The 55337-nt window shown below is 76.1% G+C and carries 51 protein-coding genes, 1 tRNA gene and 2 pseudogenes; 29 read left to right on the top strand and 25 right to left on the bottom strand.

Features of this window, described 5'->3' with window-relative positions; translation table 11 throughout:
* Positions 1-118: 118 nt before the first annotated feature.
* On the top strand, positions 119-1585 hold the full coding sequence (locus ACRYM6_RS17560; protein ID WP_432544172.1) for an aldehyde dehydrogenase family protein: 1467 nt from the start codon (positions 119-121) through the stop codon (positions 1583-1585).
* Positions 1585-3138 (top strand): GMC family oxidoreductase, encoded by a 1554-nt coding sequence (locus tag ACRYM6_RS17565; protein WP_432544173.1) that lies wholly within the window; start codon positions 1585-1587, stop codon positions 3136-3138. Before ACRYM6_RS17560 ends, ACRYM6_RS17565 begins: the two co-directional genes overlap by 1 nt.
* A gap of 83 nt (positions 3139-3221) precedes the next feature.
* On the opposite strand, the gene ACRYM6_RS17570 is transcribed toward ACRYM6_RS17565, so the two are convergent.
* The gene (locus ACRYM6_RS17570) at positions 3222-5105 is read right to left on the bottom strand and encodes an FAD-dependent monooxygenase (RefSeq protein WP_432544174.1); all 1884 of its coding nucleotides are present in this window, start codon (positions 5103-5105) and stop codon (positions 3222-3224) included.
* Positions 5106-5342: 237 nt separating this feature from the next.
* On the opposite strand from ACRYM6_RS17570, the gene ACRYM6_RS17575 reads away from it, so the two are divergent.
* A complete protein-coding gene (locus ACRYM6_RS17575; RefSeq protein ID WP_432544175.1) occupies positions 5343-6032 on the top strand; it encodes an IclR family transcriptional regulator in 690 nt (229 codons plus the stop codon).
* 3 nt (positions 6033-6035) lie between these two features.
* On the opposite strand, the gene ACRYM6_RS17580 is transcribed toward ACRYM6_RS17575, so the two are convergent.
* On the bottom strand, positions 6036-6971 hold the full coding sequence (locus ACRYM6_RS17580) for an AraC-like ligand-binding domain-containing protein (RefSeq protein ID WP_432544176.1): 936 nt from the start codon (positions 6969-6971) through the stop codon (positions 6036-6038).
* A 119-nt stretch (positions 6972-7090) separates the two neighbouring features.
* On the opposite strand from ACRYM6_RS17580, the gene ACRYM6_RS17585 reads away from it, so the two are divergent.
* From ACRYM6_RS17585 to ACRYM6_RS17605, 5 genes are all read left to right on the top strand, one after another.
* Complete coding sequence (locus tag ACRYM6_RS17585; protein WP_432544177.1) at positions 7091-7681, top strand: TetR/AcrR family transcriptional regulator; 591 nt, start codon at positions 7091-7093, stop codon at positions 7679-7681.
* A gap of 181 nt (positions 7682-7862) precedes the next feature.
* Positions 7863-9890 carry a primary-amine oxidase gene (locus tag ACRYM6_RS17590; protein ID WP_432544178.1) on the top strand — a complete coding sequence of 676 codons (2028 nt, stop codon included), beginning with the start codon at positions 7863-7865 and terminating at the stop codon, positions 9888-9890.
* The gene (locus ACRYM6_RS17595; protein ID WP_432544179.1) at positions 9883-11304 is read left to right on the top strand and encodes an APC family permease; all 1422 of its coding nucleotides are present in this window, start codon (positions 9883-9885) and stop codon (positions 11302-11304) included. Before ACRYM6_RS17590 ends, ACRYM6_RS17595 begins: the two co-directional genes overlap by 8 nt.
* Positions 11301-11834, top strand: a complete 534-nt coding sequence (locus tag ACRYM6_RS17600; RefSeq protein ID WP_432544180.1) for a hypothetical protein — start codon at positions 11301-11303, stop codon at positions 11832-11834. The genes ACRYM6_RS17595 and ACRYM6_RS17600 overlap by 4 nt, the downstream gene beginning before the upstream one ends.
* Positions 11835-11898: 64 nt before the next feature.
* Positions 11899-12228, top strand: a complete 330-nt coding sequence (locus tag ACRYM6_RS17605; protein WP_432544181.1) for a putative quinol monooxygenase — start codon at positions 11899-11901, stop codon at positions 12226-12228.
* A gap of 49 nt (positions 12229-12277) precedes the next feature.
* Here ACRYM6_RS17605 and ACRYM6_RS17610 read toward each other — a convergent pair whose 3' ends face one another.
* The gene (locus tag ACRYM6_RS17610) at positions 12278-13240 is read right to left on the bottom strand and encodes an alpha/beta hydrolase (RefSeq protein WP_432544182.1); all 963 of its coding nucleotides are present in this window, start codon (positions 13238-13240) and stop codon (positions 12278-12280) included.
* 187 nt (positions 13241-13427) lie between these two features.
* Here ACRYM6_RS17610 and ACRYM6_RS17615 point away from each other — a divergent pair, with 187 nt between their 5' ends.
* The 4 genes from ACRYM6_RS17615 to ACRYM6_RS17630 all read left to right on the top strand — a co-directional run bounded on the left by ACRYM6_RS17615 (position 13428) and on the right by ACRYM6_RS17630 (position 17017).
* Positions 13428-14201, top strand: a complete 774-nt coding sequence (locus ACRYM6_RS17615) for an alpha/beta fold hydrolase (protein WP_432544183.1) — start codon at positions 13428-13430, stop codon at positions 14199-14201.
* Between the two features lie 128 nt (positions 14202-14329).
* Positions 14330-15805 carry a glyceraldehyde-3-phosphate dehydrogenase gene (locus ACRYM6_RS17620; protein ID WP_432544184.1) on the top strand — a complete coding sequence of 492 codons (1476 nt, stop codon included), beginning with the start codon at positions 14330-14332 and terminating at the stop codon, positions 15803-15805.
* A 100-nt stretch (positions 15806-15905) separates the two neighbouring features.
* Positions 15906-16490, top strand: a complete 585-nt coding sequence (locus tag ACRYM6_RS17625; protein WP_432544185.1) for an adenylate kinase — start codon at positions 15906-15908, stop codon at positions 16488-16490.
* Positions 16491-16612: 122 nt separating this feature from the next.
* Positions 16613-17017 (top strand): response regulator transcription factor, encoded by a 405-nt coding sequence (locus tag ACRYM6_RS17630; protein WP_432544186.1) that lies wholly within the window; start codon positions 16613-16615, stop codon positions 17015-17017.
* 1 nt (position 17018) lies between these two features.
* On the opposite strand, the gene ACRYM6_RS17635 is transcribed toward ACRYM6_RS17630, so the two are convergent.
* Positions 17019-17091, bottom strand: a tRNA-Thr gene (locus ACRYM6_RS17635).
* Positions 17092-17220: 129 nt separating this feature from the next.
* On the opposite strand from ACRYM6_RS17635, the gene ACRYM6_RS17640 reads away from it, so the two are divergent.
* A complete protein-coding gene (locus ACRYM6_RS17640) occupies positions 17221-18831 on the top strand; it encodes a methyl-accepting chemotaxis protein (protein ID WP_432544187.1) in 1611 nt (536 codons plus the stop codon).
* Positions 18832-19103: 272 nt separating this feature from the next.
* On the top strand, positions 19104-19376 hold the full coding sequence (locus ACRYM6_RS17645) for a GlsB/YeaQ/YmgE family stress response membrane protein (protein WP_432544188.1): 273 nt from the start codon (positions 19104-19106) through the stop codon (positions 19374-19376).
* An 18-nt stretch (positions 19377-19394) separates the two neighbouring features.
* Here the strand turns inward: ACRYM6_RS17645 and ACRYM6_RS17650 are convergent, their stop codons facing one another.
* On the bottom strand, positions 19395-20984 hold the full coding sequence (locus tag ACRYM6_RS17650) for a histidine kinase N-terminal 7TM domain-containing diguanylate cyclase (RefSeq protein ID WP_432544189.1): 1590 nt from the start codon (positions 20982-20984) through the stop codon (positions 19395-19397).
* Entirely contained in the window at positions 20981-22765 is a 1785-nt protein-coding gene (locus ACRYM6_RS17655) for a putative bifunctional diguanylate cyclase/phosphodiesterase (RefSeq protein ID WP_432544190.1), read from the bottom strand. Before ACRYM6_RS17655 ends, ACRYM6_RS17650 begins: the two co-directional genes overlap by 4 nt.
* Positions 22766-22954: 189 nt before the next feature.
* Here ACRYM6_RS17655 and ACRYM6_RS17660 point away from each other — a divergent pair, with 189 nt between their 5' ends.
* From ACRYM6_RS17660 to ACRYM6_RS17685, 6 genes are all read left to right on the top strand, one after another.
* A complete protein-coding gene (locus tag ACRYM6_RS17660; RefSeq protein ID WP_432544191.1) occupies positions 22955-23827 on the top strand; it encodes a sugar phosphate isomerase/epimerase family protein in 873 nt (290 codons plus the stop codon).
* Positions 23828-23999: 172 nt separating this feature from the next.
* Positions 24000-24485, top strand: coding sequence for an STAS domain-containing protein (locus ACRYM6_RS17665; protein ID WP_432544192.1), 486 nt, complete (start codon positions 24000-24002; stop codon positions 24483-24485).
* Between the two features lie 38 nt (positions 24486-24523).
* The gene (locus tag ACRYM6_RS17670; RefSeq protein ID WP_432544193.1) at positions 24524-24901 is read left to right on the top strand and encodes an ATP-binding protein; all 378 of its coding nucleotides are present in this window, start codon (positions 24524-24526) and stop codon (positions 24899-24901) included.
* A gap of 80 nt (positions 24902-24981) precedes the next feature.
* A complete protein-coding gene (locus ACRYM6_RS17675; protein ID WP_432544194.1) occupies positions 24982-25944 on the top strand; it encodes an acyl-CoA dehydrogenase in 963 nt (320 codons plus the stop codon).
* Positions 25932-27386 carry a PIG-L family deacetylase gene (locus ACRYM6_RS17680; RefSeq protein ID WP_432544195.1) on the top strand — a complete coding sequence of 485 codons (1455 nt, stop codon included), beginning with the start codon at positions 25932-25934 and terminating at the stop codon, positions 27384-27386. The genes ACRYM6_RS17675 and ACRYM6_RS17680 overlap by 13 nt, the downstream gene beginning before the upstream one ends.
* Positions 27383-28036 (top strand): glycosyltransferase family 2 protein, encoded by a 654-nt coding sequence (locus ACRYM6_RS17685; RefSeq protein WP_432544196.1) that lies wholly within the window; start codon positions 27383-27385, stop codon positions 28034-28036. The genes ACRYM6_RS17680 and ACRYM6_RS17685 overlap by 4 nt, the downstream gene beginning before the upstream one ends.
* A 15-nt stretch (positions 28037-28051) precedes the next feature.
* On the opposite strand, the gene ACRYM6_RS17690 is transcribed toward ACRYM6_RS17685, so the two are convergent.
* The 3 genes from ACRYM6_RS17690 to ACRYM6_RS17700 form a co-directional block, all read right to left on the bottom strand.
* Entirely contained in the window at positions 28052-28978 is a 927-nt protein-coding gene (locus tag ACRYM6_RS17690) for a manganese catalase (RefSeq protein ID WP_432544197.1), read from the bottom strand.
* 11 nt (positions 28979-28989) lie between these two features.
* Complete coding sequence (locus ACRYM6_RS17695; protein WP_432544198.1) at positions 28990-30186, bottom strand: FUSC family protein; 1197 nt, start codon at positions 30184-30186, stop codon at positions 28990-28992.
* Between the two features lie 133 nt (positions 30187-30319).
* Positions 30320-31204 (bottom strand): Rieske (2Fe-2S) protein, encoded by an 885-nt coding sequence (locus ACRYM6_RS17700; RefSeq protein ID WP_432544199.1) that lies wholly within the window; start codon positions 31202-31204, stop codon positions 30320-30322.
* Between the two features lie 128 nt (positions 31205-31332).
* On the opposite strand from ACRYM6_RS17700, the gene ACRYM6_RS17705 reads away from it, so the two are divergent.
* Positions 31333-32385, top strand: coding sequence for an NAD-dependent epimerase/dehydratase family protein (locus ACRYM6_RS17705; protein WP_432544200.1), 1053 nt, complete (start codon positions 31333-31335; stop codon positions 32383-32385).
* On the opposite strand, the gene ACRYM6_RS17710 is transcribed toward ACRYM6_RS17705, so the two are convergent.
* The 3 genes from ACRYM6_RS17710 to ACRYM6_RS17720 form a co-directional block, all read right to left on the bottom strand.
* Positions 32268-33014, bottom strand: coding sequence for a sigma-70 family RNA polymerase sigma factor (locus ACRYM6_RS17710; RefSeq protein WP_432544201.1), 747 nt, complete (start codon positions 33012-33014; stop codon positions 32268-32270). The genes ACRYM6_RS17705 and ACRYM6_RS17710 overlap by 118 nt on opposite strands.
* Positions 33015-33117: 103 nt before the next feature.
* Positions 33118-34008, bottom strand: coding sequence for a glycosyltransferase family 2 protein (locus ACRYM6_RS17715; protein ID WP_432544221.1), 891 nt, complete (start codon positions 34006-34008; stop codon positions 33118-33120).
* Positions 34009-34063: 55 nt separating this feature from the next.
* Positions 34064-34951, bottom strand: coding sequence for a glycosyltransferase family 2 protein (locus ACRYM6_RS17720; RefSeq protein ID WP_432544202.1), 888 nt, complete (start codon positions 34949-34951; stop codon positions 34064-34066).
* A gap of 54 nt (positions 34952-35005) precedes the next feature.
* Here ACRYM6_RS17720 and ACRYM6_RS17725 point away from each other — a divergent pair, with 54 nt between their 5' ends.
* The 6 genes from ACRYM6_RS17725 (at position 35006) to ACRYM6_RS17750 (ending at position 40042) form a co-directional block, all read left to right on the top strand.
* On the top strand, positions 35006-36040 hold the full coding sequence (locus ACRYM6_RS17725) for a UDP-glucuronic acid decarboxylase family protein (RefSeq protein ID WP_432544203.1): 1035 nt from the start codon (positions 35006-35008) through the stop codon (positions 36038-36040).
* Positions 36041-36102: 62 nt separating this feature from the next.
* On the top strand, positions 36103-36819 hold the full coding sequence (locus tag ACRYM6_RS17730; RefSeq protein ID WP_432544204.1) for a GAF and ANTAR domain-containing protein: 717 nt from the start codon (positions 36103-36105) through the stop codon (positions 36817-36819).
* 128 nt (positions 36820-36947) lie between these two features.
* Positions 36948-37094, top strand: coding sequence for a hypothetical protein (locus ACRYM6_RS17735; protein ID WP_432544205.1), 147 nt, complete (start codon positions 36948-36950; stop codon positions 37092-37094).
* Between the two features lie 170 nt (positions 37095-37264).
* Positions 37265-37975 (top strand): GAF and ANTAR domain-containing protein, encoded by a 711-nt coding sequence (locus tag ACRYM6_RS17740; protein ID WP_432544206.1) that lies wholly within the window; start codon positions 37265-37267, stop codon positions 37973-37975.
* Positions 37976-37986: 11 nt separating this feature from the next.
* Positions 37987-38688, top strand: coding sequence for an ANTAR domain-containing protein (locus ACRYM6_RS17745; RefSeq protein WP_432544207.1), 702 nt, complete (start codon positions 37987-37989; stop codon positions 38686-38688).
* 100 nt (positions 38689-38788) lie between these two features.
* A complete protein-coding gene (locus ACRYM6_RS17750) occupies positions 38789-40042 on the top strand; it encodes an ANTAR domain-containing protein (RefSeq protein WP_432544208.1) in 1254 nt (417 codons plus the stop codon).
* Here ACRYM6_RS17750 and ACRYM6_RS17755 read toward each other — a convergent pair.
* Both ACRYM6_RS17755 and ACRYM6_RS17760 read right to left on the bottom strand, forming a co-directional pair.
* Entirely contained in the window at positions 40024-41892 is a 1869-nt protein-coding gene (locus ACRYM6_RS17755) for a CheR family methyltransferase (protein ID WP_432544209.1), read from the bottom strand. The two genes, ACRYM6_RS17750 and ACRYM6_RS17755, sit on opposite strands and share 19 nt — an antisense overlap.
* A 4-nt stretch (positions 41893-41896) precedes the next feature.
* Positions 41897-42922 carry a chemotaxis protein CheB gene (locus tag ACRYM6_RS17760; protein WP_432544210.1) on the bottom strand — a complete coding sequence of 342 codons (1026 nt, stop codon included), beginning with the start codon at positions 42920-42922 and terminating at the stop codon, positions 41897-41899.
* Positions 42923-43093: 171 nt separating this feature from the next.
* Between ACRYM6_RS17760 and ACRYM6_RS17765 the strand changes: the two genes are divergently transcribed.
* On the top strand, positions 43094-43528 hold the full coding sequence (locus ACRYM6_RS17765; protein WP_432544211.1) for an STAS domain-containing protein: 435 nt from the start codon (positions 43094-43096) through the stop codon (positions 43526-43528).
* On the opposite strand, the gene ACRYM6_RS17770 is transcribed toward ACRYM6_RS17765, so the two are convergent.
* Entirely contained in the window at positions 43480-44463 is a 984-nt protein-coding gene (locus ACRYM6_RS17770) for an AraC family transcriptional regulator (RefSeq protein ID WP_432544212.1), read from the bottom strand. The genes ACRYM6_RS17765 and ACRYM6_RS17770 overlap by 49 nt on opposite strands.
* Before the next feature lie 390 nt (positions 44464-44853).
* On the opposite strand from ACRYM6_RS17770, the gene ACRYM6_RS17775 reads away from it, so the two are divergent.
* On the top strand, positions 44854-45075 hold the full coding sequence (locus tag ACRYM6_RS17775) for a hypothetical protein (protein ID WP_432544213.1): 222 nt from the start codon (positions 44854-44856) through the stop codon (positions 45073-45075).
* A 6-nt stretch (positions 45076-45081) separates the two neighbouring features.
* Here the strand turns inward: ACRYM6_RS17775 and ACRYM6_RS17780 are convergent, their stop codons facing one another.
* The 10 genes and pseudogenes from ACRYM6_RS17780 to ACRYM6_RS17825 form a co-directional block, all read right to left on the bottom strand.
* Positions 45082-45477: an STAS domain-containing protein gene (locus tag ACRYM6_RS17780; protein ID WP_432544214.1), complete on the bottom strand. Its 396-nt coding sequence runs from the start codon at positions 45475-45477 to the stop codon at positions 45082-45084.
* 106 nt (positions 45478-45583) lie between these two features.
* The gene (locus tag ACRYM6_RS17785) at positions 45584-46561 is read right to left on the bottom strand and encodes a glycosyltransferase family 9 protein (RefSeq protein ID WP_432544215.1); all 978 of its coding nucleotides are present in this window, start codon (positions 46559-46561) and stop codon (positions 45584-45586) included.
* On the bottom strand, positions 46558-47946 hold the full coding sequence (locus ACRYM6_RS17790; RefSeq protein ID WP_432544216.1) for a PfkB family carbohydrate kinase: 1389 nt from the start codon (positions 47944-47946) through the stop codon (positions 46558-46560). The genes ACRYM6_RS17785 and ACRYM6_RS17790 overlap by 4 nt, the downstream gene beginning before the upstream one ends.
* Positions 47943-48512, bottom strand: a complete 570-nt coding sequence (locus ACRYM6_RS17795) for a D-sedoheptulose-7-phosphate isomerase (protein ID WP_432544222.1) — start codon at positions 48510-48512, stop codon at positions 47943-47945. Before ACRYM6_RS17795 ends, ACRYM6_RS17790 begins: the two co-directional genes overlap by 4 nt.
* Positions 48513-48581: 69 nt before the next feature.
* A pseudogene (locus ACRYM6_RS17800) lies at positions 48582-49799 on the bottom strand (glycosyltransferase); the annotation flags it as partial.
* Positions 49799-50749, bottom strand: a complete 951-nt coding sequence (locus ACRYM6_RS17805) for a glycosyltransferase (RefSeq protein WP_432544217.1) — start codon at positions 50747-50749, stop codon at positions 49799-49801. The pseudogene ACRYM6_RS17800 and the gene ACRYM6_RS17805, both read right to left, overlap by 1 nt.
* The gene (locus ACRYM6_RS17810; protein ID WP_432544218.1) at positions 50746-51765 is read right to left on the bottom strand and encodes a glycosyltransferase family 9 protein; all 1020 of its coding nucleotides are present in this window, start codon (positions 51763-51765) and stop codon (positions 50746-50748) included. Before ACRYM6_RS17810 ends, ACRYM6_RS17805 begins: the two co-directional genes overlap by 4 nt.
* Entirely contained in the window at positions 51762-53306 is a 1545-nt protein-coding gene (locus ACRYM6_RS17815) for an HAD-IIIA family hydrolase (protein WP_432544219.1), read from the bottom strand. Before ACRYM6_RS17815 ends, ACRYM6_RS17810 begins: the two co-directional genes overlap by 4 nt.
* Positions 53303-54970, bottom strand: coding sequence for a carbamoyltransferase family protein (locus tag ACRYM6_RS17820; RefSeq protein WP_432544220.1), 1668 nt, complete (start codon positions 54968-54970; stop codon positions 53303-53305). The genes ACRYM6_RS17815 and ACRYM6_RS17820 overlap by 4 nt, the downstream gene beginning before the upstream one ends.
* Positions 54971-55134: 164 nt before the next feature.
* A pseudogene (locus ACRYM6_RS17825) lies at positions 55135-55337 on the bottom strand (hypothetical protein); the annotation flags it as partial.

The following is a 55337-nucleotide window of genomic DNA, read 5'->3' on the forward strand; positions in this document are numbered from 1 at the left end:
CGCCCGCCCGCCCCCCCCCCCCCCCCCCCCCCCCCCCCCCCCCCCCCCCCCCCCCCCCCCCCCCCCCGCCCCCCCCCCCCCCCCCCCCACCAGCCGAGGCTCGACGAGGAGGACCACGGTGTCCGGACAGCACACGACCACCACGGGGACGACGGCGACGGCGGAGGCCCCCGAGGACGCCCTGCTCGCCCGCGTGAGCGCGGGCGAGGGGCAGGGCCGGGAGATCTTCGAACCGGCGACGGGCCGGCTGCTCGGCCACGCGCCGCAGCACGGCGTCGACGACCTCGAACGCGCCCTGGCCGCGGCGGGGTCCGCCCAGGGCGCCTGGGCCGCCCTGGGGCACGCCGAGCGCAGCGCCCGCCTGAACCGCATCGCCGACCGCATCGACGCCGAGGCCGAGGCGCTGGCCCGGCTGCTGGCCCGCGAGCAGGGCAAACCGCTCAACGGGCCGAACGCCCGCTTCGAGGTCGGCGCGTGCTCGGCCTGGCTGCGCGCCACCGCCGCCACCGTGCTGGAGGACGAGGTCGTCGTCGACGACGGGCAGCAGGTCTCGGTGCTCACCTACCGCCCGCTGGGGGTCGTGGCCGCCGTCGGTCCGTGGAACTGGCCGCTGATGATCACCGTCTGGCAGGTCGCCCCGTCGCTGCGGATGGGCAACACCGTCGTCGTCAAACCGTCGGAGTTCACCCCCCTGAGCGTCCTGGCGCTCGTGTCGATCTTCGCCGAGGAACTGCCCGAGGGCGTGCTCACGGCGGTCGCCGGCGGCCGCGACGTCGGCGCCCGGCTGGTGGCCCACCCCGACGTCCGCAAGGTCATGTTCACCGGGTCCACCGCCACCGGCCGCAGGATCGTGGAGAGCTCCGGGGCGAACCTGGCCCGGCTGACCCTCGAGCTCGGCGGGAACGACGCCGGCATCGTCCTGCCCGACGCCGACCCGGCCGCCATCGCCCAGGACCTGTTCTGGGGCGCGTTCATCAACACCGGCCAGACCTGCGCGGCCCTCAAGCGCCTCTACGTGCACGAGTCCCTCCACGACGAGGTCGTCGCCGCCCTCGCCGACGTCGCCCGGGCGATGCCGATGGGCCCGAGCCTCGACGAGGACAGCGTCCTGGGCCCGGTCCAGAACGCCATGCAGTTCGACGTCGTCAAGGGCCTGGTCGACGACGCGAAGCAGCGCGGCGGCACCGTCGTCACCGGGGGGGAACCGGCCACCGAGCTCGGGCCGCTGTTCTACCCGGTCACCCTGGTCACCGGCCTGCACGACGGCGACCCGCTCGTCGACCAGGAGCAGTTCGGCCCCGCCCTGCCCATCGTGGAGTACACCGACGTCGAGGACGCCATCGCCAGCGCCAACCGGCTCGACGTGGGCCTCGGCGCGTCCGTGTGGTCCTCCGACCCCGACCGGGCGCAGGAGGTCGCCGACCGCCTCGAGGCCGGCACCGTCTGGATCAACGCCCACGGTGGCGTGCACCCCATGGCCCCGTTCGGCGGGGTCAAGGGTTCCGGCTACGGCCTGGAGTTCGGCGTCGAAGGGCTCAAGCACGTCGCCGTCCCCAAGGTCGTCACCCGGCGCAAGGGGGCGTGATGGGCCCCGACGCGCGACCCGACGTGATCGTCGTCGGGGCCGGGTCGGCCGGGTCCGTCCTGGCCCGGCGCCTGCTGGACGCCGGCCGCTCCGTTCTGCTGCTCGAAGCCGGGCCCCCCGAGACGAACCCGGCCATCGCCGAACTCGCCCGGCTGGGCGAGCTGTGGCGCTCCGAGGTCGACTGGAACTACTCCACCGTCCCCCAGGCCGGGGCCGGCGGGCGCCGGCTGTTCCTGCCCCGCGGCAAGGTCGTCGGCGGCTCGCACGCCCTGAACGCCTGCATCTGGGTCCGCGGCTGCCGGGAGGACTACGACGGCTGGGCCCGTGCCGGCAACGCGGGCTGGGGCTGGGACGACGTCCTGCCCGTGTTCCGCGACATCGAGAACTTCCAGCACGGGGCCAGCGACGTCCACGGCGCCGACGGGCTGCTCGACGTCGTCGCCGACTACCCGCTGCACCCGCTGCAGCAGGCCGTCCTGGAAGCCGCCCAGCAGGCCGGGATCGACCGCGTCGCCGACTGCAACGCCGGCCGCCTCGACGGCGTCGCCCCCCAGCAGGTCACCACCCGCGACGGGCGGCGCTTCAACACCTGGCACGCCTACCTGCGCCCCGTCCTGGACCACCCCGCCCTGGAGGTCGTCACCGGCGCCTGGGTGCACGACCTGCTCCTCGAGGCCGGCGCCGTGCGCGGGGTCCGGTACGCCCTGCCGGACGGCTCCGTGCAGGAGGTCCGGGCCGACACCGTCGTGCTGTCGGCCGGGGCGCTGGACACCCCGCGGGTCCTGCTGCGCTCGGGCATCGGCCCCGCCGCCGAGCTCGCCGCCCTCGGCGTCGACCCCGTGCACGACCTGCCCGGCGTGGGCAAGAACCTGCACGACCACCTCCTGGTGCCGGTCATCGTGCAGACCGAGCGGGAGATCCCGCTGCCCGGACCGGGCCAGAGCGCCACCCAGGTGCACTGGTGGTGGCGCTCACGGCCGGGCCTGGACCGCCCCGACACCCAGCCGCTGGTGTTCTCCGTGCCGATGTACGGCGACACCCTCAACGGCCCGGCCGACGCGTTCACGATCTACGCCGCGCTGGTGACCCCCCGCAGCCGGGGGACGCTGACGCTGACCGGCCCGGACCCGGCCGACCCGACGGCCATCGACCTGGGCGCGCTGACCCACCCCGACGACGTGACCTCCCTCGTCGCCTCGGTGCAGCAGGCCCGCCAGGTCGCGCGGCAGCCCGCGCTCGCCGGGTGGGGGCCGACCGAGCTGCACCCCGCCGCGGGGCTGGAGGGCCCGGAGCTGGAGGAGTACGTGCGGCAGAACGTCTGCACCTACCACCACCAGGTCGGCACGGCCCGGATGGGGACCGACGAGCTCGCCGTCGTCGACCCGCGGACCCTGGCCGTCCACGGCGTCACCGGCCTGCACGTGGCCGACGCCTCGGTGATCCCGACCATCCCCGCGGGGAACACCAACGCGCCCTCGATCCTGATCGGCGAGAAGGCGGCCCGGGCGCTGATCGCGGCGACGGACGGCGCCGGGGTCGCCGCGGCGGTCTGAGCGCCCCTCCCGGACGCGCGACGGGGCCCGCACCCCCCGAGGGTGCGGGCCTGCGTCGTCGTGCCCCGACCGGGTCGGGGCCCTCAGGCGCCGGCGGAGAACACCCCGGCGAAGAAGCGGGGCAGTTCCTCGCGGTCGGTCAGCGGGACGACCGCGGCGACGTACTGGTCGGGGCGGACGGCCACCACGCACCCGGCGGGGTCGATCCCGCGGTCGGCGAAGACGTCCTCGTCCGGGTGCAGGGCGTGCACCTTCTCGTAGTCGACGAGGCCGAACGGGCCGGTGCGCGGCAGGAACACCGGCGGGACGGTCCCGAGGTCGACCTCGGGGTGCGGCACCGGGAACACGACCTTGACGTCGAAGAGGGCGTCGAGGTCCTCCCCGTCGCGGGTGTGCGCGACGACGGGGGAGGCCGGGTCGGTCGCCAGCCACCGCGCCCACGCGGTCAGCCCCGGCCCGGGGGCGCCGTCGGCGGGGGCGTCGGCGAACGCGTACAGCCGCCAGCGGCCGTCGGCGCGGGCGTGGTGGCCCAGGTGCAGGGGGTTGCCGTCGGCGACGCGGGAGACGCGGGGGGACTTGAACCGCTTGCCGACCGTGAACGCCTTCGCGAGGTCCTGGTGCCCGTCCCCGGCGACGACCTGCGAGGGCGGGTAGTGGGTGCGGAAACCCGCGGGGAACTCCGCGGTCGTCGTGTAGAACTCCCCGAGCTGACCGGGGTCGTCGAAGTCCTCCGGCTTCTTCGCCATGAGGGCCGACCACTCCTTGTCGAAGTCGATGAGGTTCTGCGCGATGACCTGGCGCTCGGCCGAGTAGGTGCGCAGCAGCGAGGCCGGGCTCCGGCCGGTGAGGACGTGCGCGAGCTTCCACCCGAGGTTGAACGCGTCCTGCATGGACACGTTCATGCCCTGCCCGGCCTTCGCGCTGTGGGTGTGGCAGGCGTCGCCGGCGATGAAGACGCGCGGGTCCGGCTCCTCGCCCTCGGGCAGGTCGTGCGGGACGTCGTCGAACCGGTCCGTCAGCCGGTGCCCGACCTCGTACACGCTGTACCAGGCGACGTCCTGCACGTCGAGGGTGTACGGGTGCAGGATCGCGTTGGCCCGCTCGACCGCCGTCTCGACCGTGGTGGCGCGCACCGCACCGGCGTCGTCGGCGGCGGTGTCGCCCAGGTCGACGTACATGCGGAACAGGTGCCCGCCCTCGCGCGGGATGTGCAGGATGCTGCCGCTGCTGGACTGGATCGCGCACTTGGTGCGGATGTCGGGGAAGTCGGTGACGGCCAGGACGTCCATGACGGCCCAGGCGTGCAGGGCGGCGTCACCGGTCAGGGAGCGGCCGATGGAGCGGCGCACCCCGCTGCGGGCCCCGTCGCACCCCACGACGTACTTCGCGTGGACGGTGCGGTCGACACCGGTGGTGGTCCGCAGGTGGACCTCGACGGGGTGCTCACGGCCCTCGTGGACCTGCAGGTCCACGAACTCCCAGCCGTGGTCGGTGCCCATGCGGGTGGGGGAGTCCCGCATGACCTCGGTGAAGTGGTCCAGCACCCGGGCCTGGTTGACGATGAGGTGCGGGAACTCGCTGATGCCGTGCGGGTCGTCCTTCTCGCGCGCGGTGCGGACGATCCGCGAGGGGGCGGACGGGTCCGGCGCCCAGAAGCACATCTCGGTGATGCGGTACGCCTCCTCGGTGATGCGGCCGGCGAACCCGAAGGCCTGGAACGTCTCGACGCTGCGGGCCTGGATGCCGTCGGCCTGGCCGATCTCCAGCCGGCCCTCGCGGCGCTCGACGAGGCGGGTGCTGATCGAGGGGAACTGCGCGAGCTGCGCGGCGAGCAGCACCCCGGCCGGGCCGGCCCCGACGATCAGCACGTCGGCCTCGTCGGGCAGGTCGGCGGACCACGTCGCGCCGGGCGCGGCCGGGGCGACGCGGGGGTCCCCGGAGACGTAGCCGTGGTGGTGGAACTGCATGGTCGGTCCTCCCGGACGTCGATGTCGCGGCCACTCGCGGGGCTCACCCGTGGAGTTCGATATGCGAACTCGTGTTTCGCAAGCAGAACGACGCTAGGGTCGGGCCACGGGCCGGTCAAGTGGACGGCGTCGAGGTGCCTCCCCGGGTTTCCCGGGGTTCGTCGGGGTTCGTCGGGGTTCGTCGGGGTTCGCCGGGGTTCGCCGGGGTTCGCCGGGGAACGGAACGGAGCAGCCGTCGTGGTGGGAGCAGGGACCGCCGTCTCGCAGACGCTGTCGCGCGGGCTGCGGGTGCTGGAGGAACTGGCCGCCGCCCCGCGCGGCCTGAGCGTCGACGAGGTCGCCGGCGCGCTCGGGGTCCACCGCTCCATCGCCTACCGGCTGCTGCGCACCCTGGAGCACCACCGGCTGGCCGAGCGCGACGACGGCGGCCGCTACCGCCCCGGCGTCGGCCTGGCGGTGCTGTCCCGGGGGGTCCTGCCGGACCTGCGGGCCGCCGCCGAGCGCGTCCTGGAACCCCTCGTCGAGGAGCTGGGGATCACGGTGTTCGTCGTCGTGGCCCGTGACCGGGACTGCCTCACGCTGGCCAGCCTGGAACCGCGCCGCGCCGGGGCGGGCCTGGCCCAGCGGCCCGGGACGGTCCACCCGCTGGACCGCGGTGCCCCCGGCCTGGCGCTGCGGGCCGCGGGAGCCCCCGGCGGCACGAGCCGGGCCGCGGAGGTCGAGGAGGTCCGGGCCCGCGGGTACGCCGTGTCGCACGACGAGGTGATCCCCGGCGTGCGCTCGGTGGCCGTGCCGGTGCCGGCCCACCTGGGGGAGCCGTGCGCCCTGGCGGCCGTGCACCTGGACGGCGAGGACGTGCGCGAGGGCGTCGTCGTGGCGCGGCTGCGGGCCGCCGCCGACCGGCTGGCCCGCGACCTGGGGGCCTGAACCTCAGGGGCGCAGGTCGCGCGGGGACGCGCCGAACTCGCTGCGGAACGCGCGGGAGAAGTGCGCCGGGTCGGTGAACCCCCAGCGGCGGCCCACGGCCGCCACCGTCGTCCGGGCCGAGCCGGGGTCCAGCAGGTCGTCACGGCAGCGTTCCAGGCGGCGCCGGCGCACCCACCCGCCCACGGTCCGCCCCTCGGCGTGGAACAGGGCGTGCAGGGTGCGGACCGAGACGTGGTTGGCCGCGGCGATGACCGCCGGGTCCAGGGGCTCGTCGAGGTGGTCCTCGATCCACGCCTGGACCGCGCCCAGCCGCCCGCCGCGCACCGCCCCCGCGCCGAGCACGTCCAGCAGGGTCACCGACAGCAGGGCCGTCGCGGCGCGCACGGTGGTGCCGGAGCGCTCGTGCTCCAGGTGGCCGTGGTCACCGGCGATCTCCTGCAGCAGCGGCGTCAGCAACCGGGCGCTGCCGGCGTCCCCGGCGATGGTGACCGCCAGCAGCTCGCGCACCTGCTCCGCGGCCAGGCCCAGCGCCGCGCCCGGGACCATGAGGACCAGCGCCCGGAACTCCCCGTCCCGCCCCGTGGCGCCGCACAGCTCGTAGTCGTCGGCGGTGTCGTAGACCGCGAGCTGGCCCGGCCCCAGGTCGGCCTCGCGCCCGTGCTGGCGGACGGTGGAGCGACCGCGCAGCTGCAGGGACACCTTGTAGGCGTGCCCGGGCCGCGCGGTGCCGGCCCCGGCGCGGGTGTGCCGGACGAGGTGCCCGCTGCCGGTGGACAGGTCCGAGACGAGGGCGCCGCCGGTGCTGACGGCGTGCATGCGGGCGTGGAAGGGGCCGTGCGAGGTGGCGGTCACGTCGAGGGGGACGAACGCCTCGCCGACCACCCGCTGCCAGCTGCGCACGTCGTGGACCGCGGCGTCCCTGACGATCGTCCGTCCCACCGGTGAAGCCTCCCCGCTCCCGCGCGCTCGCGCGCCCGACCCCCCGATGGTGCCACCGCTCGGCCCCCCGCTCGACACCCCCGTGCTCCGGGTGGGGGGCCGTGAGAGGGTCCTGTGACGTGCCCAAGCTCGTCGACCACGCCGAACGCCGCGACCGGATCATCCGCGCGGCCTGGCGGATCATCGCCGAGCGGGGCATCGACGCCGCCACGATGCGGGAGATCGCCCGCGAGGCCGGGTACGCCAACGGGGCGCTGACCCACTACTTCGCCGACAAGGACTCCCTCCTGCGCGCGGCCTACGAGTACGTGTACGCGGCCACCAACCAGCGGGTCGCCGTCAGCGTGCACGGCCTGACGGGCGTGGAGGCGCTGCGGGCGTTCTGCCGGGAGGTGCTCCCGCTGGACGACCTGACCGTCGACGAGGCCCGCGTGGTGCTGGCGGTGTGGAGCCGGATGACCGTCGACGCCGACCTGCTGGACGTGCACGCGGCGTCCATGCGCGCGTGGCGCGACGACATCGTCCGCTGGCTCGGCGAGGGCCGGGCGCTGGGCCGGGTCCGGTCCGGCACCGCCGACGAGGTGCTCGCCGACCACCTGATCACCCTGCTCATGGGGGCGCAGGTCCTGGTCCTGTCCGGCGACGTCGCCGGGCCGTCGGCCCAGGAGCAGCTCCTGGAGGAGTGGCTCGGGCGCCTCGGCCGTCCCTGAGCCCCACCCGGGAGATCCCGCGGGGAACCCCGTGGACCTCCCGTGGACCTCCCGCGGCCCACCGCCGGGCCGGGGGGGTGGAGCGGGTTCCGCGGAAACGAGAACGTCACGAGGGGTTTTCACGGCGGAAACCCGTGCGGTAACTTTGGTTCTACAGTCGGAGACTCAAAGAGGAGGCCCCATGACCACTGCCCCGCCCGTCGTCACCGCCCCGACCACCACCGCTCCCCACCCCCTGTCCTCGCTGAGCTCCGACGAGATCGCCGCCGTGCGCGAGGTCCTGGCCGGAGCCGGTCTGGTCCACCGGAACACCCGGTTCGTGCACGTGGGACTGGTGGAACCGACCAGGGCCGAACTGCGCGCTCCCGGCGTCCCGGTGCGCCGGGCCCGCGCGCTGCTGCACGACGTCACCGTGGTCGCCGGCCGCGACGTGGTCGTCGACCTCGACACCCGCTCGGTGGAGTCGGTCACCGCGCTGGACGCCGCGACCGACGGTCAGCTGCCCGTCCTGGACGAGGAGTTCGAACTCGTCGAGCAGTTGCTGGCCGCCGACGAGCGCTGGCTGGCGGCGCTGGCCGCGCGCGACCTCGACGTCGCCGACGTGCGCGTCGCGCCGCTGTCGGCCGGGGTCTTCGAGTACGAGGACGAGGTCGGCAGACGCGTCCTGCGCGGCCTGGCGTTCCGCCAGGACCACCCCGCCGACCACGCCTGGGCGCACCCGGTCGACGGCCTGGTCGGCTACGTCGACGTCATCGCCCGGGAGGTCACCCAGGTCCTCGACCTCGGTGCCGTCCCCGTCCCGGAGGGGTCGGGGAACTACGACGACCCGGCCGTGCGCGGGGAGTACCGCACCAGCCAGAGACCCATCTCCATCACCCAGCCCGAGGGTCCCAGCTTCACCCTCGACGGCGACCTGCTGCAGTGGGAGAACTTCTCCGTCCGCATCGGGTTCGACGCCCGCGAAGGCCTGGTCCTGCACCAGCTCTCGTTCTTCGACCGCGATCAGGGCCGGGACCGCCCGATCGTCCACCGGGCCTCGATCGCCGAGATGGTCGTGCCCTACGCCGACCCCTCCCCGGTGCGGTCCTGGCAGAACTACTTCGACACCGGCGAGTACCTGGTGGGGCGGTACGCCAACGCCCTGGAACTGGGCTGCGACTGCGTCGGGGAGATCACCTACCTCGACGCCGTCATCGCCGACGAGCTCGGCCACCCCCGTGTCCTGCCGAACGCGATCTGCCTGCACGAGGAGGACTACGGCATCCTCTTCAAGCACACCGACCTGTGGGCGGGCACGTCCGCGGTGCGCCGGCAGCGCCGGATGGTGGTCTCGTTCTTCACCACGATCGGGAACTACGACTACGGGTTCTACTGGTACCTCTACCTCGACGGGACCATCGAGTTCGAGGCCAAGGCCACCGGGATCGTGTTCACCTCCGCCTACCCCGGGGCCCGCGAGGACGGTTCGCCGTACCCGTACGCCTCGGAGATCGCCCCCGGCCTGGGGGCGCCGTACCACCAGCACCTGTTCTCGGCGCGGCTGGACATGGCCGTGGACTCCGGGCTCGACGACGCCACCGGGAACTCGGTGGAGGAGATCGACGTCCAGCGCGTCCCGACCGGTCCGGAGAACCCGCGCGGCAACGCCTTCACCACCCGCGTCACCCCGCTGCGCACCGAGCTGCAGGCCCGTCGCAAGGCCGACCCGGCCGCCGCCCGGGTGTGGCACGTCTCCAACCCGAACCGGCTGAACGCGCTGGGCCGCCCGGTGGCCTACGCGCTGTTCCCCGAGGGGCAGCCGACGCTGCTGGCCGCCGACGACTCCTCCATCGCGCGGCGCGCGGCGTTCGCCACCGAGCACCTGTGGGTCACCGCCCACGACCCCGCCCAGCGGTACTCCGCGGGCGACTTCGTCAACCAGCACCACGGGGGTGCGGGCCTGCCGGAGTTCACGGCCGGTGACCGCAGCGTCGAGGACACCGACCTCGTGGTCTGGCACACGTTCGGGCTGACCCACGTGCCCCGCCCGGAGGACTGGCCGATCATGCCGGTCGACTACACCGGGTTCAAGCTCAAGCCGGTGGGTTTCTTCGACCGCAACCCCACCCTGGACGTGCCGCCCACCCGCAGCGCCCACTGCTCCACCGGTGGGACCGGTGCGACCGGTGGGGCCGACGGCTCCTGCCACGCGGCGGACCCCCGTGGCTGAGGCCACCGCCTCCGGCCCGGCGACCGCCACCCCGCCCGGCGGTGGGCTGCGCGGGACGATCGGGGTCCCCGGCATCGTGTTCCTCGTCGTCGCCTCCGCCGCCCCGCTGACCGCCATCGGCGGCGCGCTGCCGGTGATGCTCGCCATCGGCAACGGCGCGGGAACCCCGCTGGCCTACCTCGTGGTCGCCGTCGTCCTGCTGCTGTTCAGCACCGGGTACGCCGCGATGAGCCGGCACGTCACCGACACCGGCGCGTTCTTCGCCTACGTCACCCGGGGGCTCGGCCGCCGGGCCGGGCTGGGCGGGGCCGGCCTGGCGCTGCTGACCTACACCGCCGTCCAGGCGGGGATCTACGGCCTGGCCGCCACGACGCTGGGGGGCCTGGTCGTGCAGCACGGCGGCCCGGACCTGCCGTGGTGGCTGTGGGCGGTGGTGCTCGTCGCGGTCGTCGCGGTGCTGGGCTACCGCAACATCGACCTCGGCGCGAAGGTCCTGGGCGTCCTGCTGGTCCTGGAGATCGGTGTCGTCGCCGTGCTGTCGGTGGCGGTGTTCGTCCAGGGCGGCCCGGAGGGGACGTCGCTGACCTCGTTCACCCCGTCGGCGTTCACCCAGGGCTCGCCGGGGATCGCGCTGATGTTCGCGATCGCCTCGTTCATCGGTTTCGAGGCCACCGCGATCTACGGCGAGGAGGCCCGCGACCCGCAGCGGACCGTGCCGATCGCGACGTACGTCGCGGTCACCCTCATCGGGGTGTTCTACGCCTTCGCCAGCTGGGCGGTGGTGACCGCGGTGGGGCCCTCCCAGGTGGGAACAGTGGCCGGGGAGCACATCGCCGACCTCGTCGTCGGGGTGGTCAGCGGCCAGTACCTGGGGTCCTTCGGGAACCAGGTCCTGCCGGTCCTGCTGTTCACCAGCCTGTTCGCCGCGCTGCTGGCGTTCCACAACGCGATCTCGCGGTACTTCTTCGCCCTGGGCCGCGACGGGGCGATGCCGCGGTTCCTCTCGCGCACCCACCACCGCCACGGGTCCCCGCACACCGGGTCGGTCGTCCAGACGGTGACCGCGCTGGTCGTCCTGGCCGTGTTCGCCGTGGCCGGCGCCGACCCGGTCGCGGAGCTGTTCACCTGGATGTCGGGGCTGGCCACGCTCAGCGTGATCGTCCTCATGCTGCTGGCCTGCGCCGCGGTGCTGGTGTTCTTCGCCCGCACCCGCGTCGACCGGCGCGCGTGGAACACCGTGGTCGCCCCCGGGCTGGGTGGCCTCGGTCTGCTGGGGGTCCTGGTCGCGGTCCTGAGCAACTTCACGACCCTCATCGGGGGTTCGCCGGCGTTGGCGTGGTCCTTCGTCGGCCTGGTGGTCCTGGCCTTCGCCGCCGGGTCCGCCCTGTCCGCCCGGCGCCCGGTCGCGCGGTGACCTCCGGGACGAGCGCCGGGCTGCACCTGGCCGCGGCCGTCGTGGGGTTCCTCGCGGCGGCCGCCGGCGGCTGGGCCGGCCGGCGGCACGGCCGCGCCGAACGGACCGCGCACGCGGTCATGACGGCGGCCATGCTCGCCGGCCTGCTCGCCGCCGCGGGGGTCGCGGTGCCGTTCGCCGTGCTGCCGCTGCTGGTCCTCGCCGCGTGGGGGACGGCCTGGGGGACGGCCTGGGCCGCGGTGGGCGCGGCCCCCGCGGCCGACCGCCGGACCCCGCTGGCGGTGGACCTGCTGGCGACCGCCGCGCTGCTCCTGCTGCTGCCCGCCGGGACCGGGCACGGCGGACTCCCGGCCGGGGACCACCTGCACCGCAGCGGGTCCGGGCTCACCGCGGTGCTCGCGCTGGCGGTGTCCTGCGGGTGGCTGGCCGCGGCCGTCCTGCGGTGCCGGGCGGCCGGACCGCGGCTGCCGTCGGTGTGCGCGGCCGGGATGGCCGGCAGCATGGTCGTCATGGCGGCCGCCGGGTTCTGACCCGCCTCCCCGCCCCGCGAGAGGCAGGGGTGCCGGTACCGCCGTCCCTGCCTACGCTGGGCGCGTGATCCTCATCGTCGTGAAGTGGCCCGTCAAGCCCGAGCTGTCCGACCGCTGGCCCGAGCTCGTCCGCGAGTTCACCGAGGCGGTGCGGGCCGAGCCGGGCAACCTGTTCTTCGACTGGTCCCGCGGCGTCGAGGACCCGAACCTGTGGACCCTCGTCGAGGGGTTCGCCGACGACGAGGCCGGGAAGGTGCACGTCGCCTCCGAGCACTTCCGGAAGGCCATCGGCCAGATGCCCGACTACGTCGCCGCGCAGCCGCAGATCATCTACGTCGAGGCTCCCGGGACCGCCGGTTTCGGGCCGATGGGCGAGGTCCAGCCCCGCGGCTGACGCCCCGCGGTCCCGCCCTCCCCTCCCGAGGGCGGGACCGCCGGGGACCTCAGGACCGCAGGGCCTCGCGCAGGAACGCGACGGCCTGCGCGACGGCGGCCTTCGCCGCGTGGGTGCCGTGCAGGGAGTTGACCATGACGAAGTCGTGGACGATGCCCTGGTAACGCACCGCGGTGACCGGGACGCCGGCCCGGCGCAGCTTGGCCGCGTAGGCCTCGCCCTCGTCGCGCAGCACGTCGGCCTCGGCGGTGATCACCAGCGCCGGGGGCAGGCCCGTCAGCTGCTCGGTCGTGGCGCGCAGCGGGGAGACGGTGATCGCGCCGCGGTCGGTCTCGGGGGTCGTGTACTGGTCCCAGAACCACTTCATGCCCTCGCGGGCCAGGAAGTAGCCCTCGGCGAACTCGTGGTAGGAGCCGGTGTCGAAGCTCGCGTCGGTGACCGGGTAGAAGAGCACCTGCGCGGCCGGCGCGGCGGCGCCGCGCTCCTTGACCATGAGGGTCAGGGCGATGGCCATGTTGCCGCCGACGGAGTCGCCGGCCAGGGCCACCCGGGAACCGTCCAGGCCGTGCTCGCCGCCGTGCTCGCGGACCCAGGTCAGGGCGGTGTAGGACTGCTCGTTGGCGACGGGGTGCTTCGCCTCGGGGGAGCGGTCGTACTCGGGGAAGACCACGGCGGCGCCGGTGCCGACGGCCAGGTCGCGGACCAGGCGGTCGTGGGTGTGGGCGTCGCCGAAGACCCAGCCGGCGCCGTGGGTGTACAGGACCACCGGCAGCTGACCCGTCGCGCCGGCGGGCCGCACGACGCGGACCCGGACGCTGCCGGTGGGGCCGCCGGGGACGGTGATCCACTCCTCGTCGACGGCGGGCTTGTCGATGGGCTCGTCCTGGACGCCGTCGACGGCCTTGCGCCCGTCCTCGGGGGCCAGCTGGTACAGGAAGGGCGGTTCGCTGGTGGCGTCGACGAAGGCCTGCGCGGCCGGTTCGAGGGCGATGTTCTTCGGGTTGCCGGGCACGGGAGCGCTCCTGGGTCGGACGGTCGTTGACCCTTCCATCATCGTCCGGTCGCGGCCCCGCACCGGCTCCTGGTCCTGACCCTGACAGGACCTGGCTCGCCCCGGGAGTGCCGCCTAGCGTCCCCGGGGCGCCGTCCCCCGGACGGCGCCCCGACCGCGCCGCGCCCGTCCCGAGAGGTGGAACCCCGTGTCCCAGAACGCCGCCGAGAACGTCCCCGAGAACACCCCCGAGAACGCCCCCGAGGACGCCCCGGTCGCCGTCCTCGTGCACGGCGCCTTCGCCGAGTCCGCCTCCTGGGCCGAGGTCGTCGAAACCTTGCACGACCGCGGCGTGCCGACCGTCGCCGTCGCCAACCCGCTGCGGTCGGTCGACTCCGACGCCGCCTACCTCGTGGACGTCGTCCGCGGTCTGGGCCGCCCCGTCGTCCTCGTCGGGCACTCCTACGGCGGGATGGTCGTCACCGAGGCCGCCGACGCGCTCGGCGACCTCGTCCGCGGCCTCGTCTACGTCGCCGCGTTCGTGCCCGAGCGCGGCGAGAGCGCCCTGGAGCTGTCCGGCCGCCACCCCGGCAGCACCCTGGGGGAGACGCTGCTGAGCTACCCGCTCACCGGCGGCGGCCAGGAGTTCCGCATCGACCCGGCGAGGTTCGCGGCCCAGTTCGCCGCCGACGTCCCCGCCGCGACCGCCGAGGTCATGGCCCTCACGCAGCGCCCGGTGACCGAAGCCGCTCTGGCGCAGCCGCTGTCGGTGGAGCCGGCCTGGAAGCGGGTCCCGTCGTGGTCGGTGTACGGGGACGCCGACCTGAACATCCCCGCGGCCGCGCAGGAGGAGATGGCCGAACGCGCCGGGGTCCGGCACAGCACCGTCGTCGCGGGCGGTTCGCACGCCGTCGCCGTCTCCCACCCCGACGCCGTCGCGACCGCCGTCCTCGACGCCGTCGGCGTGGTGGCCCTCGCCTGACCCCACCCGCGCCGAACTGCACCCTCCGTGAAGATCGGCGGATCTTCTCGCCCGGGCCGTCTGGTGACGGCCCGGGCGCTCGCGCATCGTGGGGCCACCGACACCACGAGAGACGAGGGAAGCCGACGATGCCCGACCCCGCCCAGCACCCGATGGACGACGACCTCGGCTGGTCGCTGAAGCTCGGCCTCGCCGAGGCCATGGTCCCGCTCATCGGGCGGCTGCACCGCGACCACGGCGTGACGGTGACCGTCCACGGCCGCAGCCTCGTCGGCAAGTCCGTGGTCGGCCTCGTCAAGGCCCACCGGTTCGCCCGCCACGTCGACGACGTGGAACTGTCCCTGGAGGGCAGCCTGGAACTCCTCCAGGTGCTGTGCCGATTGCCGCTGTCGCCGGCCGTGGTCGACCTGGCCCGGCTCGCCGGGGCCGGGACCACCGACGAGGCCGCCGTCCGCGCCGCGCTGGCCCCCCTGGACCCCGCCGTCGCCGGGGGGCCGCGCCCGCGCGGCGGCCGCGACGTCGTGCTCTACGGGTTCGGCCGCATCGGCCGCCTGCTGGCCCGGATCCTCGTCGAGCACGGCGACGACCCCTGGGGGCTGCGGCTGCGCGCCGTCGTGGTCCGGCGCGGCGGGCCGAACGACCTGACCAAGCGGGCCAGCCTCCTGCGCCGGGACTCCGTGCACGGCGCGTTCGCCGGGACCATCACGGTCGACGAGGAGAACGAGCGCATCCACGCCAACGGCACCACGATCCAGGTCGTCTACTCCGACGACCCGGCCACCGTGGACTACGCCCGGTACGGCATCACCGACGCCCTGGTCATCGACAACACCGGGAAGTGGCGCGACGCCGAGGGACTGTCGCAGCACCTGCGCAGCACCGGGGTCGGCCGGGTGCTGCTGACCGCGCCCGGGAAGGGGTCGGTGAAGAACGTCGTCCACGGCCTGAACCAGGACACGCTCACCGCCGACGACCGGATCGCCTCGGCGGCCTCGTGCACCACCAACGCGATCGCGCCGGTGCTGAAGGTCGTGAACGACCGGTTCGGGATCGTGCGCGGGCACGTGGAGACGGTCCACTCCTTCACCAACGACCAGAACCTCATCGACAACTTCCACAAGGGGGACCGCCGCGGCCGGTCGGCCGTGCTGAACATGGTGCTCACCGAGACCGGTGCCGCCAAGGCCGTCGCCAAGGCGCTGCCGGAACTGGAGGGCAAGCTCACGGGGAACTCGATCCGGGTACCCACCCCCGACGTCTCCCTGGCCGTGCTGCACCTGACGCTGGAACGGCCCGTCGAGCGCGCCGACCTCAACGAGTACCTGCGGCAGGTGTCGCTGGACTCGCCGTGGCAGGACCAGATCGACTACACCGATTCCCCCGAGGTCGTCTCGACCGACTTCATCGGCACCCGCAAGACGGGCGTCGTGGACGCGCTGGCGACCATCGTGGCCGGAGACACCGCGATCCTCTACGTCTGGTACGACAACGAGCGCGGGTACTGCGAGCAGGTGCTGCGGGTGGCGCGGACGTTCCAGGGTCTGGACCGCCCCGTGTTCCCGGCCGTGCGCGCCGTGCGGGACGCGCCCGTCGCCACCGCCTGAACCTCCCGGGCCCCGCTCCGCGGGGGAGAACCGGAACAGAGGGTACCCTCACCCCTCCACCCCGTTCGGGCGCACCGCCCGACCCACGGAAGGCTCCTCCATGACGCGTCTCGTCCTCCTCGGCCCGCCCGGCGCGGGCAAGGGCACCCAGGCTGCCCTGCTGTCCGACCGCCTCGGTGTCCCCGCCGTCTCCACCGGCGACACCTTCCGCGCCCACGTGGCGCAGGGCACCGAGCTGGGCAAGACGGTCAAGGAGTACCTCGACGCCGGGCGGTACGTGCCGGACACCGTGACCAACGCGGTGGTCCGCGACCGGTTGCAGCAGGACGACGTCGCCGCGGGGTTCATCCTCGACGGGTACCCGCGCACCGTCGACCAGGTCCGCGAGCTGGACGGCGTGCTCGCGGCGTCGGGGGTGGCGCTGGACCACATCCTGGAGATCACCGCCGACGTCGACGAGCTGGTGCGCCGGCTGTCGGCGCGCGCGCTCGCGCAGGGCCGCTCGGACGACACCGAGGACGTCGTCCGCACCCGCCTGCGGGTCTACGCCGAGCAGACGGCCCCGCTGGTCGAGGTCTACTCCGAGCGCGGCCTGCTGCGGTCGGTGGACGGGCTGGGGGAGGTCGCCGACGTCACCGGGCGGCTGCTGGCGGCCCTGGGCCCGGCGCCCGTCGCGGTCGCCTGACGACCGGTCCCCGCCGTCCCCCGCCCGGGTGACCCGGCTGGTTGAGGGTTGAACCTGTCGGCCGGACGGCGCACCCTGGGGCCACCGGGGCGGACGTCGCCCGGTGGACGGGGAGCAGGCACGTGGTGGGACGCGCGGGGACGACGGGGCAGGACGCGATCGGGGCGCCCGCGGGCGGGTGGTGGGACGATCTCGCGCGCGCCGTCGCCGCCGGCGACCGCCGGGTGACCGTCGAGGACGCCGCCGGCCGCCGCTTCGTGGTGCTGTCCGAGGAGCGGTACCGCGAGCTGGAGGAGGCCGGGCGCCGCGCCGCCGGTACCGGCGCGGCCCGCGCGTCCCTGACCGCGCGGGAGCTGGAGGTGCTGCGGCTCGTCGCCGCCGGGCACCCGGGCGCGGTCGTGGCCGAGCGCCTGGGCCTGGCCCCCAACACCGTCGCCCAGCACCTGACCGCGGTGCGCCGCAAGTACGGCGTGCGGTCCTCGGCGGCCGCGGCCGCCGCCGCCCGCGAGGACGGGCTGCTCGGCTGAGAGCCCCCGGTCGGAGTCGAGCCGACGACCTACCGCTTACAAGGCGGTTGCTCTGGCCACTGAGCTACGGGGGCGTGCGCACGGTGTGCGCCCCCGAGTCTAGCCACAGCGCCCCCTGCCGCCCCCGTCGTCGCCGTCCCGCTCAAGGTCGCACCCCGATCCGTCGATGGAACCCCGACCGGCCGCAGCGAGAGGGAACGACGATGACCCGCACCGACCGAGGACCCGCCCCGCGCCGCGGTACGAGCATCGCCGCCCGGCTGGTCGTCCTGTCCTCCGTCGGGGTGCTGGGGGTCGTCGTCGTCGGCGGCATCGGCGTCGCGGCCTCCGCGCAGCAGGACGCCGCCCAGGACGCCCTGGTCCGCGCCGACCGCGCCGCCGCGCTCGCCGAACGCGTCGACGCCGCCCAGGCCCGCGTCCGCGGCGACGTCATGACCTCGCTGGTGACGACCGACACCGCCGAGCGCCAGGCCGCCATCGCCGCGCTCGGCGCCGACGCCACCACCCTGCGCACCACCCTGCGCGAGCTGGCCACCGTCTCCGAGGGGGAGGTCCGCGACCAGACCGCCGACCTGCTCGCCCGGACCGAGACGGTCGTCACCCTGGGGCAGCGGGTCGTGTCGCTGTCCAACTACGAGATCACCGACCCCGCCCAGGTGGCCGCCCGGGCCGCGATGCCCGCGTTCTCCCAGGAGGCCGACGTCCTCAGCGAGGCCGTGCCGGGCATCGTCGAGGCCGCCGCGACCGCCCAGCGCGCCGCGGTCGAGAACTCCGCCGCGGCCCGCCGCGAGGCGCTGGTCCTGACGGTCTCCGCCAGCCTGCTCGTCACCGTCGTCCTGGCCGTCGTCGCCACCACGATCACCCGCGGCCTGCGCCGCCGGCTGCAGAGCACCGTGACGATCCTCGAGGCCGTCGCCGAGGGCCGTCTGGACGGGCGCGGCGAGGTGGGCCGCGAGGACGAGGTCGGGCGCATGGTGCGGGCCCTGAACACCGCCCTGGACAAGCTCGGGGAGCTGTTCGCCGAGGTCGGCCGCGTGTCCCGGGAGATGTCGTCCTCGGCCGACGAGCTCACCTCCGTCTCCGGTTCCCTGCACGAGCGGGCCGCCGGTTCCGCCGCCCAGGCCGGGGCCGGATCGGCTGCGGCGGAGGAGATCTCCGTGACCATCCGCAGCGTCGCCGACTCCAGCGGGGAGATGTCGGCCGCCATCGAGCAGATCGCCGCGGCCACCGCCGAGGCGTCCTCGGTCGCCGCCGACGCCGTCGCCGCCGTCGAGGAGGCCGTCGGCACGATCCGGGGGCTGGCGCAGTCGTCCGCCGAGATCGGCGACATCGTCAAGGTCATCACCTCCATCGCCGAGCAGACCAACCTGCTCGCGCTCAACGCCACCATCGAGGCCGCCCGCGCCGGGGAGTACGGCAAGGGCTTCGCCGTCGTCGCCAGCGAGGTCAAGGAACTGGCCTCCGAGTCGGCCCGCACCTCCGAGGGCATCGTCGTGAAGGTCACCGCCGCGCAGCGCGACGCCGCCGCCGCCGACGCCGCCATCCGCACCATCCGCGGGGTCGTCGAACGCATCAGCGACCTGCAGGCGACCGTCGCCAGCGCCGTCGAGGAGCAGACCGCCACGACCCGCGAGATGGTCCGCAACGTCGACGAGATCGCCGTCGGCTCGGCCGACGTGACCCGGTCCATCACCTCCATGGCGCACGACGTGAACCTCACGACCGACGTCGCCCAGCAGACCTCCGGGACCGCGGGCCGCGTCGCCGCCGCCGCGTCCGCCCTCGAGCACGAACTGCGCAAGTTCACCGTCTGAGCCCCGCCCCGCCGGCAGCCCCCGGCGGGGCCCGGCCCGCCACCGGCGGGGGAGCACCCCCAGCCCGCGACCGGGGCACGGCGGCGCACCGCGACCGCGCCCCGGCCACCGCACGCGTTCCCGGGTGCGTTTCCCCGGGACGTGTTCCCGGGCCGTGTTCCCCCGGGCCGTTCCGGCGTGCGGGCCGGGTCCGGCGGGTCTAGCGTCTGGCGCGCACCCCGGCCCCCCGGGGACCGCGAGCACCGCCACAGCAGGAAGAGGGTTTGATCACCATGCTCGGAACCATCGTCGGCCTCCTCGTCATCGGCCTCGTCGCCGGTTTCATCGCGCGGGCCCTGGTGCCCGGGAAGCAGCACATGGGTATCGGCGCGACCCTGCTGCTCGGCCTGGTCGGGTCCTTCATCGGGGGTTTCCTCGGCAAGCTGCTCTTCGGTTCGGACTCCGGTTCGGGTTTCGTCCAGCCGTCGGGCTGGATCGGGTCGATCATCGGCGCCATCATCGCGCTGCTGATCTGGATCTCCGTCCGTCGCCGCAGCCACGCCTGACCGGCACTCGACGCGTCCTCAGGGCCGCCGGTTCGCGACCACCCGGTCGCGTCCGGCGGCCTTGGCCGCGTAGAGGGCCTCGTCGGCCCGGGCGACGAGGTCGTCCAGGGACCGCGTCCCCTCGGTGAGCGCCGTCCCGATCGACACGGTCGGGCGCACCCGCGCCCCCGAGGGCAGTTCCACCGACAGCGCCGCGCACGCGGCCCGCAACCCCTCGGCGCGCGCGGCCACGTCGGCCGGGCCCAGCCCCGGCAGCACGAGGGCGAACTCCTCCCCGCCCGTGCGGGCCAGCAGGTCCCCCTCCCGCGTCCCGGCGGCCAGCGCGCGCGCGACGGCGACGAGCACCGCGTCCCCCGCGGCGTGGCCGTGCGTGTCGTTCACCGCCTTGAAGTGGTCGACGTCGACCACGAGCACCGCGACGGGTTCCCCGGTGCGCGCCCCGTCCACCAGGTTCCCCGCGGCGGGGGTGAAGTGCCGCCGGTTGTGCAGCCCCGTGAGGGGGTCGCGCACCGCTTCCTCGGCCAGCCGGGCGCGCAGCCGCTCGACCTCGGCGACCTCCTGCTCCAGCCGCTGCCGCGCCTGCACGAGCGCGGTGATGTCCCGGCCGACGACGACGCGGCCCAGGGGGCGGCCGCGCCGGTCGGCCAGCGCGGTGACCCGCACGTCCAGGTGCAGGCCGGGGGCGTACTCCAGGACGTACTCGGCCCGCCCGCCGGGCAGGTCCCCCAGGGCGCGGGCGCTGAGGAACTCCGCGGCGCGCACCCCCACGGGGTCGTCGGGCAGGTCCGGGCGCCGGGCGCGCAGGTAGGCCCGCCCGGCGGCGTTCACGTCGACCACCACCCCGCCGACGTCGACGACGACGACGTGGTCGCCGATGGTGTCCAGGACGACCGCGCGGGCCACCGGGACGGTCCGCAGCAGCCCGCCGCGCAGCACCGCCCAGGCGTCCAGGGCGGCCGTGGCGGTGAAGAACAGCGGGGTGAGGTCCTGCCCGGCCAGCCGCTGCTCGCCCGTCAGCACGACCACGTTCCCGGCCAGCGGCAGCGCCCCGGCCAGCAGCAGGACCCCGGCCTGGGTGCGCAGCAGCGGCGACCCCCGCAGCCAGGCCCGGCCCAGCCGCACCCCGGCGTCGGCCAGCAGCAGGTAGCACCAGGCGGTGTGGGCCCAGAACACGGGACCGAAGTCGTCGGCGTACCAGGGCGCGGAGTCCAGCGGCGTGATGCGGCGGAACACCAGGTGGTGCAGCGGGTCGGTGGCGGTCAGCGCGAGGATCAGCGCCGGGACGGCGACCAGGTGCGCGACGTGCGCGCGGGACGGCCGGCCGTGCGGGTCGACCACGAAGCGGGCCAGCAGGTGCAGGCTGACGACCGCTCCCAGGACCCCCGCCAGCGAGCCGTACAGCAGGGCGTCGTGCAGGACGCGGGGCAGCGGCAGGTTCTGCGGGGCGGCGAGGGCCGACCACACGGCCAGGCTCACGCCCCCGCCGGCCAGGGCGCGGGCCGCGGGGGTCCGCTCGCGGTAGCGCCAGGCCAGGACGGCGGTGCCGGCGTTGAGGACCGCCGCGACCGCGAAGGCGATCGTGAGGGCGGCGCCCAGGGGGGTCGTCACCGCGCCCGCAGCGCGGGCAGCGCGGGCTGCTCGGCCCGCTCGGGCCGTGCGGGGGACCCGGCGCGGCGGAGGAGTTCCGCGGCCGGTGCCGGGCGGGAGAACAGGTACCCCTGGGTGAGGGGGCAGCCCGCGCGCGCCAGCAGCTCGGCCTGCTCGGGGGTCTCCACGCCCTCGGCGACGACCCGCAGGCCCAGGGTCCCGGACAGCGACAGCAGGGCCGTCAGCAGCGCGGCGCGGCGCTGGGAGGTGGCGATCTGCGCGGTGAAGCCGTGGTCGAGCTTGAGGTAGTCCGCGGGCAGGGTGTCCAGGCGGCTGAACGCGGAGTAGCCGGTGCCGAAGTCGTCGATGGCGACGGCCGCGCCCGCCGCGCGCAGCCGTTCCAGGGTGCGCAGGGCCGGGCCGGAGGAGCCGTCGAGCAGGCTCTCGGTGACCTCCACGACGAGCCGGCCGACGGGCCAGCCGGAAGCGGCGACGAGGTCGAGGGCCCGGTCGGCGTAGTCGGGGCACACCAGTTCGCGGCCGGAGACGTTGACCGTGAGCAGCAGGTCGTCGCCGTAGACGGCGGTGAGGGCCCTCGCCCCGCGGCAGGCGTCGGCCAGGACGGCGGCGCCGAGCTCGACGACCAGGCCGGTCGTCTCGGCCACGGCGACGAACTCGTCGGGCCGCACCGGGCCGCGGGTGGGGTGCGTCCAGCGGGCCAGGGCCTCCACGCCGACGACGCGGCCGGTGGCCGGCTCCACGATCGGCTGGAACCAGGCCCGCACGTCGCCGGCGGCGAGGGCGTCGGCGAGGTCGCGGGCCATCTCGGCGCTGTCGAGGTCGTCGAGGCGGCAGCGGCCGCGGCCGGCGGTCTTGGCCGCGTGCAGGGCGGTGTCGGCGCGGCGCAGCAGGTCGGCCCCGGTCTCGCCGGGCAGGTGGCCGGCGACGCCGGCGGAGAAGCCCGCGACGGTCAGGGACTCCCGCAGCCGGCTGAGGAGGTCGAGGGCCTGCCCGCCGGTGGTGCCGGGCAGCAGGACGGCGAACTCGTCGCCGCCGTAGCGGGCCAGGACAGCGCCGGCGGGCAGCCCGCGGGTGAGGTCGTGGGCCAGCGCCTGCAGGAGCCGGTCGCCGCCGGCCTGGCCCTGGGCGTCGTTGACGGTCTTGAAGTGGTCGACGTCGAGCAGGACCGCGGCCAGCGGGGTGCCGGTGCGCGCCCGCAGCAGGGCCGCGTCCAGGGCGACGTCGAACCCGCGGCGGTTGCGCAGGCCGGTGAGGCTGTCGTGGTGGGCGTCGGAGGCCATCCGCACGAGGACGCCGACGACGGCGGTGACGACCAGGAGCACGGTGCCGAGCGCGACCGCGACGCCGGGGGTGACGCCGGGGCGGTCGTGCAGGGCCCAGGTGGCGCCGAGGAGGAGGGCGGCCAGGTGGGCGGCGCCGGCGCCCCAGCGGAAGAAGAACACGACGTCGACGGCGATGAACGCGTAGACCGCGGCGACGGCCAGCGCGGTCGCGGTCGTGGGGCACAGCGGGACGGCGAGCGTGGTCAGCAGCGTGCCGACGCCGACGACGGCGTGGAAGGCGCGGCGCGGCAGGTGCTTGCCGCGGGTCAGGAGACCGGCGCCGGCCAGCAGGGCGACGACGGCCAGGGCGAGCAGGGCGCGGCGCGGGCCGGGGGAGGCGGACGGGGTGCCGAGGACCACCGCGAGGGCGGCCGTCCCGCCGGCGGTGTAGAAGGCGCCCGCGGTCAGCGCCATGGTGCGGGGGGTCGCGATGACGGAGGGGGAGGGCGATCGGACCACGCTGGTTCCGTCGGAGCGCGACCCGGTCTTCTAGAGGGTGGCCACCCGCTCGGCGCAACGGCCGGTGGGGCCGTGGCGCGCCTCGCCGCGGGGGATTGTCAAGACATATGCACCTGGCTCTATCCTCTCGGAGGCAGGGTCGCCCCTTGCCGCAGTGCAGTCCACGCGCGACACGGAGGCCTCCCCGGCATGGTGAAGATCGCTCTCGACCCGACCCCGTTCCACCCCGACCACGACCTGCTGGACCTGCCCGACCTGGTGGCCCGCGCCGGGTTCGAGCACCTCCAGCTGGCCCCGCACCCCGACGTGTCCCCCTTCTTCCGCCACCCCACGGCCGACGACGCGCTCGTGGCCGCGTTCCGCAAGCGGGCCGCCGACGCGGGGGTGGGGATCACCTCCCTGCTGCCGGTGCAGCGCATCTCCTCGCCCGAGGAGACCCAGCGCGCCGCGGCGGTCCGGAACTTCCGGCGCGTCCTGCAGATCGCCGTCGACCTCGACGTCCGGGTCCTGAACACCGAGTTCTCCGGGCGCCCCGAACGCGCCGAGGACTCCGAGGACGCCTTCCACCGCTCGATGGAGGAGATCGTCCCGGTCCTGGAGCGCGAGGGCCTGACGCTGAACTTCGACCCGCACCCCGACGACTTCGTCGAGGACGCGCTGGAGGCGTGGCGCGTGGTCCGCGGCCTGAACACCGACCGCGTGGGCGTCGTGTACGTCGCCTCGCACACCTTCCACTACGGCGACCGGGCCACCTCGTTCCTGCCCGCGGTCGGGGCCCGCCTGGGCGCCGTCTACGCCGCCGACACGTTCGACCACCGCCGCTCGCACGGCCTGCGGTACATCTCCAACCCGCCCGGGAACGCCGCGCGCATCCACCAGCACCTCCGGATCGGCGCCGGCGACGTGGACTGGGCGGAACTGTTCGGCACGCTCCGCGGCACCGGGTTCCTCGACCGCGAGGACGCGATCGTCGTCTCCAACGTGTTCGCCGAGGACGAGACCGCGCACGAGACGTCGCAGTACCAGCTCCGGGCGCTGCGGGACCTGATCGCCGGGGCCTGAACCCGCCGGTCGCGGCGCCGCCCCGCGGCGGCCGCCGCGACCACCGGGTGCTGACGGGGAGCGGATCGGGGGGTACGGTCGAGCGACCAGCTCGAGCACAGGGCGGGCCGACAGCCGATCGACCACACGCCGACAAGATCCAGTCACCGCGCCGGTGACGGGAAGGACAAGCGTGGCGACGCCGTTCCCCGACCCCGCCCTCGACCCCCGGTCCTCGCCGGGCACCCCGCCGGAACCGGTGGCGTACCCCCTGCCCGAGGCCACCGGGCGGGTGGACGTGCACGACGAACCCGACCGCGTCGTGGTCCACCTCGCCGGGGAGATCGACGACGAGCTGCGCCCGTACCTCGACGACGCCGTCGACGGCCTCACCGCGCGGCTGCGCGAACGCACCCGCCCCGCGGCCGTCGACGCCCGCGAGGTCACCTTCATGGACTCCGCCGGGGCGGCCTTCCTGGCCCGCCTCGCCGTGACCGTGCGCCCCGCGCGGCTCACCGTCCACCCCAGCCGCCCGGTCGCCTTCCTGCTGGAGGTGACCCGCCTGTCCGACGTCGTCGACGTCGGCGAACCCGGCGGTGAACCCGGCGGTGAACCCGGCGGTGAACCCGGCGAGGTGCCCGGCGAGGTGCCCGGCGGGGACGGCGTCGACCGGTCCTGACGCGCGCGGACCCCGATCGTCGGCGACGATCAGGAGCCATGTGCGAGTGGTTCCCGAGTGCCGAGGTCGCCGTCGTGGGGGACCGGTCCGCGGCCCGCCACGCCCGGCGCTTCCTCGACGACCACTGGTGCGTCGAGCACGCGGCCCTGCTGCGCGGCCACGCCGACCTCGTCGTCAGCGAACTCGTCACCGAGGCCGTCGCGCACGGCGCCCCGCCGGTGGTCCTCAGCGTGGACTGCGAGGGGGCCGACGGGGTGGTCGTCTCCGTCAGCGACCGGGACCCCAACGGACCGCACTTCCAGACCGTGGGCCCCGAGGGCAGCCCCGGCACGAACCTCGTGGAGGTCCTCAGCGACGAGTGGGGCGTGCGCACCCGCCCCGGCGGCAAGACCGTCTGGAGCCGCCTGGTGGTCTGACGTGCCGACCGGCCCCGGCGCGGTTATCGTCCCGTCGACCGTCCGTGCAACCCGCTGCGGACCCGCCGACCAGGAGCCCCGTGCTTGTCACCGCCGCGCTCGACGCTGCCCGACGGGTCACCACGGAGGTCCCGTTGCCCGCCGGGGGCCGCACCCGCCGGCGCTGGCAGGTCCTCGCCGTCCTCGCCGCGCAGGACCTCACCACCGCACGGGTCGTCGAGGCCCACCTGGACGCCGTCGCCATCCGCGCCGAAGCGGGCCTGGCGACCCCGGACGGGACCACCTGGGGGGTGTTCGCCGCCGAGGCGCCCGACGTGCGCCTGGACGCCACGCCCGGGGACGGTGACGGGTGGCGGCTGACGGGCACGAAACCGTGGTGCTCGCTGGCCGGGGACCTCACCCACGCCCTCGTCACCGCCCACACCGCCGCCGGGCGCCGACTGTTCGCCGTCGACCTCGCCGCCGCCCGCGCCGACGGGACCGCCGAGGTGCTGCCCGACCGCTGGCACAGCCGCGGGCTCGTCGACGTCCCCAGCGGCCCGGTCGCGTTCCGCGCCGTGCCCGCCGACCCCGTCGGGGAGGCCGGCTGGTACCTGCGCCGGCCCGGCTTCGCCCACGGCGGCATCGGCGTCGCGGCCTGCTGGTTCGGCGGGGCGGTCGGCGTCGCCCGCCCGCTGCGGCGCTCCGAGCGCCACGACCCGCTGACCCGGCGCTCCCGCGGCACCGTCGAGCACCACCTGTGGACCGCGCGGCTCGCCCTCGACCACGCCGCCGCGGCCGTCGACGCGGGCGCCGCCGGCGGGCCCGCCGGGGAACTGCTCGCCCTGCGCACCCGCACCGTCGTGGCCACCGCCGCCGAGGCCGTCCTGACCGAGGTGGGGCACGCCCTCGGCCCGGCCCCGCTGACCCTGGACCGCGACCACGCCGCCCGCGTCGCCGACCTCACCGTGTACCTGCGCCAGCACCACGCCGACCACGACCTCGCCGCCCTCGGCGAGCGGGCCGGCCAGACCGGACCGGAGGACGAGCAGTGGCCCTGGTGAACGACGCCCCCGAACGCACCCCCGAACGCACCCCCGAACGCGCCGGGGCCGGCGCGCCGGCGCGGTTCACGCACGACGCCCCCGGGACCCCGGAGGCCGAGTGGGCCGGCTGGCCCGGCCTGCACGACGTGCCCGGCCTCGACTGGACCGGCGTGGAGCACGTCCTCGTGCTCGCCGCGCACCCCGACGACGAGACCCTCGGCGCCGGGGGCCTGATCGCCACCGCCGCCGCCCGCGGCCTGCCCGTCGACGTCGTCGTCGCCACCGACGGGGAGGCGTCGCACCCGGACTCGCCCACCACCACGCCCGCCGCGCTCGCCGGCCTGCGGGCCGGGGAGGTGCGGGAGGCCGTCGGCGAGCTGCACCCGCGGGCGCACCTGCACCGGCTGCGCGTCCCCGACGGCCGCGTGGCCGGTGAGGTCGCCGCGCTCACCGCCCGCCTGAGCCGGCTGGTGCGGCCCGGGACCCTCGTGCTCGCCCCGTGGACCGACGACGGGCACCCCGACCACGACGTCGCCGGGACCGTCGCGGCGCGGGTCGCCGCCGCGGCCGGCGCGCGGTGCCTGCACTACCCGGTGTGGGTGTGGCACTGGTCGCACCCCGGCGACGTCCGGGTGCCCTGGTCGCGCGGGGTGCGCCTGGACCTGGACGCCGGGGCCCGGGGCCGCAAGGCGGTGGCCATGGACCGCCACGTGTCGCAGACCCGGCCGCTGTCGGACCGGGCCGGCGACGAGGTGCTGCTCGCCCCGCAGGTGCTGGAGCACTTCACCCGCGACGCGGAGTTCTTCCTGACCGCCGGGACCGGCGACGGCACCGGCGACGGCACCGGGAGCCTGCCCGCGGAGTTCTTCGAGACGTTCTACGCCGAGCACGGCGACGACCCCTGGGGTTTCGAGGACCGCTGGTACGAGCAGCGCAAGCGGGCCCTCACGCTCGCGGTCCTGCCGCGCCCGCGGTTCCGGGCCGCGCTGGAGATCGGGTGCAGCGCCGGCGTCACCACGGTGGAGCTGGCCCCGCGGTGCGGGGAGCTGCTCGCGGTGGACATCTCCGCCTCGGCCCTGGGCCGGGCCCGGGAGCGGGTGGCGGCCGCCGGGCTGGGGCACGTCCGCACGCGGGTCGCGCGGGTCCCGCAGGAGTTCCCCGGAGGACGGTTCGACCTCATCGTGCTGTCCGAGGTCGCCTACTACTGCGACCGGGCCGACCTGGACGTGCTCGTCGCGCGGTTGCGCGAGCACCTCACCGACGACGGGGTGCTCGTGGCCTGCCACTGGCGCCACCTCGTCGCCGAGTACCCGCTGACCGGCGACGAGGTGCACCGGGCGCTGCGGGCCGCGCCGGGGCTGGAGGTCCTGGCCCACCACGAGGAGGAGGACTTCCTGCTCGACGTGCTGGTGCCGGGCCCGGCGGTGTCCGTCGCGCGGGCCGGGGGGCTGGTGCCGTGAGGATCAGCGTCGTCGTCCCCGCCCGGGACGAGGAGGAGACGATCGGCGACTGCCTGAGCGCCCTGGCGCGGGCCGCCGCCCGGTGCCCGGTGCCGGTCGAGGTGGTCGTGGTCGCCGACCGGTGCGTGGACGGGACCGCCGACGTCGCCCGCGCCGCGGGGGTCCGCGTCGTGCGGACGCGCGCCGGGTCGGTCGGGGCGGCCCGGCGGGCCGGGGTGACCGCCGCGCTCATCGGTCTGCCCCTGTCGCAGCAGTGGATCGCCAGCACCGACGCCGACTCCCGCGTCCCGGCGCAGTGGCTGCGCCACCACGCCGCCGTCGCCGCCTCCGGCGTCGACCTGCTGCTGGGGACGGTCCGGCTCGACGGGCTGGTGACCTCCCACACCCGCTGGCGCGAGCGGTACGCGGCGGGGGAGTGGGCCAGCGGTCACCGGCACGTGCACGGGGCCAACCTGGGGGTGCGCGCCTCCGTGTACCGCGCCGCGGGCGGGTTCCCGCCGCTGCCGGCGCACGAGGACCGGGTCCTGGCCGAGCGGGTGCGGGAACTGCCCGCGGCGCGGGTGCTCAGCTCCACCGAGTTCCCGGTCCTCACCAGCAGCCGGTTGCTGGGCCGTGCGCCCGCGGGGGTGGCGCACGACCTCAGCGCGTGAGGCCGGCCCGTCGGGTCAGTGCTTGTCGCCGGTGATGGCGTCCTTGACCTTGGTCACGACGTTCTCGGCCTGCTGGGCCACGCCGCCGACGGCGTTGCCGGGCTTGCCGGGACCCTGGTTGCCGTCGTAGGTGACGTACTGCAGCGGGTCCGGCGCCGGGAGGATGCCCTGGTCGTCGGTGAGGGGCCGCAGCTCCTCGGCGCGGAACGGCTCGCCGTCGACGAGGCTGTTCGCGGTCGCCCACAGACCCTCGCCGGCGCGGCTGCCGTCGGTGCCGGTGTAGAAGACGTGCGCGGCGTCCTTGTTCTCCCAGTCGCCGTTCGACTGCTCGATCTGGGTCTCGATGAACCCGTCGTCGATGAGCATCTGGATGCCCATGAGCCACTGCTGCTGGTGGTAGGTGTCGCGGGCCAGGTTGAAGGCCAGCATGTCCTTGACCCCGCGGTCGTCGGTCATGTTCGCGATGCGGCTGGTCATCAGCCGGCTCTGCGCCTCGGCGGAGACGTTGGACCGGAAGTCGGTCAGCAGGTTCCCGCTGGCGACGATGTACCCGGCGTTCCACGGGTTGCCCAGCGAGTCCGTGGGGCGCGCGCCGCCGCCGGAGACGATGGCGTGCTGGGGGTTCTGGCCACCGAGGACCGCGGCGAGAGCGGGGTTGGCGGCGACGGCCTTGGCCGTCGTCTCACCGGGAGCGCCCTCGAGGAGGCGGGCCTGCATGACGGTGAGCATCTCGACGTGGCTGATCTCCTCCGTCCCGATGTCCATGATCATGTCCTTGTACTTGCCGGGGACGCGGCAGTTCCAGCCCTGGAACAGGTACTGCATCATGACGGTCATCTCGCCGAACTGGCCGCCGACGAGTTCCTGGAACTTGGCGGCGAACAGCGCGTCGGGCTTCTCGGGCTTGGCGGTGAACTGGAGTTCTCGGGTGTGGCGGTACACGGGGTGTCCTCTCATCGTCTTCGTCGCAGTCGCGGTCGCAGCGAGCGTCGTGTGAAGACCTGCGACCACCTCCTACCCGTGGGCCGGGGCCGCAAACGGCCCCCGGGCAGATCGGGGTCGGGCCGGACCCACGGCGCCGGGACGACGGCCTCGGGGTCGGTGCCGGCCGGGTCGGCCTCCACGGTGTCGGCCGCCAGCGCCCCCAGGCAGCGGCGCAGCGCCGTGACGACGGCCCCGGCGGTCTGCCGGTCCCGGTCGGTGCCAGCCCGCTGCGCCGCCTCCACCGCGGTCAGGTCCCGCAGCCGTTCCCCCACCCGCGCCAGGCCCTCCGCCCGCCCCTCGGAGTCCTCCCCCCGGCGCAGGACCCCGGCCAGTTCGGTCAGGACCCCGGCGGTGGGACGACGCAGCTCCGCGTCCAGGGCGACGTCGCGCCCGGTGGTGGCCTGCACCTCCAGCAGCAGCTCGGTGAGTTCCTCCACCCGGGTGGCGACGTTCTCCAGCGCCACCCCGGCGACGTGCTGCTCCCGGACGCGCTCGACGTGGGTGCGGGCGCGCACGTTGCCCCGCAACGACTCCTCGGTCTCCCAGCGGGACCGGCGCAGCGAGTCGCGCACCGGCGCGATCGACCGCAGCCGCCGCTGCCAGTCCTCCACGTCCGGGGGGTCGTCGGTGCGCAGGGCGTCGGCGACGTCGTCGAGCTGGTCGGCCAGGGTCGTCGCCAGCTCGTGCAGGGCCCGGCCCGAGCGGGCCAGCGGGACCGAGGGCAGGGCCGCGTTCACCGCGACCGCCACGCACCCCCCGAGCAGGGTCAGCGCCGTGTAGGCGACGGCGTACCGCACGGGGTGCTCGGCGCCCGCGACGAGGACGAACAGCGCCACCGTCAGCACCCAGCTGCCCTGGGTGTCGAAGACCCGCCAGCCGGCCAGCAGCGTCGCGCAGAACACCACGGCGGGCACGACGAGCAGGTCCCGGCCGAACAGCTGCGCCAGGGCCAGCGACAGCAGCGCCCCGCACAGGATCGCCGCGACGGCCCGCACCGAGTTGCGCAGGGAACTGCGCACCGTGGAGTAGGAACCGACCACCGCTCCCAGCGGGGCGAAGTACGGGTAGGTGTCCGGCACGTCCCCGGGCAGGTTCAGCGCGATCACCCAGGCCAGCAGCGCGGCCAGCGCGGTGCGGGCAGACAGACCCAGGCGCGGGAACCGCACGAGCAGTTCCCGCGCCCGGGCCCGGGGGGACCGGCGCTCCGCCGCGGTCCGGGGGGTTCTCGAGGTCTTCAGGGTCGTCCCGTCCGTCAGGGGTGCAGCACCACCCCGGTGCTCGCGGCCCGTCCCGGCCCGTTCACAGCGGCGGCCCGACGACGCGGCCCAGGACCCGGCCGTCGCGGACCTGCGTCTGCACCGTCGGCTGCGGCGCCGTCGCGGGCCCGCCGACGGGCGCGCCGTCGCGGAAGCGGAACTCGCTGGCGTGCCACGGGCAGGTGATCGTCGTGTCCGCGCCCGACCCGGACACCTCCCCCTCGTGCAGGGCCGCGCCCAGGTGGGTGCAGGTGTCGGTCAGGGCCAGGACGTCGTCGCCGCGGCGCAGCACGCACAGCGGGGCGTCCCCGATCCAGCGCTGCTGCGGGCGGTCCTGCGGCAGGTCCGCCAGCGGCCCGAGGTCGGTGAACCCCTTCCCGTCCCCGGCCAGGTGCACCAGGTGCTCGGCGTGGTTCGCGCCGGCCGCCCACCGGTAGGCCAGGTGCCCGCCGAGGGCGCCCGCGGCGCCGGCGACGACGGTGCCGGCGGTGCGCAGCGCGCGGCCGTGCCGGCGCGAGAGCAGGGAGGCCGTCCACAGCGTCGCGGCGACGGCGTTCCCGGCGGCGTGCACGATCGCGGTGCGCTGCTGGTCGGGGTGCAGGTCGACGTAGTCGGCCCACCCGGCGAGCGCGGTGGGGACGACCGAGGCGACGGACACCGCGGCCAGCGCCCGCGCGGGCGCCTCCAGCGCACCGCCGCCGGGCAGCACCGTCGCGGCCGTGTCGAGGATCAGCGCCGACACCGACGTCCCCACGGGCAGCTGCGCCAGCGCCGGGTGGGCGGGGTGACCGGCCGGGCGGCCGTGCAGCAGGCCGCGCACCGGCCCGCCGGGCAGGACGCGGTCCGCGACGGCCGCCGCCCGCGCGGCCAGCGGGTCCAGCGCGGTCCACCGCGAGGGGGCGTCGAACAGGGAGGTCAGCAGGGCCATGGCTCCGTGCTACGCCCTCGCGGGCGGGCCCGCGCGGTGAAACACCGGTTTCGGCGGCGCGGGCGCGGGTAGGTCAGGAGGAGGGTGGCCGCCGCTCATCCGATCCGCGAACGAAGGAGCGCACGAGCATGAAGGTCGCGATCACGGGGGCCTCGGGGAACGTCGGGACGGCGCTGCTGCGCCGCCTGGCCGGCACGGGGACCGAGGTCGTCGGGATCTGCCGGCGCCTGCCGGACGGCCCGGGGCCCGAGGGGGTGTACGAGGGCGTGCAGTGGGAGTCGCTCGACATCGCCGGTCCCGGGGCGGTGCCCCGGCTCACCGAGGTCCTGCGCGGCGTCGACGCCGTGGTGCACGCGGCGTGGCTCATCCAGCCCGCCCGCGACCCGCAGGAGCTGACCCGCGTGAACGTCGGCGGCAGCCGGAACGTGGTGAGCGCCGCGCTCGCCGCGGGCGTCCCGCACCTGGTGCACCTGTCCTCGATCGGCGCCTACTCCACCCACCCCGTCGGCGACGGCCGCGTCGAGGAGTCCTGGCCGACCGGCGGCATCCGCCCCTCGCAGTACTCCCGGGAGAAGGTCGCCGTCGAGGAGCACCTGGACGCCGTGCTGGCCGACCACCCCGAGCTGACCGTCACGCGGGTGCGCCCGGCGCTGGTGTTCCAGCGCGACGCCGGCAGCGAGATCTCCCGCTACTTCCTCGGCGCGCTCGTCCCCACCCGCCTGCTGCGCCGGGTGCCGCTGCCCGTGGTGCCGCTGCCGACGGGGGTGCGGTTCCAGGTCGTGCACGCCGACGACCTCGCCGACGCCCTGGCGCGCATCCTGGAACGGGCCCCCGGCGGGGCGTTCAACATCGCCGACGAACCCGTCCTGGGCAACCGCGACCTCGCGCTGGCGCTGAACGCCGGGCGGTACGTCGAGCTCGACCGCCGCGTCGTGCGGGCCGCCGCGGCCCTGACGTACCGGGCGCACGTGCACCCCGTGGAGCCCGGCTGGGTCGACCTCGGGTTCGGGGTCCCCGTCATGCGCACCGACCGGGCCCGCGAGGAGCTCGGCTGGCGCCCGGCTCACGCCGCGCGCGACGTGCTGGTGGAGCTGCTCGACGGCATCCGCGACCACGCGGGCACGCCCTCGGGGGCCATGCGGCGGCGCACCGGGCTGGTGACCTCGCGGACCGGCACCTGAACCCCCAGGTGCTCGCGCAGCCGGTGCAGGATCCCGGTCAGCAACCGGGACACCTGCATCTGGCTGATGCCCAGGTCCTGCGCGATGCGGGTCTGGGTGGCGTCGTCGTAGAAGCGCAGCCGCAGGATGCGCTTCTCCCGCTCGCTGAGCGTGGTGATCGCGCCCTTGAGGGAGACCAGGTCGTCCACCTGCGCCGTCGCGTCGCTCCCGCTCGCGACGTCGTGCCGGGGGACGTCCAGGGACAGCGCCGAGTACGCGTGGGTGGCCTGCCGGACCTCGTGCAGCTCCTCGACGGTGGCGTCCAGGCGCGCGGCCAGCTGCTCGTCGGTCAGGCCCGTCGCGTCCTCGTGGATGAGCCGGGCCCGCAGCTCCTGCAGGCGCCGCGGCGGGCGGACGCACCAGCCGTGGTCGCGGAAGAACCGGCGGATCTCCCCGTTGATGGTGGGGGTGGCGAAGGCGCCGAACTCGCAGCCCTGCTCGGGCCGGAACCGCTCGGCGGCCTTCACCAGACCCAGGTAGGCGATCTGCTCGAGGTCCTCGTTCGGGATGCCCCGGTGGCGGTAGCGGGAGGCCAGCCCCCGGGCCAGTCCCAGGTGGTCCTCGATGAGGGTCTCACGTTCGTCGATCATGCAGGATCTCCTCGGGGCGAAGGCTGATCGGCCCAGGCGTTCGCTGCTGCACCCGGACGTAGGTCACTCCAACACCGACCACGGGGGGCGGCAACCGGGAGGGTCAGCGGCTGTAGTCGCGCGAACGGGAGCGCCGCTGGGAGTCCTCCAGCGCCGCGAACCGGGCCTCGGCGTGCGGCGGCAGGACGCGCCGTTCGCGCAGCACCCACGGCAGCCCCGCGACGGCGTCCAGCACCCCCCGCGCGCTCGTGCGGTCCGCCGGCAGCGACCGCACGACGTCGCGGGTGCGGCGCGCCGCCGTCGGCAGGGGACGGCGCAGCCACGTGAACCACAGGGTGTTGCGGATGCCGTCGCGCCGCCGGCGCGCCGACTCCCGCAGCACCGACGCCTGGTGGTGGATCTGCAGGTCCTCCAGGTAGCACAGCTCCCACCCGGCGGCGGCGAGGTCGGCGGCCAGCAGTTCCTCCTCCCCGCCCAGCCACAGCCGGCGGGAGAACCCCCCGACGGCCAGGAACGCGCTGCGGCGCACCACCGACGCCCCGGCCAGGAAACTGCCCAGCGCCGGGCCGGGCAGGCCGGGCGCGCCCCGCACGGGGGACTCGCGCAGCTCGGTGACGATCCCGTCCTCCACGCTCCCGGGTTCGACGAGGATCCGGGCCGTCAGGACCGCCACCCGGGGGTCGGCGTCGAGGACGTCGGCCGCCCGCGCCAGGGACCCGGGGTCCCACCAGGTGTCGTCGTCGCAGAACGCCACGTACGGGGTCCGGGCCGTGGCGACCCCGGTGTTGCGGGCCACCGCCCCCTGGTTCTCCGGCAGCACCACGACGTCGAGCCGGTCACCGCCGGGGGTGCCGCGCGGGTGCGCGGCCCGCAGCGCGTCGGCCGTCCCGTCGGTGGAGCCGTTGTCCAGGACGATCACGCGGGGGCGCTCGGGCAGGGCCAGCAGCCGCCCGACGGCCACCAGCGCCTCCTCGCGCCGCTGCCAGGTGATCATCACGACGCTCACGCGGGGGTCCTCGGCGGGGTCCTCGGCGGGGTGCCCGGCGGGCTCAGCCACGGACGCTCAACCTCTCCTCCACCAGCCGGGACGTCCCGCGGCGCTCGCGCAGGGCCGCCGGGACGCGCGGCACCGCGGCCAGCGCCCCGTGCCGCGGTTCCCCGCCGGCCACCAGCGCCCGCACCGTGCTCGCCGCCGCGACCCGCACCGGCCGGCGCATCCATGCCGTCAGCAACGCGTTGCGCTGCAGCAGCTCCCTCCGGGACTGCGCGGTCCCGCGACTGGGGGAGGGGTGGTGGTGGGCGACCACGTCGTCCACGTACGCCAGCCCCCACCCGGCGGCCAGCAGGTCGTAGGTGACGCGTTCCTCCTCGCCCCCGAAGTGCACCACGCGGTCGAAACCCCCCGTCGCCAGGAACGCCTCCCGGCGCACCACCGCCGCGCACGCGACGAAACCCATCACGTGCGGGCCCGGCAGGTCCGGGTCCCGCCCCCACGGCGCCGAGGCCATGTCCGTGCACACCGGGTCCAGCTCCTCGGCCGGACCCACGAGCGTGCGGGCCGCCAGCACCGCCAGCCGCGGGTGCGCCGCGAACACCTCCGCGGCCCGGGCCAGCGCCCCCGGCGCCCACCAGGAGTCGTCGTCGGCGAACGCGACCAGCGGGGTCCGCGCGGCCCGCACCCCCAGGTTCCGCGCCGTGGCGCCCAGGTTCCGGCCCGGCCGCACCGACCGCAGCTCCGGAGCCCCCGCCGCGCGGCGGCGCGCGGCCTCCTGCGCGACCACGGTCGCGGTGCCGTCGGTCGAGCCGTTGTCCACGACCACCACCTCCGCCTCGTGCCGGGGCAGGGTGGAGCCCAGGTCCGCCGCGCGGTCCCGGGTGGCGACGACGACCGTGACCGGGGGCGGGGCGGGCTGCGGGGCGTGCGGCGCGGCGGGCATGGTCGCGAACGTACCGACGAGCGCACGGGCGCGCGCGGTGGTTGCATGCGCACCATGCCCGAGAACCGCCTGCCGTTCCGCCGCGCCGTCGTCACCGGTGGTGCCGGTTTCCTCGGTTCCCACCTGTGCGAGGCCCTCCTGGACGCCGGGGTCGAGGTCGTCTGCCTGGACAACTTCCTCACCGGCACCCCCGCCAACGTGGCGCACCTCATGGAGCACCCCGGTTTCCACCTGCGCCGGTGCGACATCACCGAGTACGTCCACGTGCCCGGCCCCGTCGACCTCGTCCTGCACTTCGCCTCGCCCGCCTCGCCGGTGGACTACCTGAAGCTGCCGCTGGAGACCCTCAAGGTCGGTTCCACCGGCACCTGGCACGCGCTCGGGCTGGCCAAGGAGAAGAGCGCCCGGTTCCTGCTGGCCTCCACCTCCGAGACCTACGGCGACCCGCAGGTCCACCCGCAGCCGGAGACCTACTGGGGGCACGTGAACCCCGTCGGTCCCCGCGGTGTCTACGACGAGTCCAAGCGGTACGCCGAGGCCCTCACCACCGCCTACCGCACGACCCACGGCGTCGACACCGCCATCGTCCGCATCTTCAACACCTACGGTCCGCGGATGCGCGCCGCCGACGGCCGCGCCATCCCCACCTTCATCCGGCAGGCCCTCGCCGGTGAACCCGTCACCGTCGCCGGGGACGGGCAGCAGACCCGCTCCATCTGCTACGTCGACGACCTCGTCGCCGGGATCCTCGCCCTGGCCGCCAGCGGGCACCCCGGCCCCGTGAACATCGGCAACCCCACCGAGCTCACCGTCCGCGCCATCGCCGAGGACGTCATCGCCGCCGCGGGGTCCGGCTCCCCGCTGGAGTTCATCGGCCGCCCCGTCGACGACCCGCAGGTCCGCCGCCCCGACACCACCCTGGCCCGCACCGTCCTGGGCTGGGAACCGCGCGTGGACTGGGCCGACGGCCTGGCCCGCACCGTGCGGTGGTTCCAGGAGCAGCGCGCGGCCGCCGACCAGGAGGAGGCGCACGCCCGCCGCGTCGTGGACGTGCGCGACGCCGAGCGCGCACTGCCCCCCGTCTCGTGATCCGGGCTACTGTGACGCAGCTGAGGTCGAGCAGAGGCTGACGTCCCGAAGGAGCCAGGTCCATGGCCGAGTCCACGCTGCCCCCCGTCACGGCCCGCGACCGTGAGCCCGTCGCGGCGGCGCTCGCGGCCCTGGCCCGCGACCTGCAGCGCGAGAAGGCCCCGGCCGGGGTCATGCAGCAGGTCCTGGACGCGGCGGTCGCGATGGTCGACGGCGCCGAGAGCGGCTCGATCAGCCTGGTGCGGGGCCGGCGGCGCGTCTGGTCGGCAGCCGTCACCGACGACCTGGCCCGCCGGGTCGACGCCGCGCAGGAGGACGCCGGGGAGGGGCCGTGCCTGGCGGCCATGGCCGCCGAACCGGTCGTGCGGACCGGGGACCTGCCCGCCGACGCCCGCTGGCCCGCCCTGGCCGCCCCCGCCCGGCAGCTGGGCGTGCGCAGCGCGCTGTGCTTCCACCTGTTCGTGCACGGCAGCACCCTCGGCGGGCTGAACCTGCTGTCCCGCACGCCGGACGCGTTCGACGCCGGCTCCGAGGCCGTGGGGTCGATGATCGCCGCGCACGCGGCCGTGGCCCTGGCCGACGCGCAGCAGTTCGACGACCTGCGGACCGCGCTGTCGAACCGCGACGTCATCGGCCAGGCCAAGGGGATGCTCATGGAGCGGTTCAAGGTCGACGCCGACCAGGCGTTCGCCGTCCTGACCCGCATCAGCCAGGACCGCAACGTCAAGCTCCACCACCTCGCCGAGCGACTGGCCCGGACCGGCTCCTTCGACGTCTGAGCGGCCCGCCGGTCACCGGGGGCGGGGTCTCGGGGGGCGCGCCGCCGCCCCAGCCCCTAGCGTCGGGCGCGGAACACCGGCCCGGTGAGCACGTCCGGGCCGGCCGCTCGAACGAGGAGAGGGACGTCGTGACCACGCAGCCGTCGCAGGAACCCGGGTCCGAGGAAGCCGCCGAGAGCCCCACCCAGCCGGGGTACGGCAACGACACCGGCTTCGCCGAGGAGGCCGAGCAGGACGACGAGCAGGACGGCCCGCAGGCTGAGAACGCGCAGTGAGCACCCCGTGACCGCGGTGGTGTAGCTTCACCAGCGGTTGAACTCCCAGCCCCACAGCACGACCGCTTCGACTCCTGGCACGCCCCGGGCGACGGTGGCTGCCGGGAGGAGTCCCACCGCCCTGGCCGTTCCCTGTCCGGCGCCACGCGTCGGGCAGGGAAGGACGTCCGATGCCGTTGCCCCTCGAGGCCGCGTTCCTGGAACTGGGGCGCCTCCTCGTCGACCAGCCGCTCACGGTGCTGCTGCGCCGGGTCGCCGCCCTCGCCGTGGAGAGCGTCCCCGGCGCCGACGACGTGTCGATCACGCTGCTGCGCAACGGCAAGCCCCACACCGTGGCGTTCCACGGGGACCTCGCGGTGGAGCTGGACGAACGCCAGTACTCCCTGGGGTACGGGCCCTGCGTGGCCGCCGCGCAGGCGGGCGGGACGGTGCGCCTGGACGACACCGCCCACGACGACGCCTTCCCCCACTTCTCCGCCGCCGCCGCCCGGCGGGGGGTCCGCAGCGTCGTCGCCGTGGGGCTGCCGGACCCCGAGCGGTGCCAGGGCGCGATCAACACCTACTGCCTCGGGGGCACCGGCGCGGACGGGGTCTCCGGGCGGGCGCAGCACGCCCTGGAGCTGTTCGCCGGGTACGCCGCGGTCGCGCTGGGCAACGCCGCCGCCCTCGCCGAGGCCGGTGAGCGGGCCGAGAACCTCCAGATCGCCATGCAGTCCCGCGCCGTCATCGAGCAGGCCAAGGGCGTGCTCATCGCCCGGCGCGGGATCGACGCCGACGCCGCCTTCGAGGAGCTGGCGCGGCAGTCGCAGCGCGCCAACCGCAAGCTGCGCGACATCGCCGCCGAGGTCGTCGCCGCTGCGCGCGAGGCGGCCCGCCGGTGAGCGGGACGACGGTGAGCGGGCCGACGGTGGACGGGCGAGCGCTGGGGGAGCGGCTGCGGAGGGCCCTGGGGGCGGTCCCCGACGCCGCCTGCGGGGACGCTGCGGGGGACGACGGGCCGGTGGAGCGCGTCGAGGACGCCCTCGACGCGCTGGAGACCCTCCTCGACCTCGGCTGGGCCGACCCCGCCCGGGTCGAGGACCTGCTCACCGCCGAGCAGGCCGGCGGCACCCGCGGGGTGCGCTCCCTGGCCGAGGACCTCGCCGTGGCCCGGCTGCGCGCCCGGACCGCGGGCCAGGACGGCCGGGAGGCCGTGGCCCGCGCCCGCGCCGCCGTCGCCCGCTCCCACCGGCTCGCCGCCGAGGCCGCGCGCCGACGGGCGGCCACCGGGCGGCCCGGCCCGGACGACGCCGACGACGCCGACCGCGTCGCCGCGCTGGAACGGCAGGTGGAGCAGCTGCGGACGGCGCTGAGCAGCCGCCCCCGCATCGAGCACGCCGTCGGCGTCGTCATGGCCACCGTCGGCTGCGACGCGGAGCGGGCCTGGGACCTGCTGAGCCGGCTGTCCCAGCACACCAACGTCAAGGTGCGGGTCGCGGCCGACGCCCTCACCGGCGCCGTCGCCGCCGGGGGCGGCGTCCCGCCGGAGGTCACCGCCGCCCTGCGGGTGCTGGCCGCCGGCGGGCGGCTCGGCGCGGGGCGCGGCGCCCGCTGAGCACGGTTTGCCCCTCCGCGGCGACGTGACACGATGCAGTCACCATCGAACAGCCGGTGCCGCCACGAGCCACGAGCCACGAGCCACGAGGGGCCCTGCGATGTCCGCTGAGCGCACGACGTCGACCGCTGACGACCAGCTCAGCCTCCAGCTCGACGTCGTCACCCAGGAGCTCGCCGTCGCCGACGACGAGCTCGCCGCGCAGCGGCGCGAGATCGACGACCTCGTCGCGCGCGAGCTCGACGCCCGCGGCACGGTCAGCGCCATCACCCGGAGCGTGCCCGTCCCCGTCCTCGTCACCGACGCCGCGGGGGCCGTCGTGGAGGCCAACGTCGCGGCGTCCACCCTGTTCGGCGTCCCCGCCGGCCGGCTCCTGCGCAAACCCGTCCAGGCCTTCGTGGATCCCGGCGCCCGCGGCGCCGTCCGCGACCTCGTCTCCCGCGCCGCGACCACCGGGTCGGCCACCGGGACCCTGACGCTGGCCCCGCGCGGCGCACCCGCCCGCGCGGTCCGCGTCGTCCTCACCGCCGGCGGCCACCGCCCGGACGGCCGCACGAGCCTGTCCTGGGTCTTCGCGCACGACGCGCCGGCCGACGAGACCGCCCTGCAGGCCCTCGCGGGGCTGACCACGCTCGGCGTCGGGGAGGCCACGGTGCACGACCTGCTGACCCGGATCGCGGCGCTCGCCACCGGCGCCGTCACCGGCGGCTCGTGGTGCAGCGTCGTGCTCGGCGACCCGGCCGACCCCGACGAGCTCGCCGCCGACTCCGAGCAGGCCCAGCGGATGGACGGCGCCCAGTGGCGCCTGCGGCAGGGCCCGGCGTTCACGGCCCACGCCGACGACGCCCCCGTCGTGGTCCCCCGGCTGCGGGAGGACCCGCGCTGGCCCGACCTGGCGGCCCTGGTCCCGGACCTGCCCGCCCGCAGCGCCCTCGCCGTGCCGATCCGCGCGCAGGACCGCGCCCGCGGGGTCCTGACCGTCTACGGCCGGGACGAGGACGCCTTCGCCTCCGAGACCCAGCTCGACCACGCCCTGGTGTTCTCCGACGCCGCCGCGGCCGTGCTGCACGACCTGCAGCGCGTCGAGGAACTGCGCTCCACGGCCGAGAACCTCCGGATCGCCATGAGCTCGCGCGCCACCATCGAGCAGGCCAAGGGCCTGGTCGCCGGGTGGCTGGGCTGCACCGTCGACGAGGCCTTCGCCGCCCTCAGTCGGCTGTCGATGGACCGCAACGTCAAGCTGCGCGACCTCGCCGCGCTCGCGGTCGCCGACCCCTCCCGCCACGACCTGCAGCCGCTGCTGGCCGAGACGTGGCGGCGGCTGCACGGGGACCGTCAGCGCTCGTCGAGCTGATCCATCACCACCAGGGCGCCCGAGCGGCTGGGCGTGCCGGCCAGCGAGCTCACCGTGACGCGCACGCGGATCGACCGGCCCCGGCGGTTCACGGCCCCCAGCTCGAAGGTGCTCTCGGCCTCCGGCAGCGGGTCCCCGGCCAGCACGGCCCGCACGGCGGGCCCGACCTCGTGCAGCGGCAGGCCGATGTCGAGGTTCAGCAGGTGCTGGCCGGCGGCCTCGTCGGCCCGCACCCCCCACAGGTCGGCCGCCCAGGCGTTCCACACGGTGACGCGCATGTCGGTGTCCACCACGGCGACCCCGACGCGCAGGCTCGCGAAGACGCCCTCCATGTAGCCGTTGAGGGCGCTGACCTCCCCGGTGCGCAGCCGCAGCTCGTGGTTGGAGCCCTGGAGCTCGTCGTTCATCGACTGCAGCTCCTCGTTCATCGTCTCGAGCTCCTCGTTCGTGGAGTGCAGCTCCTCGTTGGTGGTCTCCAGCTCCTCGACCGTCGACTGGAGCTCCTCGTTGGTGGTCTCCAGCTCCTCGTTGGTCGACTGCAGCTCCTCGTAGGCCGTCTCCAGCTGGCGGTGGGCGTGCTCCAGCTCGTCCTGCAGCTGCCGGGACCGGGTGACGTCGATGAAGACGACCGTCGTGCCGAGCGTGTGGCCCTGCGGGGTGCGCAGCGGGACGACCTGGACGTCGAACCACTGCCGGTCCCCCCGGGGCCGCTGGAACTCCACGTCCCGGATCCACACCGTGCGGCGCTGGGCGTGGGCCTGCTCGACGGCCGAGCGCAGCTCCACGGGCCGGTAGCTGACCTCCAGGTCCTGGAAGGGCCGGCCGGTGTCGGTGGCGCTCAGCCCGAACAGCGCCTCGGCGCGGTGGTTGGACAGCACGACCTCGCCGTCGGCACCCAGCACGATCTGCGCGACCGGGCTCGCGGCCAGCGCCTCGGCCCGCAACGTCACCGCGTCGCCGGCCGCGGCCGGGAACACGGCGGGGACGGCCGCGGCGACGGCCCGGTGCGGGGTGCGGCTGCCCCCCGCGCGGCGGAACAGGCGGTTCTTCAGGTCGACGGGCGTGAACAGCGCCGCCTGGCTGAGCAGCATCTCGGCCTTGCCGAGGAACAGCAGCCCGTCGGGCCGCAGCGAGTAGTGCAGCCGCTCGGCGATGCGGGCCTGCGTCTCGGCCGTCAGGTACATCAGGGTGTTGCGGCAGGTCAGCAGGTCCACGTGGGAGATCGGCGCGTCCTGGACCAGGTCGGCCCGCCCGAAGATGACCGACCGGCGCAGGTCCTGGCGGAAGGTGTACCGGCCGCCGTGGGGTTCGAAGTACTTCGCCAGCAGGTCCGGCGGCAGGCCCGCGACCTCCCGGTCGGTGTAGGTGGCCGTGCGCGCGTGCGCGAGGGCCTCCTCGTCGGCGTCGGTGGCGTAGATCTTGACCCGCGCGCGGAACTCCTCGGGGCCCAGCAGCTCGGCCAGGCAGATCGCCACGGTGTACGCCTCCTGGCCCGAGGCGCACCCCGCGCTCCAGGCCCGGATCGGGCCCGACGGGCGCTGGGACAGCAGCTGCGGCAGCAGGTCCGCCCGCAGGCGCTCCCACGCCTCGGCGTCGCGGAAGAACGACGTGACGTTGATGAGGATCGTGGTGAACAGCGCCGCGAACTCGTCGGCGTCGACCTCCAGGCGGTCGCGGTACTCCTCGTACCCCTCGATCCCCACGTCGTCCATGCGGCGGTGGACGCGGCGCAGCAGGCTCGCGCGCTTGTACCCGGTGAAGTCGAAACCCCGGGCCGTCTTGAGGTGCTGCAGCAGCGCCTCGAACTGCTCGGGGGTCCCGCGCGGCGGGTCGACGTCGTGCTCACCCACCTCCTCAGCCGTTCCCCTCGTCGGTCCGCACGGCGCGGGACGTCAGCAGGCCCCGGATGGCGCGCGCCGCCTCGCTGGTCTCGGTGGCCCGGTCGAGGAACCGGGTGGCGGTCAGCCGGTGACCGTCCTCGGCGGCCCGCTGCCCCAGCTCGCGCGACAGCGCGGCACGTTCCTCCAGGCTGCGCAGCGCGATCCACAACGCGCTGTCCAGTTCGGACGTCTGCTGCTCCTGCAGGCTCTCCGGGCTCCACGCGTGCCCGACGCGGCAGCGGAACCGCAGCGCGCCGTGGTCCTCGATGCGCCACAGGACCCCCGAGCAGTCCGGGCAGGAGTACCCCGACGGCTCGCCGGGGTGGTCGTCGGACTCCAGCGGGCCCAGGTCGAACTCGGACACGGCCACCTCCTCGTCGAGCGGTTCGGGGGACTCGGGCCGCTCCGGGGCCGGCTGCCGGACCAGACGGGTCAGCAGACCGGGCAGGTCGGCCAGCGGGACGACGTGCTCGGGGCCGGCGACCTCCAGCGCCGCGCGGGGCATGCCGTCGTAGAGGGCGTCGGCGGGGTCCTGCACGACACCCAGACCCCCCTGGGCGCGCACGGCGACCAGCCCGGCCGCCCCATCGTCGAGGGTGCCGGACAGCACGACGCCGATCGCGCGCGGTCCCACGGCGCGCGCCGCGGACCGGAAGAGCGGGTCCACGGCCGGCCGGTGGCCGTTCTCCCGCGGCCCGGTGCTCAGCACGACGTGGTCGTCGCGCAGCAGCAGGTGGTGGTCGGGGACCGCGACGAGGACCTCGCCGTGCCGCAGCGGCTCGCCGTGCCGCGCCGGACGGGCCGGCAGCGGGCCGGAGCGGTCCAGGATGGCGGCCAGCGCGTTGGCCCCCGACGGCGGCACGTGCAGGACGACCAGGACGGTGGCGGGCAGGTCCACCGGCAGCCCCGCCGCCAGGGCCCGCAGCGCCTCGACCCCGCCGGCGCTCGCCCCCACCAGCACGACGTCGCGGGTGGGACCGTGCGGGGAGGGGGGTGACATGCCGTCACCCTAGTGTCCGCGGCCCGGCCGCCCCCGCCGCGACCGTCCCGGCTGAGGGGTGCTGCGGCCTTCCCAGCGGGCCCCGGCAGGTCTACCGTGGGCCGCAGGTTGCACCACCAGCCTCGGCGACGACGCCCCGGCCGGGCGTCGGCCACACGAAGGGGGCGTCCCGTGACGACCACCGTGATGAGCACCGCGATCGGCAGCGCGATCGGCAGCGCGATCGGCACCGCGACCACCCCGGACCCGGGGCCCGCCCTGCGGGTTCAGGTCCTGTCCACCCCGTCCAGACGCACCGTCGTGCTGGACGGGGAGTTCGACGTCGAGTCCGCCCCCCTCGTCCAGGGCACCGTCCAGCCCCTCCTGGGCCCGGGGCGGGAGGTGGTGCTCGACCTGGGCCGGGTCACGTTCTGCGACGTCCCGGCGTGCGACGCGCTCTTCGCCTGCGCGCGCAGCGCCCGCGACGCCGGTGCGCGGCTGCGGCTGGTCCACGTCCGCCCCTTCCAGCGCCGGGTGTTCGCGCTGCTGGAGCTGGACGCGCTGCTGCCCGTCGACGGTCACCGGCGCAGGGTGTCGCCGGGCGGTTCGCCGAACGCGGCCCGGTAGGCGGCCGAGAACCGCCCGGCGTTGGAGAAACCCCACCGCGCCGCGACCGCGGCGACGGTGTCCCCGCGCGCGGGGTCGGCCTCCCGCAGTTCCCGGCGGGCGTGCTCCAGCCGCACCCGGCGCACGTACCCCAGGGGCGTCGTGCCCAGGTGCCGGCGGAACCCGTCCTGCAGGGCGCGCGCGCCCGTCCCGGCCGCCGCCGCGATCTCGTCCAGCGGCAGCGGCCGGTGCGCGTTCGCGTCGACGTGGGCCACCGCGCGGCGGATCGTCGCCGGGGCCGTGGAACCGGGGCCGGGGACGTGCTGACGGGTCATCGTCGTGTTCGGGAAGACGTGCAGGGCCGCGGTCGCGGCCGTGCGGGCCAGGTCCTCGGCCAGCAGCGGTGAGCCCAGCGGTGAGTCCGGGTCCCTCAGGGCCCCGCCGACCAGGGCGGTCAGGGAGCGGAAGTACCGCTCCAGGGCCGGGGACACCGGGGTGATCCCCAGGAACCGCACGTCCCGGGCGGGCAGGCCGGTGAGGTCCTCGGCGACGCGGTGGACGCGTTCGGCGGGCAACCGCACGGTGGTGACGTCGAAACCGCGCATGGCGAAGTCGACGGGCACCCCCAGCGGGTACATCGCGACGTCGTCGCGGGTGGCGGTCGTCCCGGCGTCGCGGCTGGTGACCTGCACGCTGCCGGCGTGGACGACGAAGAACAGGTAGTACCTGAAACCCTCCTCGCTCGTGCCGTCGTAGTCGATGCTCGTGCGCACCCGGTCCGCCCCCACGAACGGGGTGTCGCAGGTGAGGGCGGAGAACCGCGCGGCACGGCGGACGGGCGCGAACCGGGACCGGTTCTCGGCGTAGGTGCGCCGGATGAAGTCGGTCACCACCTCCTCGTCGTCGGAGGAGAAGGTGGTGCGCTGCACCGGGTCGGGGGCGGGTCGTGCGGGCACGTGACCTCCGGGGAACGGAGAACGGCGGCCCCGGTCCGGGGGCCGCTGGACAGGTTACGCACCGCGCGGCCGCGCAGCGAAGGTCCTGCGGCGGACCCGTGGCCGCCGGGGCCCGCCCGGGCGACCCTGGTGGGGCGGAAGGGCCCACGCCCCGCCGTGCACGACGCCCGGGCGTTCAACAGGGAGCTCCCCGGGCGGCGCGCGGGGACGACGCGGGAGCGGGACGTGCGGACGGGGCACCGGGTGGGAGCGGCGGGGGGGGGGGGGGGGGGGGGGGGGGGGGGGGGGGGGGGGGGGGGGGGGGGGGGGGGGGGGGGGGGGGGGGGGGGGGGGGGGGGGGGGGGGGGGGGGGGCGGGCGGCCGGACGGGGTCCGGCAGACCCGGGACGCCGTGCTGCGGGCGTGCCGGGAATCGGCCGGTCTCCACGAGCGCTGCGCGGCGCTGTACGAGCAGATCGCCCTGCGGGCCGCCGACGACCAGCTCGACCGGTTCGTCGGCCTCGCCGCCCTCGAACGGTCGCGGGCCGCCGCGGACCGGGAACGGGCCCGGCGGCTGGCGTCCGTCCTGGACCCCGCCCCCGAACCCGCCGTCAAACCCGCCGTGGAACCCTGAGGCGCCTCAGGGACCCTCGACCGACACCATCTCCTCCACCCGCAGCGTCGCGAGCAACCGGCGCTGGAACGGCCGCGCGTTCACCACGCGGATCGTGCGGCGCGCGGCGGCGGCCTGGTGCGCGCAGGCCAGCAGGGCCCGCGCCGCGGAGGCGTCGCAGAACTCCACCGACCCGACGTCGACGACCACGTCCCGCCCCGAGCGCAGGACGTGGTCGACCGCGGCGCACACCAGTTCCACCGCGCGGGCGTCGAACTCGCCGTGCAGGTGCAGCCACCGGCGGCCGGCGTCGTCGGGTTCGGGGTCCAGCCGCAGCCGCAGCGGCGGTTCGGAGATCGTGGGGAAACCCCGGCGAGGGGTCAGCACCTCGAGGGGCGTCTCGTCGAGGGTGGGTCGTGGCACCGTCCTGCCTCCTGCCGTGGGACGACGGCCCGGTCCGGTTCCGTCCTGGAGGCTGGCTGCACAACCTGACCGCACCGTACCCCCGGCGGTCCGGGCGCTCAACAGATCAGGGAGCGGGCGCCAGCCGCCCACCGGCCGGCAGGTGCGCCACGGCGTCCACGACCTCCGCGACGGTGATCCGCGCCAGCGTCGGGTCGACCCGCGTCCCGTGCGGGTCCCCGACGTAGTCGCGCGCCGCCGGGTCCCCGTGCCACAGGACGGTGTGCCGGTCGGCGTCGACCGCCGGGCCCCACCACGCCGGGGGAGTGGGGCCGAACAGCAGCACCGACGGCGTCGCGAACGCCGTCGCCAGGTGCGCGGTCCCGGTGTCGCCCGACAGCACCAGCCGCGCGGACCCCACGAGGTCGGCCAGCTCGTCCAGCGTGGACGTGCCGCAGCGGTCGCGGGCCCCGGCGCGCGCCAGGTCCGCGCCCAGCGCGGCCTCGTCCGCGGTGCCGGTGACGACGACGTCGTGGCCATCCCGCACGAGGTGGGTCACGACCTCCCGCCACCGCTCCAGCGGCCACCGGCGCGCGGGGAACGCGGCCCCGGGGTGCACCACGACGGGACCGTCGGGCACCGGGCCGCGCGGGCGCAGCCGCAGGTCCTCCGGCCCGGCGTCCGCGCCCCAGGCCGCGACCAGCCGGCACCAGCGGGCCACCTCGTGCTCGTGCCGGTGCCACGGCGGCCCGTCGTACCCGTCGGTGGCGAAACCCAGGAGGTCGGCCGGGCCGGTCGCGGCGAGCAGGTCCCGGCTGGCGGGGCCGTTGCCGTGCAGGTCGACCGCCAGGTGCCCCGAACCTCTGGCCCGCAACGGGTCCAGGTCGCGCGTCACGAGGACCTCGTCCACGACCCCGTACCGGCGCAGGAAACCCCCCACGGCCGGCGGGGCGGCCAGCACGAGCCGGTGGCCGGGGAAGCGGCGGCGCAGGCCCCGCAGCGCGGGGATCCCGGTGAGCAGGTCGCCCAGCCCCAGCGCCCGCAGCACCAGCAGGTCGCCGGGGCCCAGGTCCACCTCGGTCCCCACCTCGGTCGGGGCGGTCACCGGGTGCGGTTCAGGATGCTCGTCGTGGACCGGCCGTCGAGGTACGGCAGCAGTTCCACGCGCCCGCCCCAGCTGCGCACCAGGTCGCCCTCGGGCAGCTCGGTGTAGTCCCCGCCCTTGGCCCACACGTCCGGGCGCAGCTCGGCCAGCGCCGCCCGCGGGTCGTCCTCGTCGAACACGAGGACGGCGTCGACGCTGGCCAGGCCCCGCAGGACCCGTTCACGGTCGTCCTGCCCGCACACGGGGCGGTCCGGGCCCTTGAGCCGGCGCACGGAGTCGTCGGAGTTCAGCAGCACCACCAGCGCGTCCCCGAGGTCGCGCGCGGCCTCCAGGCAGCCGACGTGCCCGGCGTGCAGGACGTCGAAGCAGCCGCCGGTGGCCACCAGGGTCCCGCCCGCGGCGCGGACGCGGTCGGCGACCTCGCGGGCCGACTCCAGGCCCGGCCGCCGCACCCGGCGCGGCGCCGCGGTCGCGTCGGCGAAGAACCCGGAGGTGCCGCCCGCGGCGACCCACGCCGAGGCGTCCTGCACGGCGCGGTCCAGGGCCGGCGTCAGGGAGCCGGTGCGGGCGATCTCGACGGCGCACGTCGCGGCGAACCGGTCCCCGGCCCCGCACGGGTCACCGGAGGCGGGCTGCGCCGGCAGGTGCAGGACCTCGTCGCCGGAGGCGCAGTAGGCCCCCGCCGCGCCCACGGTGACGCAGACGGCGCGGGCCCCCCAGTGCGCGCGCAGCGCGGTCGCGACGGCCCCCGGCTCGTCGGCGGCGGGACCGGCGGGGGCCGCGGCGAGCGCGGCGCGGGCCTCGGCCAGGTTCGGGGTCACCAGCGCGCAGCCGGGCACCGGGTCGCCGCCGCGGGGGTGGGGGTCCCACACGACCGGGACCCGCCCGGCCGCCTCGGTCAGCGCGGCCCGCACCCGCGGGTCGGCGGTCGTGCCGGCGCCGTAGTCGGACACCAGCACCACGTCCGCCGCGCCCAGGACACCGGCCAGGACGTCCGTCTCGACCGTCGTCGGCGTCCCCGGGCCGCCCTCGTCGAGCCGGGTCAGCACCTGGCCGTTCGTGCGGACCCGGGACTTGGTGCGGGTGGGGCCCTCGTGCCCCAGGGCGTGCACCCGCACACCGGGCAGCAGCTCCCGCAACCGGTGCCCGGCGGCGTCGTCGGCCACCGGCGCCACCAGGTGCACGGCGACCGAGGGGTCGCCGGCGGCCAGCAGCGCGGTCAGCGCCGCACCGCCGGGGGACTCGCGGGTCTGCTCGACGTCGACGACGGGCACCGGCGCGTCCGGGGCCAGCCGGGTCGAGGACCCGACGACCTCGCGGTCCAGCAGCGCGTCGCCGACCACCACGACCGTGCGGGTGGCGGCCCGGGTGGGGGAGCCGCTCACGCGAGCACCTCGTCCTCGACGGCCGTCAGGTCCACGACCCGCCGCGCCGGCAGGTGCGCCTCCACGGCCACGCACAGGGCGTGCACCGCCATCAGGTGCCCCTCCTGGATCGCGGACGTGCTCGGGCCGGGGAACCCCAGCGTGTCGTCGGCCAGCTCCCGCAACGGGTTGCGCGAGGTCGACGTCAGCGCCCACACCGTCAGGCCGTGCTCGCGGGCCCGCTCGGCGGCGCGCAGCAGGTTCGGGGACCGGCCGCTGGTGGACACCAGCAGCAGCACGTCACCGGGACGGCCGTGCGCCTCGACCTGGCGGGCGAAGACCTCCTCCACGCCGTAGTCGTTGGCGATCGCGGTGACCGCGGAGCTCTCGGCGTGCAGCGCGATCGCCGACAGCGGCCGGCGCTCGCCGACGAACCGGCCCACGAGCTCGGCGGTGAGGTGCTGCGCCTCGGCGGCGCTGCCGCCGTTGCCGGCCACCAGCAGCCGCCCGCCGCGGTCCACGACCGCGACCAGCTCGCGGCCCCAGCGGTCGATGCGGTCGGCCTCGGACTCCAGCGCCCGCACCACCCCGGCCAGCTCCCCGACGTGCCCGCGCAGGTACTCGCGGGTGGTGGGGACGACCGGTGCGGTGCCCAGCAGCTGCTCGTAGGCGGTCTCGGTGGCGGCCGCCACCCGCGCCCAGTCGTACCGCTCCCGGGCGCGGCGGCGCCCGGCCGCCCCCATCCGGCGCGCGACGGCGGGGTCGGTCACCACGGAGGCCACCGCCGCGGCGAGGTGCTCGGGGGCGACCCGGCCCTGCGCGTCGACGGGGACGAGCCGGCCGCTGACGCCGTCGCGCACGGTGTCGAGCATCCCGCCGACGGCGGTCGCCACGACGGGCAGCCCGGCGGCCATGGCCTCCAGGACGGCGATCCCGAACGGCTCGTACCAGGGCGTGGCGAGCAGCGCGTCCGCCGAGCGCAGCAGCGCGGGCAGGTCGTCGGGGCTGACCCGGCCGACGAGGTGGACCCGGTCGGACAGGCCCAGCTCGACGGCGACCTTCTGCAGCCGCACGGCCTCGTGGTCGCCGTCGAGGTCGTGCGCGGCGGGCCCGCCGGCGACGACGAGCTCGGCGTCGGGCAGGAACTCCAGGGCCCGGATCGCGGCCTCGATGCCCTTGCGCGGGACCAGGCGCCCCACGGTGAGCAGCCGGGTCCGGCACCCCGGGCCCACCGGGCCGGCCACGCCGGGCCCGCCGGTGCCGTCGGTGGCGGGCGCGGCGAAGCGCTCGACGTCCACCCCGCACGGCACGACCTGCACGCGGTGCGGGGGCGACCCGGCCGAGCGCAGCTCGGAGACCTCGTCGCGGCAGGTCGCGACGACGAGGTCGACCTCCCGGGCGAGCCGGCGCTCGGTCTCCTCGCGCTCGGGCGGGGAGGTGTCCTCGACCCCCTGGTAGCGCTTCTTGACGCTGCCCAGGGCGTGGAACGTCTGCACCACGGGGATGCGCAGGGCGCGGGCGGCCGGCAGCGCGGCCAGGCCCGACATCCAGAAGTGGGCGTGCACGACGTCGGGCCGGTCCCGCTGCCACGTCTCGCGCAGGACCTGCGAGAACCGCTCCATGAACGGCGGCAGGTCGTCCTTGGCGACGGGCTCGGCCGGCCCGGCCTCCACGTGCACGACCTCCACGCCGGGGCGCAGCCAGACGCGCTCGGGCAGGTCGGGGTCGTCGCGGCGGGTGTGCACGACGACGTCGTGGCCGCGGTCGGCCAGCGCCCCGGCCAGGGCCGCGACGTGGACGTTCTGACCGCCGGCGTCGACCCCGCCGAGCACGGCGAGGGGACTGGCGTGCTCGCTGACCATCGCGATGCGCATCAGGCCACCACCTCCGTCAGCAGGGCGTCCAGGTCGGTGAGGAAGCGCTCGATCCCGAAGGCGCGCAGCGCGTGCTCGCGGGCGGCGAGCCCGCGGGCGCGGGCCTCCTCGGGCTCGGCCAGCCAGCGGCGCGCGGTGGCGCGCAGCACGTCCGGGTCGCTGGACAGGACCCCGGCCGCGGCGGGCACCGCCTCGGGGGCGGCGGTGGCGGGCAGCCCCAGGACGGGCATCCCGATCATCATCGCCTCGATGAGGGACAGGCCCAGGCTCGTCCACCGGTACGGGTGCAGGTAGGCGCGGTGGGTGCCCAGCAGCTCGTGCATCCGGGCCTGCGGCAGGTCCTCGTACACGCTGAGGTTCTTCACCCCCGCCAGCGGCGTGACGCCCATGCCGTACAGGGCGACGGGCAGGTCCTCGGCGAGGTCCAGCACCAGGTCGGTGCCGGCCACGCGCCGCCGGCGCACGGGCTCGTTGACGACGACGGCCAGGGACTCCGCGCTGCCGGTGTACCGGTGGCCGGGGTCGACCACGCCGTGGTCCAGGACGCGGGTGCGGGCGCGGCCGTTGTCCCAGTAGGTGCGGTTGAACTGCGTGACGTGCACCAGGGGGATCGCGTCCTGGTCGGCGAGCGGGTGGACGCTGTCGGCGGCCCCGCCGCGGGGGGCGTCGTGCTCGACGTACAGGGCGGGCACGTCGCGGCCGGGGCGGCGGCCGGTCCAGCGCTCGACGAGGTCGAGCTCGTGGGGGCGCTGGAGCAGCACGACGTCGAACTCGGCGTCGCGCAGGTCCGCGACCGGGACCTCCTGCGCACCGGCCGGCCAGTCCCAGGTCCGGGCCCGGCCGCGGCCGTCGGGGCCGCGCTCGTCGTCCACGGGCAGCAGGTACGTGTGACGGCCCTGGACGAACGCCGTCGTCCACGAGCCGTGCACGTGCCAGGCGAGGATCCTCACGGGGTGACCTCCAGCAGTTCTCTAGTGAGGGCGTCCACGGCCGCCACGACGCGGTCGGGGGCCACGGACGCCAGGCAGGGGTGGCCGGGGACGGGGCACTCGCGGGCCCGGGACCCGGCGCAGACGACGTCCTGGTCCCCGAGCAGGACGTGCGGCACGCCGTACGGCGCCCAGCGGGCGGCGGGGACGACGGGGGAGAACAGCGACACCACCGGGGTCCCGACGGCCGCGGCCAGGTGCGCGGGGCCCGTGTTGCCCACGACGACGGCGTCGGCCGCGGCCAGGACCGCGGCCAGCCCGGCGAGGTCGGTGCGCCCGCCGAGGTCCAGCGCGCCGTCGCCGGCGACGGCGGCGGTGAGGTCGCGCTCGGCGGGACCGCCGGTCACGACGACGTCCCTCCCGCTGCGCCGCAGCGCCCCCACGACGGCGGCGGCCTGCTCGGGCAGCGGCGCGCGGGCCGGGACCGAGGCGCCGGGGTGGACGACGACGAACCGCTCGGGCAGGTCGACGCCCGCACCGGCCGGGGTGCGCACCCGCAGTCGGCCGTCGTCGCCGGCGGGCAGGTCGTGCCCGGCGGCGCGGACCAGGTCCAGCGCGGCCTCGACCTCGTGCCGCTCGGGGCCCTCCTCGCGGCGGTGCCGCACGTCGAGCAGGGACCCGGGGTAGTCGACGCTGGACGCCGCGATCCGCGGCACCCCCGCCATCCGCAGGAGCAGCGCCAGCGGCAGCGGGCTCTGGTGGAAGGACGTGAAGACGACGGCCTCGTCGTACCCGCCGGCGTGGACCTGCGCGACGAGGCGCCCCACGGCGGCGGGGTCGACGGGGGCGGGGGCGAAGCCCGACCACGGCGGGTCGAAGACGAGGACGTCGCGGACGCCGGGCAGCAGCCGGGCGGCGCCCGCCCCGGCGGGGGAGGCCAGGACGTCGACGGTGCCGGCGGCGGCCAGCGCCCGGACGGCGGGGCCGGTGACCAGCACGTCGCCGTCGTTGTCGAGGCGGCAGGCGAGGAGCCTCACGACGGCCCCACCCCCGTGAGCCGGTCCCAGTGGACGGCGTCGAGGTCGGCCAGGGCCCCGACGACCAGGGGAGCCGCCTCGACCTCCTCGGCGCGGGTGACCTCGGTGGGCACCAGCACGGCCCGGGCCCCGGCGGACAGCGCGGCCTCCACGTCGGCGCCGATGTCGCCGACGACGAGGCACTCGGCGGGCAGCACGCCGAGCGCGCGGGCGGCGTCGAGCACCATCCCCGGTTCGGGCTTGCGGGTGCGCGAGACGGCGTCGGGGCCGTCGACGCTGACCTGCACGGTGTCGAAGGGGCCGAGCAGGTCGGCGACGCGGGCGTTCACGGCGTCGACGTCGGCGCGGGTCAGCAGGCCGCGCGCCACGCCGGACTGGTTGGTGACCATCCCCAGGCGCAGCCCCCGGGCGCGCAGCGCGTCGAGCAGCTCCCGGGCGCCGTCGACGGGTTTCACCAGGTCCGGGTCGCCGTTGTAGGGGACGTCGTGCACGAGGGTCCCGTCGCGGTCGAACAGCACCGCGCGCACCGGCGGCGGCCACGGCGCGGGCGGAGCGGTGCGGACGGCCAGTTCCCCGCGCAGCCGGTGGTACACCGCGGCGGGCGGGATCGCGGCGCTGGTCAGCAGCATCCGCCGCACCTCGGGCAGGTCGCGCGGGCCGGGGGCGATGCGCCGCCACGCGAACTCCGCGGTCAGCCCGGCCCAGCCCAGCGCGGCCAGCGCGGCGGTCCGGCGCCGCCCGGCGAGCAGCGCCGCCAGGGCCACGGCCGCGGCGGAGGTGGTCGCCACGTGCGTCCCGATCCGGCCCACGGTGGAGTTCGCCCGCTCGTACCAGTCGCGGCCGTGCAGGGCGGTCATGAGGACGTCGTCGGCGTTGCCGCGCTGCTGCTTCAGGCTGGCGAGGTCGGCGGCGGGCCGCACGGGGTGGACGGCGAGGTGCTCGCCGCGCACGATGCGCCACCCGGCGGCGACGACGCGCAGGGCCAGGTCGGCGTCCTCGCGGAACGCCCGCGGGAACCGCTCGTCGAACCCGGCGACCTGCTCCAGCGCGGTGCGCCGGTAGGCCATGTCGGCGGTGATCCACTGCGCGTCGGCGAGCCCGGCGGTGCCGCGCTCCCAGTCGGTGGGGCGGCGGTCGGTGGGCAGCGGGACGTGGATGCGGCCCTGCACGGCGCCGACCGCGGTGGTGGTGGCGTCGAGGTCGGCCAGCAGCCGCGTCGACCAGTCGGCGGGCAGTTCCACGTCGTCGTCGACGAACGCGACCCACTCGCTGCGGACCCGTCGCCACCCGGCGTTGCGGGCCGCGGCGGGACCGCGCCCGCCCGAGCGCACGAGGCGCACGTCCAGGCCGGCGGCGCGGGCGTCGGCGCAGGCCCGCTCGCACGGGTCCTGCGCGCCGTCCCGACCGGTGGCGCGGCCGGGGCGGTCGTCGACCACGACGACCTGGTCGGGCGCCGGGCCGTCCTGGGCGGCGAGGGTGCCGAGCAGGACGGCCAGGCTGGGGCGCCCGACCGAGGGGATGACGACCGAGAAACCCGTCACGGCTTCGTGAAGTCGCTGCGGCGCACCAGGTGCGGGCCGAGGACGAGGACGTCGACCGGGGCCGACCCGAACAGTTCCATCGCGTCGCGCGGATCGTCCACCATGGGCCGGCCGGCGGTGTTGAGGCTGGTGTTCACCACCACGGGCAGCCCGGTGCGCTCCTCGAAGGCGCGCAGCAGCGCCGCGACGTGCGGGGTGCGGTCGTCGTGGATCGTCTGGATGCGGGCGGTGCCGTCGACGTGGACGACGGCGGGAATGCGGTCCTTCCACTCCTCGGCCACGTCGTGCACGAACAGCATGTACTCGCTGGGGATCGGGCCGCCGGAGAAGATCTGCTCGGCGCGCTCGGCGAGCACCATCGGCGCGACCGGGCGGAACTGCTCCCGGCCCTTGACGTCGTTGAGGCGCTCGAGGTTCTCCTTCTTCCCCGGGTGCGCCATGAGGGAGCGGTGCCCCAGCGCCCGCGGCCCGAACTCGGCGCGGCCGTCGAACCAGGCCACCACCCCGTCGTCCGCCAGGACGTCGGCGACCTCACCGGCCAGGTCGTCGGGGGTGGTGAAGTTCAGCCGCGCCGTGGTGAGCCACTGCGCGAGCTCCTCGTCGGTCCAGGACCGGCCCAGGGCGGCGGACTCCATGGGGGCGACGATCTCACCGGCGTCGGCGGACAGCTGCAGCGCCGCGCCGAGCGCGGTGCCGGAGTCGCCGGCCGCGGGCTGGACGTAGACCTCCTCGAAGGGGGACTCGCGCCAGATGCGGGAGTTCGCGACGCAGTTCAGCGCCGTGCCGCCGGCCATCGCCAGCACCCGGTCGCCGGTCCGGCCGTGCAGCCAGGTGGCGACGTCGACCAGCGTGCGCTCCAGGACCTCCTGGACGCTGGCGGCGAGGTCGGCCTGCCCGGAGTCCTGGCGCGGGTCCCAGCTCTCGCCGTCGGCCAGCGGCGGGGCCCAGCGGGAGAAGTCCGGGACCTTGGCGACGAACCCGCCGTCGCCGGTGGCGTGGACGAACTCGGCGATCTCGTCGGCGAAGCGGGGCTTGCCGTACGAGGCCAGCGCCATGACCTTGTACTCGTCGGAGGAGTGGGTGAAGCCGAGGTGCCGGGTGAGGTCCTCGTAGACGAACCCCAGCGACTGCGGCAGGCCCGTCTCGTGCAGGACCTCGAGCCGCCCGCCGCGGTAGCGGCCGGCGAGGGAGGAGATCCGCTCGCCCCGGCCGTCGACGGTCAGGACGCTGCAGCCGCCCTCGCGGGCCGCGGCCGGGGAGGCCAGCGCCGCGGAGGCGGCGTGCGCGACGTGGTGGGGGACGAAGCGGACCTTGGCCGGGTCCAGCCCGGGCAGCGCGGTGGCGATGGCCTCGGGGGCGCGCTCGGCGTACCGGGTGCGGATCGCGTCGTCGGGGTCCCCGAGGTCGAGCTCGGAGCTCGGCAGCACCAGGCGGGGGTCGTAGGAGTAGCCCACGAGGTCGAGGTCGGCGGGGGTCAGGCCGGCCGCCGCCAGCGCGTGCTTGATCGCCAGGTCGGGCAGCTCCCACGTGGCGTACGGGACGGGCCGCTTGCCGTGCTTGCGACGGCTGAAGCGCTCCTCCTCGGCGGCGAAGACGATCTCCCCGTCGACGACCAGCGCGGCGGCGGTGTCGTGGAAGACGGCGTTGATCCCCAGGATGCGCATGCGCTGGCGACCTCTCTGTGTCCGCGCCCAGTGCTCGAGCGTCCCCTACGGCCCGTGATCTTCGGACCTGCGTGAACCCTGCCAGAGGGGGCGGACAGTCGCCTCCCGAGACGGGTGCGGCCCGGCACCCCAGGGGGTGCCGGGCCGTGCTCAGGGGCGGGGGATCACTTCGGCGGGGTGACGTCCCCGCGCCAGGCGCCGGTCTCGCCGCCGCGCGACTCGATGAAGGCCTTGAACCGCTCGAGGTCCTTCTTGATCTGCCGGTCGTGGGGCGGGCCGGGCGTGGCCCCCCGCCTCAACCTCCCCGCCCGGGAGGGCGCCGGGTGGGTGCTGCGCGCCGGGGGGTGCGAGGGGGGGCGGGGGGGGG

Source organism: Kineococcus rugosus, from assembly GCF_050871975.1.
Taxonomy (GTDB): Bacteria; Actinomycetota; Actinomycetes; order Actinomycetales; family Kineococcaceae; genus Kineococcus.

Excerpts from the sequence above, each read along its gene's own strand:
- ACRYM6_RS17740 (WP_432544206.1), top strand. The coding sequence starts at position 37,265 with ATGCCGTTGCCCCTCGAGGCCGCGTTCCTGGAACTGGGGCGCCTCCTC.
- ACRYM6_RS17715 (WP_432544221.1), bottom strand. The coding sequence starts at position 34,008 with ATGATCACCTGGCAGCGGCGCGAGGAGGCGCTGGTGGCCGTCGGGCGG.
- ACRYM6_RS17625 (WP_432544185.1), top strand. The coding sequence starts at position 15,906 with ATGACGCGTCTCGTCCTCCTCGGCCCGCCCGGCGCGGGCAAGGGCACC.
- ACRYM6_RS17570 (WP_432544174.1), bottom strand. The coding sequence starts at position 5,105 with ATGCAGTTCCACCACCACGGCTACGTCTCCGGGGACCCCCGCGTCGCC.
- ACRYM6_RS17725 (WP_432544203.1), top strand. The coding sequence starts at position 35,006 with ATGCCCGAGAACCGCCTGCCGTTCCGCCGCGCCGTCGTCACCGGTGGT.
- ACRYM6_RS17620 (WP_432544184.1), top strand. The coding sequence starts at position 14,330 with ATGCCCGACCCCGCCCAGCACCCGATGGACGACGACCTCGGCTGGTCG.
- ACRYM6_RS17670 (WP_432544193.1), top strand. The coding sequence starts at position 24,524 with ATGTGCGAGTGGTTCCCGAGTGCCGAGGTCGCCGTCGTGGGGGACCGG.
- ACRYM6_RS17710 (WP_432544201.1), bottom strand. The coding sequence starts at position 33,014 with ATGATCGACGAACGTGAGACCCTCATCGAGGACCACCTGGGACTGGCC.
- ACRYM6_RS17720 (WP_432544202.1), bottom strand. The coding sequence starts at position 34,951 with ATGCCCGCCGCGCCGCACGCCCCGCAGCCCGCCCCGCCCCCGGTCACG.
- ACRYM6_RS17660 (WP_432544191.1), top strand. The coding sequence starts at position 22,955 with ATGGTGAAGATCGCTCTCGACCCGACCCCGTTCCACCCCGACCACGAC.
- ACRYM6_RS17820 (WP_432544220.1), bottom strand. The coding sequence starts at position 54,970 with ATGCGCATCCTGGGGATCAACGCCGTCTTCCACGACACCGCCGCCGCG.
- ACRYM6_RS17640 (WP_432544187.1), top strand. The coding sequence starts at position 17,221 with ATGACCCGCACCGACCGAGGACCCGCCCCGCGCCGCGGTACGAGCATC.
- ACRYM6_RS17590 (WP_432544178.1), top strand. The coding sequence starts at position 7,863 with ATGACCACTGCCCCGCCCGTCGTCACCGCCCCGACCACCACCGCTCCC.
- ACRYM6_RS17760 (WP_432544210.1), bottom strand. The coding sequence starts at position 42,922 with ATGTCACCCCCCTCCCCGCACGGTCCCACCCGCGACGTCGTGCTGGTG.
- ACRYM6_RS17700 (WP_432544199.1), bottom strand. The coding sequence starts at position 31,204 with ATGGCCCTGCTGACCTCCCTGTTCGACGCCCCCTCGCGGTGGACCGCG.
- ACRYM6_RS17565 (WP_432544173.1), top strand. The coding sequence starts at position 1,585 with ATGGGCCCCGACGCGCGACCCGACGTGATCGTCGTCGGGGCCGGGTCG.
- ACRYM6_RS17750 (WP_432544208.1), top strand. The coding sequence starts at position 38,789 with ATGTCCGCTGAGCGCACGACGTCGACCGCTGACGACCAGCTCAGCCTC.
- ACRYM6_RS17705 (WP_432544200.1), top strand. The coding sequence starts at position 31,333 with ATGAAGGTCGCGATCACGGGGGCCTCGGGGAACGTCGGGACGGCGCTG.
- ACRYM6_RS17730 (WP_432544204.1), top strand. The coding sequence starts at position 36,103 with ATGGCCGAGTCCACGCTGCCCCCCGTCACGGCCCGCGACCGTGAGCCC.
- ACRYM6_RS17645 (WP_432544188.1), top strand. The coding sequence starts at position 19,104 with ATGCTCGGAACCATCGTCGGCCTCCTCGTCATCGGCCTCGTCGCCGGT.